At 44.0% G+C, this 57,671-nt stretch carries 56 protein-coding genes and 1 pseudogene (1 of these 57 running past the window's edge); 22 read left to right on the top strand and 35 right to left on the bottom strand.

All coding sequences use genetic code 11. The features are described 5' to 3' along the window. Nucleotides 1-617: 617 nt before the first annotated feature. The 4 genes from BOCO_RS00095 to BOCO_RS00110 all read left to right on the top strand — a co-directional run bounded on the left by BOCO_RS00095 (nt 618) and on the right by BOCO_RS00110 (nt 3,621). Nucleotides 618-1,073: a hypothetical protein gene (locus BOCO_RS00095; RefSeq protein ID WP_094722086.1), complete on the top strand. Its 456-nt coding sequence runs from the start codon at nt 618-620 to the stop codon at nt 1,071-1,073. Between the two features lie 358 nt (nt 1,074-1,431). Next, complete coding sequence (locus BOCO_RS00100; protein WP_094722087.1) at nt 1,432-1,884, top strand: Panacea domain-containing protein; 453 nt, start codon at nt 1,432-1,434, stop codon at nt 1,882-1,884. 142 nt (nt 1,885-2,026) lie between these two features. Next, nucleotides 2,027-2,410, top strand: a complete 384-nt coding sequence (locus tag BOCO_RS00105; RefSeq protein WP_094722088.1) for a helix-turn-helix transcriptional regulator — start codon at nt 2,027-2,029, stop codon at nt 2,408-2,410. A gap of 227 nt (nt 2,411-2,637) precedes the next feature. Then, complete coding sequence (locus tag BOCO_RS00110; protein ID WP_094722089.1) at nt 2,638-3,621, top strand: hypothetical protein; 984 nt, start codon at nt 2,638-2,640, stop codon at nt 3,619-3,621. Here BOCO_RS00110 and BOCO_RS00115 read toward each other — a convergent pair whose 3' ends face one another. Next, nucleotides 3,622-4,866 carry a phage tail tip lysozyme gene (locus BOCO_RS00115; RefSeq protein WP_158520373.1) on the bottom strand — a complete coding sequence of 415 codons (1,245 nt, stop codon included), beginning with the start codon at nt 4,864-4,866 and terminating at the stop codon, nt 3,622-3,624. It lies immediately after the preceding gene. Between the two features lie 62 nt (nt 4,867-4,928). On the opposite strand from BOCO_RS00115, the gene BOCO_RS07335 reads away from it, so the two are divergent. After that, nucleotides 4,929-5,126, top strand: a complete 198-nt coding sequence (locus BOCO_RS07335) for a Z-ring associated ZapG family protein (RefSeq protein WP_148140019.1) — start codon at nt 4,929-4,931, stop codon at nt 5,124-5,126. A gap of 362 nt (nt 5,127-5,488) precedes the next feature. Here the strand turns inward: BOCO_RS07335 and BOCO_RS00120 are convergent, their stop codons facing one another. Beyond that, nucleotides 5,489-5,899 carry a hypothetical protein gene (locus BOCO_RS00120; protein ID WP_094722091.1) on the bottom strand — a complete coding sequence of 137 codons (411 nt, stop codon included), beginning with the start codon at nt 5,897-5,899 and terminating at the stop codon, nt 5,489-5,491. A gap of 68 nt (nt 5,900-5,967) precedes the next feature. Between BOCO_RS00120 and BOCO_RS00125 the strand changes: the two genes are divergently transcribed. Beyond that, nucleotides 5,968-8,139: a hypothetical protein gene (locus BOCO_RS00125; protein ID WP_094722092.1), complete on the top strand. Its 2,172-nt coding sequence runs from the start codon at nt 5,968-5,970 to the stop codon at nt 8,137-8,139. Between the two features lie 147 nt (nt 8,140-8,286). Here BOCO_RS00125 and BOCO_RS00130 read toward each other — a convergent pair whose 3' ends face one another. Continuing rightward, nucleotides 8,287-9,252, bottom strand: coding sequence for a hypothetical protein (locus tag BOCO_RS00130; protein WP_094722093.1), 966 nt, complete (start codon nt 9,250-9,252; stop codon nt 8,287-8,289). 18 nt (nt 9,253-9,270) lie between these two features. Further along, nucleotides 9,271-10,098, bottom strand: a complete 828-nt coding sequence (locus tag BOCO_RS00135) for a hypothetical protein (protein WP_094722094.1) — start codon at nt 10,096-10,098, stop codon at nt 9,271-9,273. A gap of 38 nt (nt 10,099-10,136) precedes the next feature. Here BOCO_RS00135 and BOCO_RS00140 point away from each other — a divergent pair, with 38 nt between their 5' ends. Next, nucleotides 10,137-10,475: a hypothetical protein gene (locus BOCO_RS00140; protein ID WP_094722095.1), complete on the top strand. Its 339-nt coding sequence runs from the start codon at nt 10,137-10,139 to the stop codon at nt 10,473-10,475. Here the strand turns inward: BOCO_RS00140 and BOCO_RS07515 are convergent, their stop codons facing one another. The 5 genes and pseudogenes from BOCO_RS07515 to BOCO_RS07625 form a co-directional block, all read right to left on the bottom strand. Further along, entirely contained in the window at nt 10,476-12,497 is a 2,022-nt protein-coding gene (locus BOCO_RS07515) for a DNA cytosine methyltransferase (RefSeq protein ID WP_169711874.1), read from the bottom strand. Between the two features lie 378 nt (nt 12,498-12,875). Next, nucleotides 12,876-13,526: a phosphotransferase gene (locus BOCO_RS00160; RefSeq protein ID WP_094722096.1), complete on the bottom strand. Its 651-nt coding sequence runs from the start codon at nt 13,524-13,526 to the stop codon at nt 12,876-12,878. After that, complete coding sequence (locus BOCO_RS00165; protein WP_094722097.1) at nt 13,492-14,727, bottom strand: MFS transporter; 1,236 nt, start codon at nt 14,725-14,727, stop codon at nt 13,492-13,494. The genes BOCO_RS00160 and BOCO_RS00165 overlap by 35 nt, the downstream gene beginning before the upstream one ends. A 20-nt stretch (nt 14,728-14,747) precedes the next feature. After that, a pseudogene (locus tag BOCO_RS00170) lies at nt 14,748-15,938 on the bottom strand (DegT/DnrJ/EryC1/StrS family aminotransferase). 666 nt (nt 15,939-16,604) lie between these two features. Then, nucleotides 16,605-16,790 carry a helix-turn-helix domain-containing protein gene (locus BOCO_RS07625; protein WP_094722100.1) on the bottom strand — a complete coding sequence of 62 codons (186 nt, stop codon included), beginning with the start codon at nt 16,788-16,790 and terminating at the stop codon, nt 16,605-16,607. A 566-nt stretch (nt 16,791-17,356) separates the two neighbouring features. On the opposite strand from BOCO_RS07625, the gene BOCO_RS07345 reads away from it, so the two are divergent. From BOCO_RS07345 to BOCO_RS07630, 3 genes are read left to right on the top strand one after another with little or no spacing between them, the layout of a single operon-like run. Further along, nucleotides 17,357-17,599 carry a hypothetical protein gene (locus BOCO_RS07345; protein WP_158520374.1) on the top strand — a complete coding sequence of 81 codons (243 nt, stop codon included), beginning with the start codon at nt 17,357-17,359 and terminating at the stop codon, nt 17,597-17,599. A gap of 32 nt (nt 17,600-17,631) precedes the next feature. After that, nucleotides 17,632-17,916: a tyrosine-type recombinase/integrase gene (locus tag BOCO_RS07575; protein WP_094722102.1), complete on the top strand. Its 285-nt coding sequence runs from the start codon at nt 17,632-17,634 to the stop codon at nt 17,914-17,916. Continuing rightward, nucleotides 17,894-18,178, top strand: coding sequence for a tyrosine-type recombinase/integrase (locus BOCO_RS07630; protein WP_420835382.1), 285 nt, complete (start codon nt 17,894-17,896; stop codon nt 18,176-18,178). The genes BOCO_RS07575 and BOCO_RS07630 overlap by 23 nt, the downstream gene beginning before the upstream one ends. 900 nt (nt 18,179-19,078) lie before the next feature. Here the strand turns inward: BOCO_RS07630 and BOCO_RS00205 are convergent. Genes BOCO_RS00205 through BOCO_RS00240 form a run of 8 tightly spaced genes read right to left on the bottom strand, consistent with a single transcriptional unit; the run spans nt 19,079 to nt 25,113 of the window. Beyond that, nucleotides 19,079-19,612 carry an NUDIX hydrolase gene (locus tag BOCO_RS00205; protein WP_094722105.1) on the bottom strand — a complete coding sequence of 178 codons (534 nt, stop codon included), beginning with the start codon at nt 19,610-19,612 and terminating at the stop codon, nt 19,079-19,081. Continuing rightward, on the bottom strand, nt 19,605-20,315 hold the full coding sequence (locus BOCO_RS00210; protein ID WP_094722106.1) for a class I SAM-dependent methyltransferase: 711 nt from the start codon (nt 20,313-20,315) through the stop codon (nt 19,605-19,607). Before BOCO_RS00210 ends, BOCO_RS00205 begins: the two co-directional genes overlap by 8 nt. A 17-nt stretch (nt 20,316-20,332) precedes the next feature. After that, on the bottom strand, nt 20,333-21,202 hold the full coding sequence (locus BOCO_RS00215) for a hypothetical protein (RefSeq protein ID WP_094722107.1): 870 nt from the start codon (nt 21,200-21,202) through the stop codon (nt 20,333-20,335). Nucleotides 21,203-21,226: 24 nt separating this feature from the next. Further along, nucleotides 21,227-22,171, bottom strand: coding sequence for a hypothetical protein (locus tag BOCO_RS00220; protein ID WP_094722108.1), 945 nt, complete (start codon nt 22,169-22,171; stop codon nt 21,227-21,229). Then, complete coding sequence (locus BOCO_RS00225; protein WP_094722109.1) at nt 22,164-23,393, bottom strand: MFS transporter; 1,230 nt, start codon at nt 23,391-23,393, stop codon at nt 22,164-22,166. Before BOCO_RS00225 ends, BOCO_RS00220 begins: the two co-directional genes overlap by 8 nt. Next, the gene (locus tag BOCO_RS00230; protein WP_094722110.1) at nt 23,390-24,202 is read right to left on the bottom strand and encodes a nucleotidyltransferase domain-containing protein; all 813 of its coding nucleotides are present in this window, start codon (nt 24,200-24,202) and stop codon (nt 23,390-23,392) included. The genes BOCO_RS00225 and BOCO_RS00230 overlap by 4 nt, the downstream gene beginning before the upstream one ends. After that, nucleotides 24,196-24,831: a CPBP family intramembrane glutamic endopeptidase gene (locus BOCO_RS07635; RefSeq protein WP_094722111.1), complete on the bottom strand. Its 636-nt coding sequence runs from the start codon at nt 24,829-24,831 to the stop codon at nt 24,196-24,198. Before BOCO_RS07635 ends, BOCO_RS00230 begins: the two co-directional genes overlap by 7 nt. Nucleotides 24,832-24,837: 6 nt before the next feature. Then, nucleotides 24,838-25,113: a PqqD family protein gene (locus BOCO_RS00240; RefSeq protein ID WP_094722112.1), complete on the bottom strand. Its 276-nt coding sequence runs from the start codon at nt 25,111-25,113 to the stop codon at nt 24,838-24,840. A 1,659-nt stretch (nt 25,114-26,772) separates the two neighbouring features. On the opposite strand from BOCO_RS00240, the gene BOCO_RS07430 reads away from it, so the two are divergent. Together BOCO_RS07430 and BOCO_RS00245 are read left to right on the top strand one after the other, a co-directional pair. Beyond that, nucleotides 26,773-26,937: a hypothetical protein gene (locus BOCO_RS07430; protein WP_158520377.1), complete on the top strand. Its 165-nt coding sequence runs from the start codon at nt 26,773-26,775 to the stop codon at nt 26,935-26,937. A gap of 202 nt (nt 26,938-27,139) precedes the next feature. After that, nucleotides 27,140-27,382: a hypothetical protein gene (locus BOCO_RS00245; RefSeq protein ID WP_094722113.1), complete on the top strand. Its 243-nt coding sequence runs from the start codon at nt 27,140-27,142 to the stop codon at nt 27,380-27,382. A 599-nt stretch (nt 27,383-27,981) separates the two neighbouring features. On the opposite strand, the gene BOCO_RS00255 is transcribed toward BOCO_RS00245, so the two are convergent. After that, nucleotides 27,982-28,212 (bottom strand): hypothetical protein, encoded by a 231-nt coding sequence (locus BOCO_RS00255; RefSeq protein ID WP_094722115.1) that lies wholly within the window; start codon nt 28,210-28,212, stop codon nt 27,982-27,984. Nucleotides 28,213-28,441: 229 nt separating this feature from the next. Here BOCO_RS00255 and BOCO_RS00260 point away from each other — a divergent pair, with 229 nt between their 5' ends. Both BOCO_RS00260 and BOCO_RS07350 read left to right on the top strand, forming a co-directional pair. Continuing rightward, nucleotides 28,442-30,019: a hypothetical protein gene (locus tag BOCO_RS00260; RefSeq protein ID WP_094722116.1), complete on the top strand. Its 1,578-nt coding sequence runs from the start codon at nt 28,442-28,444 to the stop codon at nt 30,017-30,019. A 752-nt stretch (nt 30,020-30,771) separates the two neighbouring features. Further along, nucleotides 30,772-31,011 (top strand): hypothetical protein, encoded by a 240-nt coding sequence (locus BOCO_RS07350; protein ID WP_158520378.1) that lies wholly within the window; start codon nt 30,772-30,774, stop codon nt 31,009-31,011. A 697-nt stretch (nt 31,012-31,708) separates the two neighbouring features. Here the strand turns inward: BOCO_RS07350 and BOCO_RS00270 are convergent. The 8 genes from BOCO_RS00270 to BOCO_RS00305 form a co-directional block, all read right to left on the bottom strand. After that, the gene (locus tag BOCO_RS00270; protein ID WP_094722118.1) at nt 31,709-33,721 is read right to left on the bottom strand and encodes a hypothetical protein; all 2,013 of its coding nucleotides are present in this window, start codon (nt 33,719-33,721) and stop codon (nt 31,709-31,711) included. Nucleotides 33,722-34,759: 1,038 nt separating this feature from the next. Continuing rightward, the gene (locus BOCO_RS00280; RefSeq protein WP_094722120.1) at nt 34,760-35,578 is read right to left on the bottom strand and encodes an MFS transporter; all 819 of its coding nucleotides are present in this window, start codon (nt 35,576-35,578) and stop codon (nt 34,760-34,762) included. Then, on the bottom strand, nt 35,565-36,593 hold the full coding sequence (locus BOCO_RS00285) for a peptidogalycan biosysnthesis protein (protein WP_094722121.1): 1,029 nt from the start codon (nt 36,591-36,593) through the stop codon (nt 35,565-35,567). Before BOCO_RS00285 ends, BOCO_RS00280 begins: the two co-directional genes overlap by 14 nt. A 33-nt stretch (nt 36,594-36,626) precedes the next feature. Beyond that, nucleotides 36,627-36,788: a hypothetical protein gene (locus tag BOCO_RS07435; protein WP_158520379.1), complete on the bottom strand. Its 162-nt coding sequence runs from the start codon at nt 36,786-36,788 to the stop codon at nt 36,627-36,629. 482 nt (nt 36,789-37,270) lie between these two features. Then, complete coding sequence (locus tag BOCO_RS00290) at nt 37,271-38,080, bottom strand: ABC transporter permease subunit (RefSeq protein ID WP_094722122.1); 810 nt, start codon at nt 38,078-38,080, stop codon at nt 37,271-37,273. Continuing rightward, a complete protein-coding gene (locus BOCO_RS00295; RefSeq protein WP_094722123.1) occupies nt 38,070-39,008 on the bottom strand; it encodes an ABC transporter ATP-binding protein in 939 nt (312 codons plus the stop codon). Before BOCO_RS00295 ends, BOCO_RS00290 begins: the two co-directional genes overlap by 11 nt. A 9-nt stretch (nt 39,009-39,017) precedes the next feature. Next, the gene (locus tag BOCO_RS00300; RefSeq protein WP_094722124.1) at nt 39,018-39,233 is read right to left on the bottom strand and encodes a hypothetical protein; all 216 of its coding nucleotides are present in this window, start codon (nt 39,231-39,233) and stop codon (nt 39,018-39,020) included. Nucleotides 39,234-39,703: 470 nt separating this feature from the next. Next, complete coding sequence (locus BOCO_RS00305; protein ID WP_094722125.1) at nt 39,704-40,903, bottom strand: MFS transporter; 1,200 nt, start codon at nt 40,901-40,903, stop codon at nt 39,704-39,706. A 318-nt stretch (nt 40,904-41,221) separates the two neighbouring features. Between BOCO_RS00305 and BOCO_RS07580 the strand changes: the two genes are divergently transcribed. The 3 genes from BOCO_RS07580 to BOCO_RS00315 all read left to right on the top strand — a co-directional run bounded on the left by BOCO_RS07580 (nt 41,222) and on the right by BOCO_RS00315 (nt 44,355). Next, nucleotides 41,222-41,344 carry a hypothetical protein gene (locus tag BOCO_RS07580; RefSeq protein WP_275542060.1) on the top strand — a complete coding sequence of 41 codons (123 nt, stop codon included), beginning with the start codon at nt 41,222-41,224 and terminating at the stop codon, nt 41,342-41,344. A gap of 154 nt (nt 41,345-41,498) precedes the next feature. Further along, on the top strand, nt 41,499-43,355 hold the full coding sequence (locus BOCO_RS00310; protein ID WP_094722126.1) for a hypothetical protein: 1,857 nt from the start codon (nt 41,499-41,501) through the stop codon (nt 43,353-43,355). A gap of 253 nt (nt 43,356-43,608) precedes the next feature. Then, on the top strand, nt 43,609-44,355 hold the full coding sequence (locus BOCO_RS00315) for an ABC transporter ATP-binding protein (RefSeq protein ID WP_094722127.1): 747 nt from the start codon (nt 43,609-43,611) through the stop codon (nt 44,353-44,355). A gap of 327 nt (nt 44,356-44,682) precedes the next feature. Here the strand turns inward: BOCO_RS00315 and BOCO_RS00320 are convergent, their stop codons facing one another. Then, the gene (locus BOCO_RS00320) at nt 44,683-46,104 is read right to left on the bottom strand and encodes a flotillin family protein (RefSeq protein WP_094722128.1); all 1,422 of its coding nucleotides are present in this window, start codon (nt 46,102-46,104) and stop codon (nt 44,683-44,685) included. A gap of 275 nt (nt 46,105-46,379) precedes the next feature. On the opposite strand from BOCO_RS00320, the gene BOCO_RS00325 reads away from it, so the two are divergent. Then, a complete protein-coding gene (locus BOCO_RS00325) occupies nt 46,380-47,459 on the top strand; it encodes a hypothetical protein (RefSeq protein ID WP_094722129.1) in 1,080 nt (359 codons plus the stop codon). 19 nt (nt 47,460-47,478) lie between these two features. Here BOCO_RS00325 and BOCO_RS00330 read toward each other — a convergent pair whose 3' ends face one another. The 3 genes from BOCO_RS00330 to BOCO_RS00340 all read right to left on the bottom strand — a co-directional run bounded on the left by BOCO_RS00330 (nt 47,479) and on the right by BOCO_RS00340 (nt 49,225). Beyond that, nucleotides 47,479-47,919, bottom strand: coding sequence for a Panacea domain-containing protein (locus tag BOCO_RS00330; RefSeq protein WP_244568695.1), 441 nt, complete (start codon nt 47,917-47,919; stop codon nt 47,479-47,481). A gap of 95 nt (nt 47,920-48,014) precedes the next feature. Further along, entirely contained in the window at nt 48,015-48,530 is a 516-nt protein-coding gene (locus tag BOCO_RS07640; RefSeq protein WP_094722130.1) for a Panacea domain-containing protein, read from the bottom strand. Nucleotides 48,531-48,769: 239 nt separating this feature from the next. Continuing rightward, on the bottom strand, nt 48,770-49,225 hold the full coding sequence (locus BOCO_RS00340) for a hypothetical protein (protein ID WP_094722131.1): 456 nt from the start codon (nt 49,223-49,225) through the stop codon (nt 48,770-48,772). A 549-nt stretch (nt 49,226-49,774) separates the two neighbouring features. On the opposite strand from BOCO_RS00340, the gene BOCO_RS07440 reads away from it, so the two are divergent. Together BOCO_RS07440 and BOCO_RS00350 are read left to right on the top strand one after the other, a co-directional pair. Further along, complete coding sequence (locus tag BOCO_RS07440; RefSeq protein ID WP_094722132.1) at nt 49,775-50,539, top strand: YfbU family protein; 765 nt, start codon at nt 49,775-49,777, stop codon at nt 50,537-50,539. Nucleotides 50,540-50,558: 19 nt separating this feature from the next. Next, complete coding sequence (locus BOCO_RS00350) at nt 50,559-51,098, top strand: ImmA/IrrE family metallo-endopeptidase (protein WP_094722133.1); 540 nt, start codon at nt 50,559-50,561, stop codon at nt 51,096-51,098. A gap of 248 nt (nt 51,099-51,346) precedes the next feature. Here BOCO_RS00350 and BOCO_RS00355 read toward each other — a convergent pair whose 3' ends face one another. After that, a complete protein-coding gene (locus tag BOCO_RS00355) occupies nt 51,347-51,526 on the bottom strand; it encodes a hypothetical protein (RefSeq protein WP_094722134.1) in 180 nt (59 codons plus the stop codon). Nucleotides 51,527-51,659: 133 nt separating this feature from the next. On the opposite strand from BOCO_RS00355, the gene BOCO_RS00360 reads away from it, so the two are divergent. Continuing rightward, nucleotides 51,660-52,166, top strand: a complete 507-nt coding sequence (locus BOCO_RS00360; RefSeq protein WP_094722135.1) for a hypothetical protein — start codon at nt 51,660-51,662, stop codon at nt 52,164-52,166. A gap of 58 nt (nt 52,167-52,224) precedes the next feature. Here BOCO_RS00360 and BOCO_RS00365 read toward each other — a convergent pair whose 3' ends face one another. Further along, on the bottom strand, nt 52,225-52,938 hold the full coding sequence (locus BOCO_RS00365; RefSeq protein ID WP_094722136.1) for a hypothetical protein: 714 nt from the start codon (nt 52,936-52,938) through the stop codon (nt 52,225-52,227). A 1,135-nt stretch (nt 52,939-54,073) separates the two neighbouring features. Between BOCO_RS00365 and BOCO_RS00370 the strand changes: the two genes are divergently transcribed. After that, nucleotides 54,074-55,306, top strand: a complete 1,233-nt coding sequence (locus tag BOCO_RS00370; protein ID WP_094722137.1) for an MFS transporter — start codon at nt 54,074-54,076, stop codon at nt 55,304-55,306. Nucleotides 55,307-55,559: 253 nt separating this feature from the next. Here BOCO_RS00370 and add read toward each other — a convergent pair whose 3' ends face one another. From add to der, 3 genes are all read right to left on the bottom strand, one after another. Then, nucleotides 55,560-56,585, bottom strand: coding sequence for an adenosine deaminase (gene add, locus BOCO_RS00375; RefSeq protein ID WP_094722138.1), 1,026 nt, complete (start codon nt 56,583-56,585; stop codon nt 55,560-55,562). 117 nt (nt 56,586-56,702) lie between these two features. Continuing rightward, the gene (locus BOCO_RS00380; RefSeq protein ID WP_094722139.1) at nt 56,703-57,389 is read right to left on the bottom strand and encodes a trimeric intracellular cation channel family protein; all 687 of its coding nucleotides are present in this window, start codon (nt 57,387-57,389) and stop codon (nt 56,703-56,705) included. 32 nt (nt 57,390-57,421) lie between these two features. Beyond that, nucleotides 57,422-57,671 carry the 3' portion of a bifunctional cytidylate kinase/GTPase Der gene (der, locus tag BOCO_RS00385; RefSeq protein ID WP_094722140.1) on the bottom strand. The gene runs 1,883 nt beyond the window's last position, so the window shows 250 of its 2,133 coding nt (coding positions 1,884-2,133); its start codon lies off the right edge, out of view; the stop codon is at nt 57,422-57,424.

Raw genomic sequence — 57,671 nt, forward strand, 5'->3', positions numbered from 1 at the left:
AATAAAGAATTTCATGCCCGGGTAAATGGCTCTCCCATTTGCAATGCGCTCCTCACCGAGATAACATTTACAACAATTACCGCTCTTGTAGTAAGCCACATCAATCTCTACAATTTTTACTGCAGACTCAAACGATAACAAGTAGCAGTCCGTCTACGTATTCGTTTTATACCATGCATTGATTTGTTCAAACAGTAGTAACCGTTTAATCACAGTGTCATTTACCAGAGTTTTAGACTTACGATAATATTGCATGATGTCCGTCCTCACAGTGAACTGACAATGTTTTTAAACGTGTAACGGTCACGTTTTCTCGCGGGAAAGCCAATAATACGATTACGAATATCCTGTCTATCCCTTAACACTCTCATTAAGGACATGACAGTAATACTGCAATCCTTGTTTTGTCTTCTGGTGAGTTCATTCATGCGAGTCACCTTTCTACTAGTCATTCCTGTACAACCCCTCACTTATCTATATGCGTCCAAAAATAAGCAGCAAGTATTCAACGGTGAATACGAGTGTCTTTTACCAGATGATGGTGTATGGAAAACGGTTGACGATAAGCGCATAGGTGTGCTTGTACCATATAATCTAGTGCTGAAAGGATAAAACGCATGAGCAATGATGCGCGTAAACCAAAAAACTCTCCTGGTTCCACAGGAGGACAATACGATACTAAACCTGGTGGAAAAGGACAAGACTTACCATCTCTAGCAGAAGCTACTCAAACACCAACAAACACAAACCAGAGAGACGCTAATGCTAAAACTAAGTACGCTCCTGATTTTGAAACAATCATCAATCCTTCTGCCACAAGTTTTGAGGATATTGTTCGAACAGCAGCAGGAGACTTTCAAGACGATTTCGATATAGAGAGCGCAACGAAAGACTATGTCGATGAGATCAACAAGATTACCAATCCTCTAGGAGTAAGCGTAACCGAGAGCGGAAAAGCATACTGCTCATATAATGCTGATATTGATGATGATGCGATTACTGAAGGCGTAAACAATATTGATATTTACAAAATCCTTCAACGTCACGACAAGCAGGAAGATGAGAATATGTGATAAATAGTTAAAAAATCTAAGATTGTTTTATACTGTATTATCGATTGAAATGAGGTTCTGTACTCTATTAAGTACAGAACCTCAAACAACTGGTAGCAAGTACCTGCACTATTGTTAATTCACTTTTAGATTTTTCCAGTAATTATCTTCTTTGATGTTTGCTGGTACAGGAGTCTTATTAAATAGAAATGGTACGCCAGTTACTCTTCCAAACTTTAAACAAAACAATAAAACTTTTGAGCTTGTCATTATTGTCGACAAACCTGTTATATAAGCATAATGAATCTACTTGTTGTTCCATCAATTATTTTTGGACGCATAAAACTAGTATCAGATTAAAAAGAGGGTGGAGGATTCAATGATTATGATAGTTGATGTAGCAGCGTATATTCTCCGCATGTGTGGGACGATGACTACTATGAAATTGGAGAAGCTTGTATTTTATTCGCAAGCTCAGTCACTTGTCAGTCGTTCTCAACCGTTGTTTGAAGCAGATTTTGAAGCATGGCGAAGTGGCCCGGTGTCACCAGAATTGTTCGCCTTACACAAGGGACAGTTTTTGATTTACGATGGTGACCTCACCACTCATGGCATCCTTAAAGGTGAAGAATGTACGATTATGGACATGGTTTGTCAGTCGCTTTCACCATTATCTGGCAATACTCTCAGTAGTAAAGTCTGTTCTGAAGCACCATGGAAAACCACTCGTCACAATCTTAATCCTGATGCTACTTGTCATACTATAATCAGTAAAACTCTGATGAAAAACTACTACACCAACCACCCCATTATGGTAGACAGTAATTCATAATCTATGTTACATACCATTAATACTGCCGTGGCTACACAACGGTAGTATGAACATATCCCCCAACCATTAACGCATGTTCACTCTTGCAAATGCAAGCCACGTACACTTCTCGTGTATAGCATCACATACGAGGAGATCGAACATGCGTGACTATAATTCACCCCACACATATCATATGCTGCGCCTCCTGTCAGAAGCAACTGTGTTCCGGCAAGCTCGAGAATCATTACATATCACCATCGAGGATTTAGCGAGCCTACTCCAAGTCTCAACCACATGCGTACACGCCTGGGAGCATGGCCACTACACAATACCAGTTGAAGTATGCGAGCGCGTATACCAGTTAAGCATATTCACAGCGGATACTATTATCTGCAACAGTCAGATCAGTACAGACGAACATTTATCTAATATGCCTATAGCCTGGCAGCGCATGGTGCACGATATCCAAACTAGTAGAGCAACATATGCGCTCACTACAGGACAGATGCCAGCAGAAATCAGTTCAATCAACCATATTTTTTGAAAAATGCGCATTTGTCCCCCCCGATTTTGCTAAAACACTAATATCATATTGATTATGACAATCAAAGCAAATACTCAAAAGCATAAAAACGAACACATAACGATTAACCTAGGAGAAGCTGAACTCGTACTAACGTCATACCAATCACAAAACCTCATACCAATAAGAGCTTTCACCGTCATCATTGACAACACGACAATCACCCGCACTGGGCATAGGCTACATGTATGACAAAATATCGCAAACAGTCACTACTACTCATCCTCATTGCAATAGGATTCACCCTGACCGTCACACTCATCATCACCATAATCAACCTCAACACCCATCACCAACAATCACAAGCCACTAGTACGACAACCACTCACACATCAACAACCCCTCTAAATAAGCAAGAGCTAATCAACATTGCATACACGTTCGAGCATGCGAGTCGAGACTGGGGTATTAACCCGACAACCATCACCCAATACAGTCAACAAGACACCTCAACCCTGCTCCAAGCAATACGCACACCTACCAAACTCAACAATAATCAACTCACCAATATCTCCGTCATTACACCACCGACAGACGCAGGACCCAACGCCCCAAGCACATATTGCACCAACAACATTACTAACCCATGCCAAGACTACCCCACACAACTCGACTACCAGCGGGCCACACACTGGACCCTCGGTGCTCATATTGTTCCCGATAGTTTACAAGCCACCATTGTGAACAACAATCAAGTTAAAGTAACAGGTAAAATACAAATAATCGTATGGTCATCCAATCGAAACGCAGCACAACGAGTCACCAGCGATCACACACACTGGTGGGCGTTCACACCATTTATCACATCAACCCAATTTCAAGATGAGCTGACCATTAACTCCGAGCATAAAGTCAGTAAACGAACAGGCACTATCAATCGATGGTTTTTCGACCCCTGGTATAGTCCATGGACAGACAATGCAGCAGACTGGGTAACCAGCTATGGTGATCATCTAACACCAAATATTCCCATCAAAGGAACACCAGCCCCATTAGCGGATCTAAACCCAAGTCCAGGTGAACAACAAATCCAAAATCTCACAACAACCACAGGACCATTATGGGATGCACTCCCCCAAGGTAACACCATTCCCATCAACCCAGGTGAACAACAACCCAAACAACTTGACCCTGATCAAGACCTACAAAACAGGAAAACAAAACAACAGTGATTACTTCCACTGTTGATGACGGAAAAACAGTATGTCACCAGCCTGTGCTTTGCTAATCCAACGATCCCCACGATACGAATTCCAGGAAGCACTCCCATCAGCATTACCTTCACTAATACGAATCCTCCAGCCAGAAGCATCATTGACTACTTCCTCAACGACAGCCACATGCCCAGGTGGTGGACCCGAAAAAGGTGCGCTATTACCAGACACACCATCACCTGGACGCGGACTCATGTCAACCGTCCACCCAGGTTGATTTCTTACATTCCGTCCAATCTCACCACCATTGCCTCGCACCCAATTCCAACCGTCCATACCATGAATCATTGCCAATCGATTCCACGCGTACCACACACACTGATGACCCGCTTCTAAATGAGCGTATAAGACACCAGCGTCTGAAGCTGAACAAATATGTTGACTACCCTGGCACATCCAACCGAAATCGCTTAAACCTCGTTGAGGAGCACCACCTACCGTTCCCACGGTAGCAGCATTACTATTAGTATCTGGTGTTTGACAAGAATCATTTCGACCAGTAGAAGATGACACTACCCCAGGTTGAGCAGTAAATGATACTGAACCCAATTGCTGATAAAACATCATTGCTTGAGTGCGACGAAACTGTTCGTTACGTGATGCCCAGGCAGGCCGTTCCCAGCCAGCCATCCATGCTATCGCAGCAACCTGAGGATCATCAGTTTTCAACCAGGTGTCTTTTAACGAACCATTAATAATGGATACACCTTCTGCTTGCACTTGAGATAAATACACATTATTAAACGATGACTCAGCAGTCTCTGCTAGCATTCTCGCCTGACCTTCAACATCACTATCAGGCACATTACCTAAACCATGAGCATCAAACCAAACTCGGATTTTACTACGGGGTGTCCATTGAGCTAAACCGAATCCTCCTCCTCCAATCTCAGCACGGTCAGCTCGCATTCCTGATTCTGCCTGCAAATTACCTAATACACCAGCAGTAGCTGCTTTCGAATATCCGTGAGCAGCAAACACGTTTGCCACATGAAGTGCTGTTTCAGAAACATCAACTACCTCATGATGTGTATTAGCTTCCAAGTGAGAGCACTCCACTCTCTTCGAGGACACCGTCTCACTGGCACTTATAGCTCCACCAGATGTTGTTACTACAGCAGACTGAACCACACCTCCAAAACACATCAATACCACACTAAACACACCTGCGCCAGCTACCATTAAACGTTTCCAACTCCACATACTCACACCTATGCCCGTAACGCATAGTACTAAGTAAGAACGCAAGGAAAGGAACAATAACCATGAGCACGGTAGCATGTATCTTCATTAGTTTCATCGCAGGAATCATAGTAGGATTCATGACAGAAGGATTAGCAGCTGGAAATCGAATCTACAATCAACAACAAAACATCAATCAACTCACCAAACTTTGCGAAGATCAGCAGCATGAGATTAGTACGCACGATAGCGCCAGCCCTACTAACCCTTCCACCCTCTAACAACACCCACTAACCCGATTTTATGTAAACTGCGAAACCTCATACACGAACCATTTCATACACTATCAACCTCATTAATCAACAGTTATCACACACAGATTCATATTTTTATGACACCAGCCGTAACACCACACCTACAACACAAACGACACATACCAGCATTAATACGCTTTCTTAACAAGGGCAGGAAACTGTAAAGCCGCATAATGCCGGTGTTTTACACAGATGGTGCGGTAGCGTTGTATTCTGCTGGCTGGCTCTTCTTAACATGCGGTAAATGGGTGCTTCGCTTATTAAGGTAAGGGTTTATAAGTGTCCCACGTATGCCATTGTTCATAGTGTGACTAGTATTGCCTGTTATGTCATAGCGAATGGGTCGCAATGGTTTCACATTGATGCATACGACTAACAAGATTCGCAGCTTCGTTTTCACCTATTGCTGTCAACACATGCTCATCTACAGTAAGTGCTAGGCGTTTGCGTTGTTCAGCACTGAGCGTGTGGCGAATGGCGAGTTGTGCAAGTACAGACGGTTTCGTATCCCAAGACAATTGTTCCACGTGTTCACATGTCAGATCTGAACGTTGAGCGATCCGTATTCGAACAGCTATCGACTCATCATTAATTAAGTCGTGTATATGTTTATCGGTAAGATCAGCCCGTCCCGCTGCAACCCATCGTATTGGCTCCCACGTGCTGTATACAGCATCATCGAGATTCCCTTCTCCTTGTTCAACCTGTAGTGCAACTGCAATCCATGATGATTCTTTCACAGTCAAATCTATGCATGTTCGAAAGCGCATAGAGGTAGAACGTGAGTTCGCATTGAAAGGAGCGAATAGTGAAAGTAACTAAAATATTTTCTGTTGCCTTGTGTGCAATGGTTTGCGCTGGAATTTTAGCAAGCCCAGCATGGGCAGTAGAATCTGTTAACCCGCCTCAATCAAATAATATAGTAACTCATACGGATACCGGTAATGATTTTCGTATGATGCTGTCTCGTGCCCAGGTATACGTGGAAGCCCAATCAGCTAAACCAATGGGTGTACAAGTGTATACGACTGATAGTTTTCTCGTCTTAAACCAGGCATATCAATATGCTCGACAATTAGGTGCAGGCGTATCTGATGAGATATACGCGCAAACTACTGAACGCTTACGTCAAGCAATTGACCAATTGACACCGAATTCGTGGTGGATTGCTGATCATAAGGATATTCAATTGCATCCTCAAGGTTCAAACCTGCTTAAAGTTGACTGGGCTTGTGGTTCTTCACCTGGTACTGATGTGGATGTGATAAGTTCCGATGGACACAAGTGGCGCATACATCAATCAGGTTCTGATACGTCTACTATGGAACAGTTTGGCATAACAAAAACAACTCGTCGTTATACTGCTCCAACGAATACAAGTCCAGTTCAGTTAATTCCAGGTCTTGCTCTCTCTCATGTTCCAGAAATATTGATTACGGCATCATGGTCAACAGGTAACGTAATCACAGCGAACGGTAACTCTTTTACACTGTCTGGTTCCACCTGGAAGACTAACGTGAAAGTAATGTTACCAGCTGATAATAGTGTCCCTGCGTCAGTACGCTTATCAAATGGTATCTCCGTACCAATCACATGGTCTGACGATGTTAAATCTGATGTTGACGGCAAAATAATGAGCCGTTCAGGTGTGGCTACCGGCAGTTTAGCAGGCAACCAGTTTGAAGTTTCTGTCGTAGCTTCTAGAACATATGATCAGTCTATTGCAATTAATGTGGTGCGTTCCACAGCCGATGGTCAATCTTCGCGTATTCCTGTAATTGCAGCTGGTAGTAAAGCATCAGAATTAGTGGAACATAAAGTGTTACCTGACTTGGATTATGCGGCAACTGCTGACTCGTATACTATTTCAGTTGATCATGGTGCTGATGTGTTGAAGGTTGATACACGTCCAGGATTGCGTAAAGGCGGTATACGTACGTTTGATATCTCGATCATATATCGTGATACTGCGGGAACCCAACACAATAAGATGGTGCACGTGGAACAAGGATTTAAACCTGCTGAACGCAAAAGTGATAATCCTGAAGCAGCATTAAACGGTATTATGGTTAACGGCCATCTGATAGACGGTTGGGATCGTGATGTGTTAGATTATACGATCACAGCACATGGTGATGAACCATACAAGATTAGTCCAAAACCTGCTGATGGTCAGACCGTAACAGCAGGAGATGTACGACAAACCGCATACACTACGGTTCAAGAATGGACAGTCACGAAACATGGCCAATCCCGTGTTTACTCGGTAAGTGTTGTTCGCCCTCACACTGTACCTACAGCTGATGAAGCATTCAAACCCAGCGACCTTATAGACGTGGATGGTAAAAGTACTGCTCCTCGACCTGATTATACTGGGCTAAAATCTACTGGATTCTTTGTTGACGGCAAGTATACAGTTTCACCTGATGATACTTATCAGATTCCTATTGGCGGACAATTTGCGTATGAAAGTTTTTCAGGTCAAACGGTACTAGTTTCACAAGCTCGCATCAAAGGTATGACATGGAAATATACGTTGGATGTTCTTTCGCCTGATGGTTCAAGAACAGGCCAAACAGTTCGTACTGTAACGTTCATTACCGAGAGTACTCATCGAGCCACATTAACTGGTGTTCGTTTTGATAACAAAGAGTTATCTGACTTTAAACCTAACGTTCTGGAATATCAGGTCAACGTCAATAACCCTGACCAGTACACGGTAACACCACTGTTTGATCGTCAGACCGGCATGTCAGTATCCACTCATAAAAATAATGGTGTAGCTCAAGTAAACGTGGTTAGTGCTGACGGTTTAGAGAAAACAACATACACGTTCCACGTGAAAGCCACTGACAAATCTAACAGCAAAATAATTGACCAATTACCTGCAACTGGTGTTACTCTTTTAGGGTTGGCAATAACAGCTGGTATTGCTCTCATTTTCAGCATATATCTGTTACTGAAAAAACGTACTCAGTGAACTGATTCTACAAAATATTAAGAATGGTCGCGTATACAGCATGCTTTGCGCGACCATTCTTCATGTCTGATACTAGTTTTGTTTAAATTCTCCCAGAACTTGTGGAGCATATAAGTTGTGTTTCTTATGACTGGTTAGTTTCGTCTGTCAGATACCATTGAGTGATGCTGGGATGTGCCAAGTGTTCGAGTTGGGGAATCCGAAAGCTTGAGCAATGTTATTAAGGTTAGTTCGCATCCAGTGCCGTGGTGGCTGTGGTGTGCCAGGTTGTGGTTGGAAGTTGTCTGTACAGGTCATGGTTTGTTTCCATGCGGTTACGGTGGTGGCGTGCATATGTGGCTGGTTGGCGGTGAGAGCTTCAAGTTTTGTTAGTAAATGATTGTTGCTGGCGTCAAGCCAGCAGACGTGCATGGTTTTGCAAGCTGGGTGTGAGAGTTGTTGTTGCCATCGTTTGATTTTTGCTTCTAGTCCCATGTTGGCGGATGCGGTTAGTTCGATACTGATGATGGTGTGTTCCCCTTTAAGGATCAGGTCTGGTCCGCCACTACCCATGAGAGGGTCACTGGTTATAAGGCTGAAACGTCCGTAAAGTTCCCCGTAGGTAAGCCATCCTTGTTGGCGTGCTTGTATGGCGAGGTCAACACAAATGAGGTTGTGTCGATCGTATTGTCTTGCTCCTCGTAATGGTCCTGGTCCTAGTGCAATCATTTGTACGGGGTTAACTTCTAATTGTTCCAGTTGAGATTCAATGCGAGCATGTATTGGCAGTCGTACAGCCATCCACGGTGCTCGGTATGGTGACGCGGCTGTTCGTGCGTTGACACTAATTGGGTAACCAACATCGATTAATTGTAATGCTGCCATGTCTCGATAGAGACTAGCTTTGGCTTGTCGAGGGAGCTTGGGGTTGAGCTCGTGGAGTTGACTGGTTTCGATAGTACGATACTCATGGATTAATGCGAGTGCTTGTAGTACAAGGTGAAGGCGTTGTTTGATTCGGTGGTGTGCTTGTTTGGTGTCTGGTAACCATCCTGGTTTTGAACCTAGTGTACAGTCCCACCAGTTGAGTTGACTTCCTGCTTGCCACCATGTGGGGTCTATTGGATTTAGCATACTTATCTTCTATGCTGGTTAACTGGTTGTGATGAGGGTTTGGGGCCATGAGAATTGGGGTGGCGTAGTAAATACGAGCATGCTTATGTCGTGATGTTTGGGTTGACTCTGATGGTCGTTAAGCAGGGTGAATCCGAAAAGACTTGGTGTTGCGGGCACCAGATGGAGAGCAACTCCTGTCCCCCAGATAGCTGTGGCTGTTTCAGCAGTGTTGTCTGGGTCTCCTTGATATTGTCGTCGACTATCAGGATATCTGACTTGGCATATTACAGCGGCTGATGCTCCTACTGCTTTATTTTTCCATGCCGGTATCGCACGTTGCATGATGCGAGTTTGTTTAGCTTGCCGTTCTGAAACACTTTCTCGCATGTTACTGGTTAACCATTCAACATCGGGTATACTCAAGTTGACTAGGGTGCCTTGAGAGCCTGGTACTTTCTCGATAATCGTTCGTAATGGCTGCTCATTGGTATGTAATGGTATAACCCATAATGTTAATTGTGGTGATGGTGAAGGCGCGTTTGAAACATCCGGTAAGTAACAAGTACACACACGATGATACGGATCATCGTCTGGCCACATGCCCATGTCAGTTCCAGCATCGATTATTGGTTTTAGAGTTTCCGCAGCAAGTATTGGTGACTCTTTACGTCCGCTTACACTGACCCATAACATAAAGCGGTTAACAGATTGTGCTCCTTGCCGTTTAGCATCTAACCACACGCGTTTACCTAAAAGACGTAACTTGTGTCGTTTGCGAGCGCGCTCGTCTACGTCTTCGCTGCTTACTGTTGTCATCCATAAGTGTGCTGGTATATTGCAGATGATGGCATAGGGTTTGACCATGATTAGTTTCTATGCGCTGGTGTTGCATAGAAGTGTGTATGAGTAAAGGTTCAGTACATGTAGAAGATTCGGTGGATTGTGTACGATCGCAATCTGTTGTTGGGCGACTGGTGCGTAATCGGACGTTACGGTTTATTCTTGTTCGTTTGTTTTGGTTGGTTTTGGCTATTGTTTTTGCTCCTCAAATTGTGGCAGTATGGCGTATAGCATTGCATGGTGAGCCTACTGATCAGGGAATATTGTTTATTTTGTTTGCTGTCTTTTTAACGGTTCGTAGTGTGTGGAAATATTGGAGTGCTGAACGGTGTGTGTTATCTGAGACTGTAGTCGATATTGGTAATTGCGGGTCTGTGTCCACTAAAAAGCGCAAGCAGTAGTTATGGTTGTTGGGTTGTTGAAAGATGGTGTCGTAGTGTTAAACATGTGTGGAGTGCTGTTGCGGCTTGTTGGGGTACGACACCGTTTCCTAGTGCTTTGAGTTGCATGGATCGATGGTTTCCTGGATGTTGTTCCCAGATTCGTGGATCGGTTACCCAACCTTCTGGTAGTCCCATCATCCATTCTACGAATTTTGGGCTAAGGTGTGTGAGGGCGGGTAGCTGTTTGCGTTGGCTGTTCTCGCGCCAGTAGTCTAGTACACAACGTGGTGGTAGGACAGTGCTGGGTAGGATACTGTCCTTCTGGTTGATGGTATCCCATTGGTGGTTGAGTAAATCGTATCCGGTATCGTTATGCTGCCATTGTGAGAATACTCGGTCTCTTTCGATTTGATCAACTGTTGCTGGCCCATAACGTTTCGGTGCATGTTGTACTAGCCATCGTCGATTTGAACATTGTTCTGGGGCTTGAACTACCCAGTTTTTTAAACGATTTGTGATTTGTGTGGGGCATGGTGCAGTGCGTTGTAAGCGTTGCTCCCATTGTCGTATTGCTGGTGTGTATTGGTTGAAGTTCACTGTTTGTCTTGTTTTAACGGGCAAGTGCTGGTTTATTCTTAGTGGGTTTGAATGATGGCTTGCTTGTGTATTGTCTTTCGGTTGCTTGGAAGGTTGAATGATGCGCAGTGTGGTAGGAGCGGTGTCTGTTATCTCGCGTACCAATGACAGATTGGTAGATTTGTCATGCTTAGCACGGTTTGAAGTGGATAGTATTTTATTTAAGCGTTTGGAATTGCGTATATTTCGTTCAGAATGACTCATCTTGCCTGGTATATCGAGTAAGCGAACTTGCGTAGATAAGAATGTTGAAGCTTCTATAGGGCGACATGAAGCGGATGGGCTGTCGAATAAACTATCTGATGCTTTTGGGGTATATAGTAATTCTTGTTGTCGTACACTATGTTTGTACGCGAAAGATTCAGATAACTGGTAGATTTTATTATCAGCAAGAATCCCTTGTTTTGGCCAGGATTGTTCAAACACGTTGACATCAGCAAACAAATCCGTTTGTTCTGTTTCCCAACAGTCTCGACTAGTGTTCCACCGTGCTTTTGTTTCAGTTACAGGCTGTATGGGAGGGGCTTCGTTCAACCTTTGGAGAAGCGGATTATCAGGCTTGCAGTTACGAGTATTTCTAGGCCAGGCACACACAAACAAGCGAGCTCTATGATGAGGAGCACCAACGTCAGCTGCTTCTACGGTAAGCCAAATGGCATCATAACCCATAGTGGCAAGATCACCGAGAACACGACCAAGCGCCCTTAATCTTGGATGCGTATACAATCCTTTTAAACGTTTAACACCAGTCAACAACCCGCTATGAGTGTCTTCAAATATTAGACCTTTGCATCGTAAGCAGCATAAACCACGTAATACATGTTCAAGCCCTTGATTCGACTCTAACAGCATTCTTGAATATGAGCTATTGTTACAGTCACTTACAGGCGTACGAAGCCCGGCACTAGAACAGTCAACCAGTGGTTGCATGCAAGAACATAATCCATGCTCATTTAATAAACGTTGACGTAACAACCATTGTTTCTGGTCTTCTTTACTTGCAGCGATGGCCGAAATCACTGCTACCACGTTTTCCCATACAACTAGAGAAGGTTGTTTAACAGCTATTGCTTCACGCATGTAACTCCACAATCCACTACGCGTATGTTTACTCATTCCAGAATGAGTTCCAGCATCAGACACCGATTGGCATGGAGAACCTCCTACAATGACTTCAACGTTGGGTAACAGTCTCATGTTTACCTGGGTAATGTCCCCTATATTAGGAATCGAGTTGTTTGCATTATGAAATGCTTCTATCAGACATGCTCCATCATCAATATCGCTGGTCGCTACAGTAGGTATGTCTGATAACACTTGGCTGACTCCCATTTCTAAACCACCGTAACCGGTGAATAATGAAAGAAGACCATGTTGGGTATTTACATTTGATTTAGTGACCATACTATATATATGCGTCATGTAAATGCATATGGCTTGGCTTGAATTGAATGGTCAGGGGACATTCAGGGGACATTATCAAGTAATTAATCGTTTACCAACGCGATGCAACGACTATTTAAAATCTGCTAAAATCCTTATGAGACAAGCGGAACGAGGTCTTACGTATGGCAACGCATAGCAACGTGAAACATGGTTTTTACATCAAGGGGTCGCGGGTTCAAATCCCGCCGGCCCGACGAGATAGCAATGATTCCAAGGCCGCAGAGCCTTGGAATTTTTTGTATGCCCCGAATCGGGCACATATCGGGCACATGGCCCTTGCCTTCGGGCACATTCAGGCTCATTCCGGCCGCACCGTATTGCAGCGGATTAATGCCGCTACATCCTCGGGACGGTATCTGACCAATCAAGTACACCTCCCAAACGGTTCCGTACAGACAAAATATTGGGAAGGCGAAGATCTCCGTGAACCGGTACATATGAATGCATATCATTTTTCTTACAGGTTAATTCATCTAGGAACTCATCAATCTGTGACGTAAGTTGAGGATATTTAATACTAGCCTCTCTAGCGAACGCAATACGATTTTTACGTTCTGGAAGAGTAAAGGACTCATCTGGGAAAACGGATTTTGTTGCGTGCGAGTGAAAGTGCGACAGTTTGAACCCAAATTCTTCCCATTGAAACTGTTGGTCAGGTTGTTCACCTGGCAATTCTTCACACACCATGTAAGGAATACCAGATGACAGTGCGCCGATTTCTAAAATTCGTGGGGAAGGAAAATTTGCAAATCGAGCAGCATCCATTATCTCTTTTTCGACAGACGGATTTATATTTGCGCTTATTCCGACCCTCACAACCAGTCCATCCCTGATAAGTACTAGACAATTGTTTCCATGTGTCATGATCAGAGACGAATCACTCTTCTTCCAGGAAAACTGCTTTAGTACCTCAGCAATAACTGTGTTGCTAAAAACGAACTTCGACTGTTCTTTACTCACCTTTCCATTCTTTAATAACAGATTCATCTGCTTCCTCCTTCCAATACTTACGCATAGGCCAAGCAAGAAGTGCAGCTATGAATGAAATCACAGCAGCCAGCAGAAAAGTCTCTCTAAAACCAAAATATGTAGTAACAATTCCAGCAGACTGTGAACCAATAGCTGACCCTATAACGCCGGCAGTGGTCATCCATGCGAAAGATTGAGATCTATGGACACGATCAGAAGACCGAGCAATTAATGAATATTCCACTGCTGCGACCGGTGCAAAGCCTAAAGCTCCCAAGCCTAAAGCAAATGACATACCCGTATAACTGTGAGCTAAAAGAGGAAGGGCCATCCCGATAGCAGATAGCAACAAACCCCAACAATATATTTGTTCTTTTGGCATCTTCCACTTGTGAAGGCCATATGCTATTCCTCCCAGAATAGAACCGATGCCTAAAGCAGAGTATAAAGAACCACTATATGCCTCTGAGCCAATCCAAATCGCAAAAGCAGGTATGGCCACATCATAAGCCCCATTGGATACTGCTTCGAGCATTCTTCTAACAAATAGTCCGATAAACCCTTTATTCTTAAACACACTAAGAGTATTTGCTATACTCCTATGCATTTTTGGTCCGGTGTCATGCTTGTAAAGAATAGCCGAACCCTTTTCATTTCTTATCCCTTTTGTTAAGGATAAAGAAACACTGCCAACGACCACTAGTAAACCGCTGACCACTAAAGCTCGGGAGCTATCAGAAAAAAGCAACACAGTCGAAAGCAGTAGAGGACCAACAACTGATAACAGTTCGCCTGCAATAGATTCAATCGCAAAAGCAGGATCTTTGCTGTCCTCTGGTAACTTCGACCAATATGATCTAATTATCGAACTAATCGGAGGAGTAAAAAAACCAGCTATAAAGACCAATATGACGTTCAGAATTATGGCATTTTCCCCCACAGTGCTCAGGGAAAGCAGGCACAAACTCTGGACTACTCCTGTCAGCAGAAGTGTAAACGAGGAACCCTTTTTATCAGCGATCAAAGCGGTTATAATCCCACCAATGGCTCCCCCCACGTTAAAAAGTCCGACCATCAAACCGCTAATTATGAACGAACTTCCGTTATTAGCCCATAGGACTAAAGCCAGATTAACCACGTACAGCGGTATACGACCGACGAATGCGAAAAAAAGAGGCCAACGCACTTCCGCATTTTTAACTAACTCTAAATACTGCATTCGTCATACCTTTCAGGACCCTATTTTCCGGTCAAAACGCCGACAATTCTATCGGCAAGTATTGTGGCTTCGTCTTCGGTAAATTGGGTTCCAATGACAAACACGCGATCCCACAGTTTCTTCTCACGTTCCATTAGCGCTTCTGTGGCATCATCCCACCACCCATGATAACTCATATAAGCGCGAATCCAGGGTGTGCAAATTAAAGATGAGTACTTCCACGCTGGGACGCCCTCGGCAACAAGTGCTTTAAGCAATTCATCACGATAGCCACCCCACTCTTTATCGAGAATTACAGGAATATCAAACCAAGCTGGCTTGCAGTCGACCTCAGAAAATGGCACTGCATATTTTATACCAGCTTGATCAAAACGATCCTGAAAGATACGAGCTGCTGCATTCCGAGAAGTGACTCTCTCTTTTATATCGCTTAAAGCATGAGAAGCAAGCACAGCTTCCATCTCCCCACCACGAAAATTATAGCCGGGTATTACTTCATTACCGTCTGAATTTTTTCCATGATGAGAATAAACTCTCATCGCCTCATTTAACCGTTCGTCATCGCATACATTTAGTCCACCTTGCCCTGCAGTTACAAGTTTCTTGTTGCTGCACGCGAATGACCCAACATCGCTATAGCTCCCAACTGGGCGATCATCGTAAAAAGCTCCAAGTGCCTGACCACCATCTTCTATTAGAAAAGTCTCATCCATGCATCCACAAGTAGCCGATATATCCACGATGTTACCGAAGAAATGAGTAATAATTGCAGCTCTAGGATGATTTGCCTTAATCTCTTTCTCTACATCTTGCTGAACTAGCATTGTGTTGGGATCTGTTGGAAGGAAGACGGGACGGCACCGGAGATGATATATGACATTTCAAGAAGCGATAAAGCCTGAACTAGTAACTGCTACCGAATCACCCTCATTGACACCTGAAGCAAATAAAGCCGTTTGTAGAGCAGCCGTACCGGAATTATGGAAAAAAGCAAATTCTCTTCCCACATACTTCGCAAAGCTTTTTTCTAAAGAATGTGTTTTAGGTCCGCCGCCCCAATATTGGGTGTGGCCTGACTTTACAACTTCCGCCACTTCCAAAAAAGCTTGCGTATCAATTCCTGTGTCTTCTGTGATTCTCTTCTGAATTGTCGGAGATCCACCATTAATAATTAGATTGGGATTAGTTAGTACCTTGCTAGGAAGTAACATTTTCTCACCATCTTTGTCTGAGGTTAATTCACAGTTAACTCTATCAACGCAGCTAACTACAATTTGTTAAATTTAAAGCCTAGTTTTTAACTATGCTGCCTGTCAAATCAGTGTCCCAATAGTGCCATGCGCAAATCCTCGCAATGCCGGCAAAGGCTTTACTTCGCGTCCAGGAATGCTGCAGACCATAACGAGTGACCTGGCCTATACCTGCAGCAATCAGGCATCGCTTTGGTGATGTGTGATTATCAGTGAATTTAAAATGTAAGCCGTCAGCTCATTCACGGCCATTGCAATGAAAACACTCTCTGCCCGGATGGAATTCACCTTTTGTCCCTGTCTTTCGAGCGGTGTGAGAGGCACTACTTCTGATAGAGAGAAGACCTGCTTATAAGTATCCGGCGAGCAGGATATACGAAGTTTAAAGAGGCCAAATTGTCGATAATAGTCGGTAGCGCGATTCCACAGGCCAGAATCATCACATGCGTCATTATTATCGAGTCAAACTCTGCCCTAGCCGAAGCCGAGGGCGCCATCTAAAAGTTAATCCAATCCATACCTCGTATTACTTGCCCCATATATTCTATTGTTCTGTCCAGCTTTAGTAGCTAAAATCTAATCGGGCACATTTCGGGCACATCGTATGTGCAGGGTCCCCCTCCGGGCTCACTCCGGCCGCACCGTGTTGCGGCTGATAAGTGCCGCCACATCCTCGGGCCGGTATCTGACCAAACGCCCGATATGCACGTATGGAAGCCCGGTTTTCTGCGTCCTCCAGGCGTTGAGGGTGCTTATCGGTATCACCAGGATCTCGGCCGCCTCCGCAGGGGTCAGCAGCTTGAGAGGCGTCACGGCCTAGTTTTCATTCGTTGGTTTTTGTGTTTGGCTCATACCTGTTCCCATGCGTCAGCGTGCGCCGCCGTGAGTTGGTGCTGGGTTATCGCTAATTGGAATGAGTTGATATCTGACGCATAGAGGTTGGTATGGCAAAAGCATGGATACATGACAAGTGGCTGAAGTCCGCCCAGGTCACGACGGCTGACGGACATCGCACGAAGATGGAACCCCCGCCATCGGCGAAGCATTCGCTGACGATGTTCGCCGACGAGCCGGGGAAAGCAAAAAGTGCCCGATGAATTCAAATCGAAGGACTACGGCAAAGGCGCGCGCTGGAGGGTTGACGGCACGGGCCGACGCAAGCTCTTCCGCTACCGGGCCGACGCCGAGGCGTTCATGGCCGAGATCGAGGACCGGATACGGTCGAACCAGTACATGGACCCCAAGGATTCATATAGACCGTTGCGGGAGGCTGCGGACCTCTGGCAGCAGGGTTTGACCAGTACGATCGGGGCTCGACCGAAGGACGCTACAGGCGGGAGCAGCGAGTGTGGGTCATGCCCCAATGGGGAGATGTCGCATTGAAGGACATATCCACGTCACGAATCCAGCACTGGTACGTCAGCCTGGCCGAAGGAACGGCGCCCTACGTGGGTGAGCGAGGCTCGGATTCCTCACTGTCTGCGTCCTCGATCCGGTCGGCCGGCAACATCGTGCTGGGCTCGATCCTGGATGTGGCGGTGGAAAACCGTTGGATTGACGTCAATCCTGTAACCAAGGCCAGGGTGCCGCACACAGGGCCGTCCAACGGCGAATCTACCTGACCCCGCAGGAGATCAAGATCCTGGCGGATCAGATGGACGCGGACAACGCCATGGTCGTCTACGTGCTTGCGTATACGGGAATGCGCATCGGCGAAGCTTTGGCTCTGCGGTGCGGTGATGTGGATTTGAACCGTAACCGGATCAACGTCCTGCGCACCCAATCGGTCGATGCCGACTCGCTCCTGATCGAGACATTGCCTAAAGGCAATAGAACAAGGTTCGTTCCCGTACCAAGCCGGCTCCTGCCGAAAATCAAGAACTTGTTTGGATGGCCATGGTCCCTAGGATTATCTGCTGCGCGGGCCGCGAGGAGGTAGGCAGACCACCACCAAATGGCGGAACAAGGTATGGGCGCCGGCCCTGCGGGACGCGGGCAGGCAGGATATCGAGGGCCTGGTCATCCACTCCTTGCATCACACTTACGCTTCCCTGGCGATCAAGTCCGGCGCGGACGTGAAGACCCTGCAAGCCGTCCTGGGCCATGCCTCTGCTACCGAGACCCTAGACACCTACGCGGACCTATGGCCCAACCGAACCTGCGAGGTGGCCGAAGTCATCGGTCAGGATATCCAAATCTGATACGAAAGATTGCCGACAGCTGTTACAGAGCTGAACTGCAGTCAGAGTCTCACACGATCCTAATAGTAGAAGGTGCTTCTGCTTGGTCTTGTGCAGAAGCACCGTCATCTGAATTAGCTGCCTCGACTTTTCGGCGAGTAAGCACGAATGAGGTTTGATGCTAAGAAAGGCTGCTGTATGTGTACACATGCTAGCTGCCCTTAACTGTTGCTAATAACAACTGGAATACTGCCGATACTAGCACGTTCCGAATACTAACTGATACAAGCTGAAACGGGTACGTTAGTTTATCAATGTGCCCGATTGGATTTGCCACCTTCATTGTTGCTCCTGATTGGGATTGCTTCCCCCGGCACATTCTCCGAATCACAAGCCAGAAAACCACAGACCTAAGACTTCGAAAGGACTTTGTTCTATTATACGAAACCTTTGCGCTGTGGCAGGAACGCACACACATCCCAAGAGATTCGCTAACACACTCTTCGGTCTGCCCAGGCTGCCGAACAAATCGGCGGCAATCTTTCTCAACTCTTCCATCTGACAAGCATAACCAAAGCACCAAATTCAGTTCCTATAGCCCCCCCCCCCCAAAAAAAATGGGGCTTTGACTTACAATAAACTAGCTGAATTGAACCAAAAAGGTGAAACCCGATCGGGCACGCTGATATATTAACATGTCTGATGCACTTCGCATCAGTTATTTGTGGGAGCAAGCTAGTGTTGCGATATTCCGAAAATTTTCAGCAGCGGTTAAGGGCAGCTTACACACTTTCAGCTGCCCTTCGCAACAGCAAATCTTGGAGGATCAGGACGACAATATTGGCGTGAGACCGAATCTTCTTCGCCTAGTTGATGATGCAAAAGGTGCTGATTGTTCTCAAAGCACACGAACTAATATCATCAATGCATATGCGGTGCAGCTAATAGGCTAGGCACGTAATCGATACAATTCTGTTTTTGTACCGGCATATTTAAATGCTTCCCTTCCTTTTGCAAGCTTTCGGCACCGTCCCACAGGTCTAAAAGATTACTTGGCCAAATTGTATCGGTTGTTCTCACCAATTCTTCTTTAGTCCACCATCTTATTTCTTTGATTACTTGTTTCTCTTCGTCAGTAAAGCTTGCAATATCAGGTGTGTTTAACGCAACAGTGACATAATAATATTGTTCAAAATGTTGTGCTTCACGATTGCGATAGATGTGCGTAGCCTGTCTGACACCAATAAAATTCTCACGAAGAGTCTGTTGTTGTACAGTTACGCCAGTTTCTTCCTTGATTTCACGAACTGCCGCAAATTCAAAAGATTCGCCAGGCTGCACACCACCACCAACAGTAATCCACCATGGATCTTCATTGGGGTCTCCTTTATTACATAAAAGGAGAATTTTTGTCATTTTTCGATTGAAAAAAAGGACCCTAGCGCTGCTACGCATTTTGTCTTTCTCCTCTTGATAGCTCTACGATAGAAGTTGGCAGTACATGTTTATCAGAAACGTCATCCCAATTGAATGCTAGATACAATTGCCTGAGTCGTTTTAACGAGCTTAGTATATGTCCGTTTGCGGAGCAGCGTTTTAACATGCGATATTGGTTTTTTAGGATAAGCCCCTGTTCTTGGGCGCATTCTTTCACAGCTGTCAAATGGAAACCGAAAACGAGTATAAGCAAAATCCCATCTTCGGTTAGGGCTTGGTGAGCGCTATGAATAACGTATTCCATCATGTCAAAACCTGACATTCCTGCTACATCATGATCCCACTGCTCATCATCAGATTGCGCTGGCATCTGTGCAGGGTTGCTGACAATACAATCGAAATAGCTGTCGGGAATTGTTGTTGTCCTTATATCTTCGTTCAATACTCGGCACTTATAGGGGAAGCTCTGCTGTAAGTGCTCACACGCGTCAGGGTTCTTTTCGAGAAGTGTTACTTCCCAGCCGAGTTGCGCAAATGCGCTGCCGATTATCCCGTAATAGCCTGCGCCAATATCTAATACACGACCAGGAGGCAATAATTCCAATCTGGGTTTAATTGCGTTTACGAAATCGATGCCGCTGCTCGGCAACTTCGCCTTTTCGTTTAACGGCATTTGTTTGCCACCAGGTAGGTTAACTACTTCAAATCGATTTGCTGGCATAATTTATCCTGTCTCCTTTAGTTGTAATACGAAATCCACTCTTTATCAGAAAGTCCAACTTGCTTCGAGAGAGAGCATAGATTGTTGAATACTAACTCCGCGCTGTTGTCTCCAAGAAGCTGCACCGCTTGCCAATAGTCTTCGAGGCCTAATGAATATTGTACTTTGTCCAAAACTTTAGACGGGTAGTAAACCATATCATCCAAACACCTCGCATGAGATGCTTGTAATATTTTTTGATCTGCCTCAAGATAAGTCATTTTTGAATACGAGTTTCTTAACTGGCAATACTTTTTGCGTCTACTGCTCTTTCCTAAACAATCCGTTATGAAAGCAGAGCACTTCGAATGAAGACATGGAAGATTATACGACGATATAAAATGTGTGGATTCAGGAACTAGTGCCGCAATTTCTTCGATTGGATGACCGTGCACCCACAGATTGGGGCATAAGCCCTTTGTATTGACTACGTTTCGCTCAAAATCTACCAACATAATTCGATTTTTGTTTGCCTGCATTATTATGTTTCGGGGGGCAAAGTCTAGCCATCCGATCCCGGATACATTTAGTGCATCGACGAGAGAGAAACAAATAATAGCTCCATAGAATCTTACTTCAGGATTTGCGTCGAGAAGTAAGTTTTCGACAGTTGTCCCATCAATAAACTCCATCTTTATCGTTTGATGGTTTATTACCTTCATTGCCGGTGTTAAAACCGGTTGGCCGCATACTCGAATCTGAGCTGCATTGAGCATACCTGTAATTTTCTCATAACCTTCGATTTCTTCTTGAGAGACATGCTTGTTTACAAAACTCGAAGCGAAAGTGACGGAATCTGATTCGTCACCGAAGAGCTCAGCGGGACCTGAGCAAAATTCTCCAAACACTGTGTCACCCCTATGCTCAATCAATTATGAACTAATCTCAGAAATAATCTGCACGATATTGTCTCTTTGTCGGTCTCCGCCATCGTAAAGTCCCAAATCACCATATAAATGCAAACAGTTGACCCCTGAGATTAGTTCTAGAATGGGGAAACTGCTTGGGAAGAAAGGTCGAAGTTTTGGCTCGAATCCAGGCGACAAGTAATCGTCAAGTGCAGATACTACTCCAAGTCCATCCATGGGTTCGAAAACTGCGGGAGTCTGCTTGGCGTGGTCCAACAAAATGATGCTAGATATTAGAGAATACGGTAAGCACTTTGTGCCATACATTTCAGCGAAATCATTCGACCAAATATGAAGTTTCCCATTTTCTTCATCGTGAGCGTGTCGATGTGAAAGTGAGTCTGCATAACTTGCAATAACCTTTACGGAACTCGGTAAACCCACTGCAGCTGTAGAACTACCCATTTTCTTCATTATGAACTTATCATTAGCAATAAGCTGTCCGCCGTTTTGCAGCAATGACGTTAGGGTTGTTGTCTTACCTGCACCCTTAGGACCAGTTAATACCAACGTCGATTCACCCATCTTGACCACGGCACCATGTACAGGCGCTGTAGATGTTGGATAGTTTAGCAATTCGCTAAGCACGATTGCGGATCTGATCTGTCTCACTAAAGTGAGATTCCCGTCTATTCCTGGATGAATCTTTGACTCAATATAAAAATATGTCTTGTGTGACTTTGTTTGAGTATCAACTTCATCAATACGTGAAGTTCGTGTTGTCTTCGACACATTCAAGTTAACGAATGAGGCGATTGACTCTTCGTTGGGTACTTCAGTGGCGGTCAGATAGGGCTTCCACGCTGTGACCAGATCGCCAATCTTTTCGATTGGATAACCAGTTACAGCACAATTGCTGCTTAAGCCTGGTATCGAGCAAAGAATTTTTTGACTATTGCCGTTATTCATTCAAAGAACCTTCCTGAATCCACTTCCACACAGAAATTGATAGTAGAAAAAAGCAGATCGAAGCGATATATGGAACAAGTGACATTGGGCCGAAAGATGCAATTAATGCTGTAACTAGTGGACCGACAGGAGCCCCTAAATGCGTAACGAACTTGTATGATGCCTGGAACTGGGCCAGATCATGCGCAGGGACGATGTTCTGTCTAAGGGTTCCGTTCGCAATAACATAAAGAGTGGCCCCAAAGGAATCCATAACGACGTATGCAATACACTCAGATACTTTTAGCGGCAATGAAGAATTCTGGAGGATGGGTAATAGTAGAATAGTCGGAATCTGTATTAGAATCCCGAACAATAGTGATCTTTGAAATCCGAAATATTCTGTGAAATGTGGAGCCAATAACGCCGCAGCTATCCCGCCCAACGATCCCAGAGACAAGATTACTGCGTATTGATGTCCATTCAATCCCATGCTTCTCAAAACAATGAGAGGGAAACAGGTCATCAAGGCGCTTGCAATTGCGTTATACAAGAATGTGTTGAGCGTAATTTTCCTTAGATTGTTGTTTGTTAGCAGCAATCTAAAGCCCCAAGAAATTTCTTTAAGCTTACTCCTCCCGCTATCATTGTGCTCGGCTGCCCCGTGATTGCGAACCAAAAATGACCCCACAAAACTGATAAAGAAAGTTAGTGAGTTAAAAAAGAATGCACCCGCTGTGTTAAATACATTCACAACCCATGACCCCAGTGGCGGCCCTGTTATTCTAGAGACTGACTCCGACAACGACATTCTCGAGTTGGCTGTGATGCGATCGTCATCGCAAACAAGATATATGGGCGCCGTGTACACTAAAGTCGAGAAGATACGTCCCAAACATTCTGTCACAATGATTATCGCAACAAATAACGTTAAGGACATGACGTGTTTAATCCATAAACAGCCGCATAATACGTAAAGGATTCCACGGGCAAAATCTAAAACAGCCGTTGTTACGAATACATTATATTTCTTGATAAGTGGAACAACCACAAGTGGTATTACTATAGTTATCGCTTGCACAAGTGAGTTCACCATAGATAAATACTCTGCACTCACTGAGTATCCGGTTATCAGAACCATTGTCCAGACAAAATCATTCGCTTCGTCACCAACCATAGATAACGATTGACTTATCCAAAACTCATTGAATGCTCTAGGGAGCCTATGCTTGATCAGTTTCATGCGTCAGCTAACTGTTCTTTCAAATCTTCCAGCATGTCGTAAGCGAGTTGAGATAAATGTTGGGAAAAGCTCATTCTTTCAGCTGCTTTAGCAAGAATCTCTGATGTCTCAATCGAACAGTCAATATCTTTTTCGAGAATGGAAATTGACAATTCAGGAGAATAAGCAGCAACTTTTTCATACCGCCATTTTGGCTTATTGTTTGTTGACCCTTTACATGCGAGATATGCGTCAACTGCATCGGCTAATGCTGCGCGTGATTGCAGCATTGCGGTTCCCGACTGGCGGCTTTCAATGGCGCCAAGAGCGTCATTATAGTCTTCATGCCAGTTAAGTAATGCTCTGCTCGCTATCACGCATGATATGCGTCTTACATCTATCTGTAGCCTATATAAATTGAATACTTCTTCTCCGGCCAATGGGACACCTATGACTAAGCGGTGCAAAAATTGCAGCTCACCATTCGTTAAATTCCGGAAAGCGCCGTCATCATTAGCTATATCGAGTAGTCTGAGTTTATCAACGATTTCTTTTAATCGTCGCTGTGTCAAATGCTCCGTATCGACAATTGCATCACCTTCACATTCAACTTCAGCTTGCGCACCCGTAGAATTAGTGAAAAGCGCATTTCGAATTGGTGCTTCTTTTTCGTGAATAGCAAACAAGTCGATGTCAGATGTTTCGTTAGCAAATCCCTCAATGAATGAACCTGAGACGTATACGAATAGACAATCGGAAGACAGAGCGAGGAGTGCGTTCTGAATCGGATTAATAAATTTTGAGGGAATTCTATTATCGAGCGTTAGCATTTCTGGTCCTTAAGATACGGAATTTTGAAGTAAAGGATGGTATGTGGCAAGTTAACCAAAAAATGGAAAAAGCATGCTGCTCCGAGAGTGCCGCCATACAAGACAATGATGGATGCGACAAGTCCGACCAGCGCTTGCAGGCAATAATCTGATATCCTCCACTTCCTGCCTGATTCGAATTGCACGACATGTTCGAGGACGAATAACAGTGAACTAATAATTGCTATCAAGTATGCCGGAAGGAGCTCCTGCAGTACTACGACTAATGATCCTCTGTAAAACAACTCTTGGAACGGGCCTGCAAGGACTTGGAAACCAGCCTGTCGATACTTTTCAACCCTGCTCTTGTAGGGAGGATATAATTCGGGGCTTCCCGGGGCAAGTATCATAACCATGCTCTTGTACTGGACGAGTGAAAATAAGACAGCACAGATAATCGCTGCTAAAAATCCCGCAAAGCTGTTGCTGCCTTTTGGACTACCAGTTATACAGAGGCCCAATAAATATGGGAAAAGTCTGATAGCTGGCCTCAACCATTTCCTAAACCTAAAATGAGCTGTCCATCTGAGATGAGAATGGTTAATGCTTAGAATCGCCGCATAGATAACGGTCACCACTAATACTCGCATGAAGAATTATAAATTCTCTTGAAGCGTTATTAAGTGGTTCTTTTTCAATTCGCCAAGGAATTCTACTACGTCTTGAACAACTTGGTCAGATTCTTCATCATACGCTGAGGCTATTGCTCTTGCTATGTCTTCTACGCTTGCGATGCCGTCAATTTTCGACCAAATTTCACGACCTAGTTCATTCAATTCAAAACCACAACTTTCGCGAATTAGAAAAGCACTTTTGCCGACACGGTTATAACGCACACGTAAGTCAGCTTTTGGAACCACATTGATGTCCATATTGACCTTCTCTCAAAATGCCGACGAGCGTAGTTAATAACTCACTGTGCACGTCGGCAAACCATTTATGCCACTAGTTACGACAGGATCATACTTGCAGCAGTCAGAGCTACGGGCTTAATCGCCGGCTTCTGATACTTCTTCTTGAACTTCATCATGGTGCTCACCTCCTCTCATAGGGTGGTTGTTTTAAAAAATAGCAGTACTTCGTGTTGAGGCTTGCCATCGTTCCAAATAATGGACATTTTCTAAGAATGTGTCGATTTCGATTGACGACTATTCGATCACCCTGAAGGTATGGTTTGACGCGATCTGTCATAGCCTGTAGTACCGCAAGATCGCATTTTTACGATTAATGTCATTGATATTGGTGTGTTGGGTGGGGGGGGGGCGTTACCGCCCCCACCCAACACACCAATATGATTTATAATTCCAGCAAGAGGAATTGCTTGCGCTAGAGCCTTCGATCGATCAGAGCTTTTCTGGAGTAATATTAACGACATCTACGATCAGGGAGAAATCTCGAATCCTGTACGGACACTACGCATAGGCCCTGAGCATCGACAATCGCTGGATGGTCAGTTCAGAAAAAATGCATTCTCTAACCGGCGGTGTTTGACTCTTGCATTAGGCAATCGTAAATTATTGCTTTGTAGCGGTCCGAGAATGATACGGGGCTGCCGCCCCGAGCCCTGCCGAGCTGGATCAGCTCGACCATTCTGCTAACGCACTGTTTTCCGGTCGTTACGCAATCGGAAAACAGCTTGCCCCTCATGATGTAGGGTCCACAGATTGTCTTGACACATTTAATACCATTGACCAGATTACGAGCAATCATTGTTGCCGTTTGGAGTTCGGCACTGCCAACTGCCTTTGTGCTGTGCTCAACCAAAGCTGTAGTTAGTCATCATCTGGGCGTGACTATTTTCCAATAATCAATCGGGCACATTTCGGGCACATTGATACACTAACGTACCCGTTTCAGCTCGTATCAGTTAGTATTCGGAACGTGCTAGTATCGGTAGTATTCCAGTCGTTATTAGCAATAGTTAAGGGCAGCTAGCATGTACACGTACAGCAGCCTTTCTCAACAAGGGGTCGCGGGTTCAAATATCACCGACCCGTCAAAGGGTTGGAATACCAACGGTTTTTAAACCCTATCTTTCGTTCTTAAAATCTCCTAGGGACATTCAGGGGACAATAATGAAGCCGCGCGCCCATGCTTCTTCATCGGCACATGGCACACCGAGCAATGTCTGGCCCTCTTCGATCTGGTTCTTATGAACCAATCGAAAAGGACACCACATCCCCGGCAAACCATATTAATATCACGGGTTATTAGTATGCCCCCCTCACACAAGACACCCACTCCCACACGGCCAAAATTGACATATCATATAATCTGTCATTTTTTTGGTAACCTTGTTATACGCTAACCTACGTATTTCATTTTCACCAATGGAGGTTAATATGCTTGACGATACAAGATTGGCACCCACAGCCAAGAAAATAGTTATCCGCTTAGTCACAGTGTTTCTTTCCGCACTGGCCTGCATGGCACTCATACTACCTACTGCAGCCCATGCGAGCGTTTTGTAGAGCGAACAAGCTGCCGCACCAATAACTGAGGAAGATGTTCAACGTGGACTTGACATCATCATGAAGCACACTACTGGCAGTGATGGAAAATTCAATTACACAGAACTCATCAATGCAGAAGTAGCTGCCCTTATCGCCATCGAATATGCTGGTGTACTCGAAGCAGTGCATGAGCAGTATACAGCCCGACCCCCTCGTTCCGCCCGAGATTATGCATGCTGCTGACAGCTACCGAGAATCGGTTTAGATTGTGAAAAAATCCGTAGGCTTTACCGCCATGGGATTCAATTGGGGCAAAAGTGTTGCGGAGCTGCAAGGTATACGTTGAACGCATGGGATAAGAAACACTTTGCTTTGGTTGTGGTGCAAGATGAAACCGGACCACAATGGAGCATGGCTAGTGATTATGTATTAAAGGAGATTGTAAATGCCAGATCAGGATATAAGTAAGAACTTCCTAAATTCGTTGGAAGGATTAGAAGAAGATTTAGATCAAATCATTTATCCGGCAACCCAGTGCTTCATCAGCGGCATCATTGCACGAGTTAAACTGCAACAGTCTGGACAGGCGTCGGCTTTTACCCTCGAAACTGTAATAGCAGACATTGCACAAACCCTGTATTTCTTGGAAACAAGGTTGAACGCCATCGAAAACAGAGATGAAAGCTAGGACACTTCTATCGGTGATGCTCTTGACATCACCGATAGCTTTCTAATTTCACTAACCCAACATCACGGCGCCGCCATTAACTGGACCGAGCTCCACACATCAGTCAGATACTCCAACAGCACAGACTAACGGACACACATTTTGGCATGTAACTCGGTTGGACTTAAAAGCTCGGTTACATAAAAACTTTTTCGAGATAGAATACTACCAACAATGCTCCGTCATCCTATAGCCTGTAAGAATTGATTTTCTTTACACTTTTCCCAATCCAATAGTTCTATATACCCTTCCTTGGGAGACCTAAAACGATTAGCAAGCTCCTGCACAGTCACGTTCTCGGAGTTGTTACAGCTGCTGAACATAGCCGCATCATTCTTAGTCAGTTTGGGTCTCCGTCCGCCAACCACACCCTTCACGAACAAGCCTTCAATCCGGCGTTCGTCCGCTTCCGGATCAGGTAGCGTTCGACGGCAAAACACGTTGAATACCAGAATGATGACCCTGACATACCTAATCCTGTGGGTGCCGCTGCCCTGGGGGGTGCCCAGGCTGATGCCCTGCGCAGCACGTCAGCCCACAAACAAGGCATGTGCTTCCCCTTACCCTAACCCGCCTCCTGGCCTAGTCTTGGGACCATGTTCCTTCTCCTTGCCCAAATCGACGGCCCGGTGATCGTCCGGACCATGTTCCTTGTCCCGATGCGCGCCTAAATTGTGCTGACCCTGAACTATTGGCTGGCTGCCCGCTGGGGCGACTGCCTCGCCTGGGCGGTCCAAGGCATCGGCTTCGTCCTGAGTCTGATCACCGCGTAACCGACGCCCTGGGTCCACGCCTAAGGCCTATCTCTCTCTGGGCCTGGTCCTACGAACCAACGAGCCTGGGCTGGCCCTCCACCCTAGGACTCACCGCAGACTGCCTCCTGATCGGCACCTTCTACCTACCTTGGCGACACGGCCAGCCACCACCACCTCATCGCTTGAGTCTCAAGCGGTATTGCACAATTACTGCGTATACTTTTGATGTGAAGATTCTGTATAGTGGGGAGGGAAAGTGTTGAGCATGGACGACACGGCTAAAGCGCCGCAAAAGCAAGCAACAAAAGCAACAAAAGCAACGATACAACCCCTGTTCCACCGTTCCAGCAGTTTGTCCGAGGAATACAACCATACGTTTGTGCAGCTTACGGTTTACCTGACGGTATTACTCCTTGCAGCTTGCGCACTTCGCTATGCCCTCACAATGCTATGGCTCCAGACCACGCTTGAACCGTTGGATCTGCAAGAACGACTACGCACGTCATCGCTGGGGTTTGTGGTTGGGGACAAGTCTTTTGCTGACTCGGCAGCTTTCCTCTTGGCAGCATGGACATTCATCCTTACCATCGTGCTGGTAACCATATTCCATGAGAATAAAAGCGCCAGAGAACGATACATCTCAACCAAACTCGATAGTCTTCTGGTCTACAGCGCATGCGTGGAAGCACTGTCAATGGGGTACCTGTCACCAGACATAGTGCTCACGAATGATCCCCTCTTTGGCATACTCCTGATAATCTGTGGCATCTTATTCCTTTCTTTCGTAATGAGTTATGGCCGCAATCACCCATACTTTTACCAAAAGGTGGAAGACCTTGAAAACACAAGAAACGGACTCCTTAGGGAGTACTCGGAGCTTGAAGCAAGGCAAAACAAAAACAATTGGCTGACCGCGGCAGTGCAATCACATCCGCACATCTCGATCTTCAGCTGCATTATTACTTGCACAGGTGTATGCTTGCTCATAGTTTATGGCTTGATTGTGTTGCTGTCTGCCTTATATGTCGATGTTGCCGTTGGACCGACAATGGCATTCATGGTTATCTGTACTCTCATCGGCAACGTTCTTGCATGTCTGGTTCGATTGAACGTCGACACCGTTTGGCACTTCAACACAGACAAAACCGGTGACACGACAGCACCGCATCGCTTCCATGATTATTTCATCATCGGCTTTTGGCTGTTCGCATTCTACACAGTCAGTTTTTCTTTGGCTTGCCTATCTTTCAGTGATGAAGGGGCGCGGATTGTCATAGCCCTTCTCGCGTTTACTGGGTTGTGCGAGGTGGCGCTCTGGCATCTTCGCTTATCTCGATTCTTCCTCAGCTCTCAAAAAAGAAAGCTGAAGAGGGACGATGTCTTGCTCTACCAACGTCTGATCGAATCCGACAACTATACCCTTTCCACAGAGGTCGCCGGTTCCCATTACGAGTCAGAGCGTTTGCTCGAAGAACATCGTGAGCATCTGTACCATGCGCTGATCCGGTATGAATCCGTGAACGACTGGAGTGAAATTTGCTACCCTGATTCCAAGGTAGCGCACTATATCCCCTTGCTCTCCCTAGCCGGTCCACAGCTGCGAAAGGTGATCACCGCAGATAAGTGGCCGCAGAGAAGCCCGTCGCCAGACATCTCTTCCATGACTAAGCAATACAGTCAGGAGATCCAATGGTTGTTGAATCAATCCTCCACTAATGACGATACGGTTTTGCTCAGTAAGGAAGATTGTGAGCTATACCTGTCAGCAATTTTCGGCGACCCCGGGTATCGCTTGGCTTGCAACACTGCCGCTCCTGATACAGACAAACATGATGAGCAATAAATGGCGCAACAACATGGATCTGTCAAAGGCACTAAGAATTGGCAACTGGTGCTGCCCCTCAACAAGCGATAAGAGAGGACTGTACCGCCACCCTCGTAAAGAGGAGTCCTCGCAGCCACAGAGCTGTTGCATCAGGTCACATTGCCTATATAGGCAGTTTTCAACTTTTCGGGCAGACCCATCTGCTTGGGAGGCCTGTTCTTGCCCCTGCTGGTTGTTATGAGTCTCCTAGGGGTAAGAAAATGCTTCCCTAGTGTGTGCATGCTATTTGAAGACGGTATAGGCGGCAGCGGCTTTTACCGGTCCCTGTATTACCGGTCCCTGTATTACCGGGACATTCATGAACTAGCAACATAAGTTTTGAACAAGAAAGCCCCTGTTGCTCATCGCGTTTTGCTTGTATTGGGCCTACGAATCAACGAGCCTGGGCTGACCCCACCCTAGGTCCCACGGGCGCCAGCTGCGACCTCACTTGAGTCTGGATAGCCCAGTCGGGTTGGATTTGACCCTGCCATGATGGCATGGTCTAGGGGCAAGGTATGACGCGAGATAACGACTATGAAAGTGACTGCTGCCAGCTGTGGTTCAATATCGGCGAGGTGGCTGAGCTGATAGGGTCAACGGGCGGATGCTGCGCCATTGTGAGGCGGCCGGCCTGCTCACCCTCATGCGCGACCTCTCGGGCTTGCCTGCAGTACACGCAGGAGTGCATCGCGCGCCTGGAGCGAGTGCTGTTCTACCGGGAGATGGGGTTGACCACCCAGCTGATCAAGAGTCTGCTTGATTCCTCTACACCCAAGGCCTTGCAAGAACTCAGGGAGCAGCGCTCGCGTATGGAGAACAAGATCCGTCTCCTCGAAGCAGCCATCGGCAATGTGGGTTGGCTTATCGACGTCGCCGAGGGCACACCACCGAAAGGGACAACCCCTGACAACCACCAGCGAAAAAGTCCAGTAGTGCCACGAGGCCCAGGAGCGTTGGGCACCAGCTAACAGTGGCTGGATTATTCGGGACGCAAAGCAGCGCGCAGTAAAGCCCGGCAGCGCAACGACACGGTCCACATGGAAAAGGCGGTAGCGAAGCTGGGCCAGGCCAAGAGGGATGGGATGGATCCGACTAGTGAGCCCCCCCCCTGGCTTTAGTTGAGGAGTACACCATCATCAAGCAGGACACCGACCTGTCAGGCTATAACCGAACCACCTTCTACCTTTTACTATCAGAACCTCTAAGATCTACGCGACCCGATAGAGGATTCCCTCCTGAATGGACGCGAGCACTTCGTTGATACCCACTTCACCTATCACACCCCCACTCAAACCCTCTATGACAAAACCAAGACCTTCCTGACCCACTCCCAGACCGACGCCTAAGTATCTCTCGGTCCTCCTAGCCCCCCCCCCCCACGACCCCCCGTCTCCAACATGAACGACTTTTCACCAAAAACACCTTCCGCATCTACCTGACAACCACCCTCACGGACCTTGACACCCTCACCGAGTTCTATGCCGCTGGCAAACTAGGGATACTAAGGAAGCGGTTGGATGCTTCTACTCGGGTATCAATGAACTCTTTAGCCGATCTCATAGTCGCTATCTTCCCTATTGCACTCCGAATAAAATCCGCGAACTGCAATGAATGGCGGACGAGTACCACTTTGGTAAACTCAGCCGACCATTTAATCAGCTGATCTCATGCAACGATATGTTCCAGCTTTAAAACGCTTAGATCTTCAGCATTCAAGAGTAGGACAAACCAATTACCGCCTCGTTGTCTATCATTTTGAGCAATTGCATTTGCCATCATGATGCCACGTCGTATTGTTGCACTCCGACCTTGAAGAAGAAAAGACATACCATAGTCTTCCCCGTAAGAAAATGACACACTATGAACATCACCAGTTTTCTCACATTGTTCTCTCACAGTATCGACCATTCCATTAACCTGATCAATCAATGCATCCTGGAATATAAGCAGCTCTCTCCCAAAAGCTAGTTCCACCGAATCCGAGGGATAACTGAACTTTTCTAGTAAAACATTAAACGCACCTTTGCATCCCGCAATACGAGTCAAAATTCCAGGAGGAACTGTTTGCTGCTTAAGGAAAGGAAGGCTTCTTCTAGCCGTCATAGCAGCATCGATATCCAAGCTGTTATCTCCATCGACTACAATGTGGTCACAATTTTCAAACTGACCAAACTCATCTGCCAGATAAAGGCCAAGTGCATTAATTTCACTCTGCGCCAACATCTGTTTTCCGTACAGGCACCTTTTATCGATATAATCTATAAGTAATAGCGGTGATTGCAACATCTCAATAAGAATATCTATAAAAAACACATCAGTAATTATTTGATCTGTCGTGTTGTCTGGAGAGGGGCTACATTCAACGTTCGAATCCAGATATTCTTGACTTTGAATAGCAAGAGAAGGGTACTGATCCGACACAACACATATTGGATATATTAAATTAAAATCACGCTGAATATTTAGCTTTGAGCCCTCTTCATTTTTAACGGTTATAGAAGGATTGCATAAATCCAAGGCGCACTGAAGATTTTGTTCGTAAGCATCACCTACCGCTTTTTTAAAATCTTCTCTCGCTGCTAATTGATCACCCTGCTGAGCTTTTTGCGTCATTCGTTTTGATTTGCACTGAACAATAATCGCTCTATCCGCGACCATACCCATGACATCGATTTCACTCGACCGATTTTTCCCATTCCATAAATTTACATTACGATAAACATTCTCCTCGCCTAGAAGGGAAACGAATCGTTCATATACGAATGTCTCAGTAAAATCTCCCCGGTGACTAGCCGCCTGTGCTTTATATGCAGAGTCGTTGAGCATCGTATAAAAAGGTGACTCATATAAAGCTTTACGTAAAGCGTTAGGCAAGAAAAGATACTTCTTCTTGCCAATCAGCACAATAGGCTTGGCAGAAAGGCAATTGAAAGACGCAAATTGCTTTATAGTCGGAAGTGGAAGTGGGTCACAAGTAAAGAAATCCACAACACGATTAATGGTTTCGATATCAAGTGAACTTCCGTAGGACAACAACTTTGTAGCATCGGAAATATCAAATGCATTGAGCAGATAAACGTCGGAATTGGCACACATAGTTATTGACAAGGGGATACTTGCCGTAATACAGGAAACAACCTCTTCCATTTCTTCAATGGTAAATCCCAGATTATCGCGCATCCATTTATTGTCCTTTTTATATCTCATCTTTGCGAAGATTGGATATTGGAAAGAGTATGCGACTTCTTCCGGGTAAAGTGATATTTCTTCCAAATCAACCGGTTTTAGAAACTCTTGTTTCTGCTGCTCTCCACGAAGAACAGGTTGAATCATTTCTGCCATTGATTGCATCATTTGTTGTCCATACTCTTCATGGATCTCATTTAGAATCTGTTCCGCCCTATCAGCTAGCTCTTCTGCCTTCTCGTCCGCAATACGCACTTGAGCATCAAGTGCGTTCTCACAAAGAAGATGCAACAGCAAGAGTAATTCAGGTTCATTTAGCTTCTCTACTGTTTTAAATGTTTCTAGACTCTTTTTATAAGAATCAGAGTCTTCTACATTCGATTGAATAACAGTGTGACGCATCACCAGCATTAGATATGCATCAAGGAAACCCTCCTCTGCGCATAACAATCGAAGTTTTTCAAAAGACGCCGATTTCCTATTCTGATCCATTGCACTCCACTTCCTCTATTACAGGAAAAACATTAATCCCTTTGTCTCAAGCCCTTAAATGTCAAGAATATACTTACTGTGTATCATTCGTCAGGATTAACAGGATTAGAGTGAGAAATAATGACTAAAAACGAGAATGATCTTTCGTTCTTAAAATCTCCTAGGGGACATTCAGAGGACATGATTAAGTAGTTGTTTGTCTAACAACGTAATGTAATGACTATTCTAAAATCTGCTCAAATCCATATAACACAAGCGGAACGAGGTCTTGCGTATATCAACGTAAGACATGGTTTTTACATAAAAATAGGCACGCTTAAAACAATAACAAACCTCCATAGCAAGACCATACGATAACTTTTGGCTGGGGACAAGTACGCCACGATAACGTGTTTGCAATGGGACACGATCCATGCTTAAACTATCGAAAAAGCAACCTTCACTTCTCTATGGAGTAAGTAGTTCCGGAAGCATACCGTTTTCTGTAAACAGTATTCATTATTTATTCATCAGTTTGCTTTTCGGATTCCCCTTCTCACGTACTGGCCGTTCAACCGGGAATGATATCTACATAGATATCATTCAATGATTTACTGAGTCTGTCTTGTTTGCAGATTTCACTAAGGGGTCTTACCGTCAAGCTTTTGGAAATGCAACGTAGTTAGTATTTTGCAATGATCTTGTTATGTTTCGATATCACGAGCAGCAATAAGATGCTGGCTAGTACGAAACTTGAAAATGTCAAAGAGTATCCAAGCGAACCATATCTTACTACTGAAAGAATCCCTATTGCCGAAGCGACAGGGCTTGCAAAATATGTCCTAAGCTTGCTGAGAGACAGATATTCCCCTGCATGCTTTCCCTCAGCGTAGTCTAGAAGCAATAGGCTTGCATTAAGAGAGAAAAATAGCTCACCAATGGTGAATATAACAGTACCGAAATAAAACCAGAAAAGGTGTGTAACGAGTGACATTGGAAACATGCTGAAGAAAATAATAACAAGTCCCGCTAATGTCGATTTCTTAGGGCCAATCTTATCTAATAGTGATTGCAACGGGATTTGACAAAAACAACTCCAAGTGTGTTAATCCACACACCAACGGTATACGAGAACGGAGTACCTCCCCTCTCGTTCACCAGCATAGGAACAACAGAACTGTATGCTGAAATAGAGACAGTTCCAATAGTAAGAGCTATCAGGAGAGCGAAGAAAGCTTTAAAGCTTTTCTCTACCCCATTACCAGTTGCAACATTTTTAGTGGATTCTCGATCTTTGATGTCTTGGATATCTCGAACTTCATTTTGCACTTTATACGTTGTTAGTAAAGTCAAAGGATAGATAAGCGATACAACACCTAACAGTGCAAAAAATATTGTCCCATAGAAGTTTGAAAAAACTGAGGCAACAAGAGGACCAACTGCTCCTCCAATATTTATCAACGTTCTAATTATTGAGTAGACGTGCGCTTGTTCTGTTTTGCTGCAAGAATTCAGAATCAGCTCGCTTTCGAAACTGTAATACAAACCTAGAGTAAGACCGTTTACAGATAGTGAGAGAGCTACAACTAACGGAATAGGGATAGTTGCTATAAAATATGTCCCCGCGTTTATAAAGGCACACGTTATAACCATATGCTTGGCATTTAACTTAGGTAATAGTCTTCCTCCGACTAGGATCCCGACCAAGTTAAGTAATGACCTAACTGTCACCACTGTACCTGCTTGATGAGTTGTCATCCCATTCTTGGTTAATATAAACGATAGAAAAGGGATTGAAGCAAACTCGACAGTTGGAGATAAAAGCTGTCCAATATAAATTGAAAACAGGTTATTGCTTTTTATCTTAGAAATAATCAGCTACCATTGCATAGGCTGGTACGGTCGCTATTCCCCTAGCTTTCTTGGTATCTCCAGCTCCAGATCCATAATTAAGATACGATGCTCCATGCTCCAGCGCAGTCGTAATCAGAGTGGTATATCCTAGGCCGAAATAGGGGTTGGGGACGTCTTTTTCATATGAACGCCCGTAGGTGTGAGCATATAAAGTCGATCCGACCTGTAGATATAGAGTAAATCCAATCACTTTCCCTTCATAAAAGGCCATAACAGCCCCAGAATCTATGTCAGTAGCTTGGGACATTTTTCGGATAAAACTTTCAATGCGCTGAGGTGGCACATGATTGCCATACTTTTCCATAACATTGGTTGCCAGCACACCGAGCTCTGAAGGGTTTAACTCAATACCGGGAACATCTCTGAAAGTGATATTGGCTTGAGCTGCAACTTTCATATCATGTCGATAAGATACGCGGACTTTACTTGGCACACTGGATAAGAAATCGTCAAATGTTTGGAAGTCTCTCAAATCTAAAATTGAGAGACTATTCTCCGGTGCAATCAACATTCCATACATCGTCTGCTGAGACAGATCGCCGATAGCGTCAAAGCTAGTGAACCATCCAACAACAGTTATGTGAGATCCAGTTCTTTTCCATGCTGCAGTTCTAATTACTCTTAATAGTGCATCCCATTCCAAGTTGACTGATGAATGAAGAATTGGTTGCCCAACCCCAAACAAGGTTGCGCAATAGTTTACTGTTCCTGTAATATCCCGTTTCAGTATCTTCGATGCTACAAGATGTGGATCAGTTGTTGAGTAGTCACTTGGCTGTCTGAATGTCACCATAGGCGCAAGAGCTATTGGATTTCCTCGTTCCCGAATGCCTATATAGTATGATTGGTCACCAAGCCGCCATTGAGAAACACGCAGCCATGTGCGCGTTTTATACAGTGAGGAGATAGAACTTTGGTCCATATCGAAAAAAGCTTCCGGCACACTTTCGATATTGTCGAAATATTCAAACGCGTACATCAGATACCCTATCCTCGCTATTCGATTGTTTTCTTAGCTGTATAAACGATCGAAATAGTGGCCAAGCCCCCCAAAGCCCCTATCAATAACGGCGAATACTCTGAACAGCAAGCCGTAAAGAAGCTTACCTGTTTTCGACTGGCTTTCTGCGTTGACAGCCCAGCAAATTCGTGCAATTTTATCAAAAATACCCACAGTAGAAACTCCTCTATCACTACATAGTGGAGTACGATGGCACACCACAGCTACTACAAATTGTCATTACTGTGCTAGTGACACAACAGATCTACTTTTTAAAAGCAGTAGGAGGAAATACCGGACTCTATGGATAGGTATGTGTCCTTTTGAGAAGATACATGTGATTATAATCGCTTCTTAGCAAAATCACTTGGCTATTGTCTCACTATATGAGAAAGGTCAAGCTATATTGATAGCGCAATCGCTGATTAATATGCAGCACTTTAGACACAGCATCATGTTGCCCGCAATCGGATGATTAACTGGCATTATCTGGCATGCTTCTATTGCCCAATAAATCATTGTTGTTCCTGCTGAGTTACAACTTTGGAACACAACATGCGTTTACTGCTTTCGGATTCTTACTCATCTTTCCATTAACCCGTAGTTTCGGGTTCAGTATAGCTACCGATTCCATCGGATACCTTCCTTAATGTACGTTACTTGCTTATAAGAAGTGTTTCACTCTTAAAGTGATGTGAGATGAAGTAGAAGAGCACAATATCAATAATGAGAATTACTGCCCCCATAATTGCTATCATTCCTATACCGAGAGAAATTGAACTACTCGCCTGGGAAACGATAACCCCGATGATCGGGACCAGGATTACAAGAGATACAGATTGTGCCGACTTTGTTGATTTCATACGTTGCGACACTGCTACAACGAGCAGTGTCGATAAAAATGACACCAATGGCATCACAATGACACTCAGCAATACCCAAGAAGAGTTGGGGAAAATAACCCTACCAAAAATACGGTAGCCCAAAGTATCCAAAATAATGCCATATACTATTACTGAGAACCAAGTAATGACAGTGGCTGGGGCAAATGAAGCAACTATTTTCCCGAGCAAAAGTTCTTGCCTGTTCAATGGCGTGTAAAGCAAACCTTCAATGGTCTTCTGTTCCCTTTCGCCCACAAAACTCGCTGCAGCAGTAACGTTAGAAATCATTGTGGGCAACAGCATGAACACTGGAATGAAAAAATACATGAGGATCATATATAAAACCTCACTGCCAGCATTCACACTAGACACAGCGGCATTAGAGGAAGCTGCGTTAAGAATCAATTGCATGCCGCCTAAGCTTTTGACTAATGGGTTATCTGTCCCCAAACAAATAAGGAGTATAGGAATCATGATTCCGAAAAGCAGCGGTATAAGTATCACGGTTGACAGGGTCGCTGAATCTTTTGACTGAACCAGTAACTCTTTGGCTATTAGTGCTTTAACTTTCTTAATGCTCATCGGATTTTCCTACCAAAGTATCGAAATAATAGTCCTTGATTGTTCGCTGCACTTTTTCAGCCGCATCGATCTCTATACCTTCCTTCACCAGAACATTTATTAGATCAGGCATATCCATAGTCTCCGCTTTGACGACTACCCTTGTATCATTATGAATAGTGTCATACTCACATACACCGTACTGGCTGCAGATTTCATAAACCCTTTGCTCATTGTTGCTTGATATGCTGTACTGGTCGTCAGGCCATCTCTGCTTCAACAAATCAGGAATCTCACCAGTTGCCAGCATCTTGCCTTTGTTGAGAATTCCTATGTGAGATGCAAGTGTTTCTAAGCCTTCCAAGATATGGGTCGAAAAAAGAACCGTCATTTTTTCTTCCTCAGTCAACACCTTAAGATAATTCATCAAAGTCTCTGAGCTCTGCGGATCCAGACCAGTAGTTGGTTCATCAAGAATAAGCAATCGTGGATGATGGATAATTGCTCTGGCGACCATGACTTTTTGTCTCATGCCTTTACTGAGCTGGGAAACTTTTGATTTTTTCCTATCCTCCAAGTCAAACAAGTTCAGTAGTTCACCAATTCGCTTCCCTATGACTGACCCTTCCAGACCATAGAGCTTGCCCCATATGCTCAAATTCTCCTCAATAGTAAGCTCTTCATACAAATTGCCATCGTTCTGTACACCGATGTTTGAACGCAACGTTGATGCATTCTCGGAGTTGATCTTACTGTCAAACAAACTAATCTCTCCCTCATCGGGAGTCAACAAGCCGGTCAACAGTCTGATGGTAGTGGTTTTCCCAGCCCCATTAGGACCGAGAAGAGCAAACGTGCTGCCTTCCGGTATTTCAAAAGAAACTGAATCAATCACTAACCGCTCGTCAATCGATTTGCTCACGTTAGAACATGTTGCTAGCACTCTCATCTTTTTCCTTCAAACCTTCGGAATATAGTAGCTTTTGTTGATAGCGCCTTCGCATAATAAAAAAGCAAGTGACCAGGTGACAGAATGCGTCAATCCCCATGTTGGAGGAATCTGTTCTTCTTCCCTGCAGGCTGGTTGATGCTTATCTTGATTAATCTGATAACCATCACAATAAAATGGTGAGGTTCTAGTTAAAGAGCCATAGCGGTCCACTTCACGAATCATAGCTTCCCCTTAACCGGCGTTCCTTGGCAGTTAGTGTATCTGTTTCAGATTATACTAGCGTCAGACTCATACGGAGATAAGGTCAATACTGTTTATTCAGATTCGAGTAAAGGTAAATTAACCGAGCTTCTAATCGCCGATTACTACAGTCTACTACTGTAGTCTTCTCGACCACTAGATACTTACAAAGGTTATATCACTTTAAGTTAAGCAGTCGTTCATCAAGCGGAAGCTGTAATACGATCTTGCATATCTGCGAATTAATGCTTTTTGTATATTTGTCTTCGTTTTGTAGATTTTGATGGCGTCAGCAATTCCAAATGCTTAGTTCTCTTAAAGAACGATAAACTGGAAGCTAGTATTTATATTAATTCCTTTTTCTTATCTCACCTTGCATCTTTGCATGGTTGAGATAGCAGTATCTTGAGATATGGATAGCGAGTATTCCTCGAAATCCGATTCGTAGCTGGCTACTCCATATATCTATTCGCAATAGGCAGCCACATAAACGCAATGAGTACGAGGACTCCAGCAATACCAGCAGTTGTAATCGATACATTTACATCCACTCCCCAGCCGATCAGGGGATTGCAAAACACGCCTATAAGACTTCCTGTTGAACTGGCAATGTTAAGAACAGTGGAACGTTGGTCGGAAGGAATGAGACTATTTGCAACTGCAGATGTTATAGGGCCTCTTCCATTCATCCCTACTACAGCAAGCAGGAATCCTGTCGCAACGGCGATTGGAGAAGGAACAGCCATGAGAGCGAAACCAAGAGCCCCAATGAGAAAAGCTAAAAAGAGAGTTCGAGCACGTCCCAAGTGTGCCTCTATACGGTCAGAGTAATAGCTATATACTGCGGCTAGAACAAGAGCCATCGATGATAAAATTCCCCAGTAAGCCATTGGTAGATTTGTTTGCTCATATCGGGGCTGGTTGAGAGTGTATACGGCATTGAAGAGAACAAATGAAGCACTAGAGGTTATAGACACAAAGGCTAAGACTGGTGTTTTTATTAATAGCTCTGCTCCTTTCTTTATATCTCGGAACAACGATCTCTTGTTTGTCTTAAGTTTTCGGCTCTTTACAGGTAGTGACGGAAGTCTAAACATAATGAAAAAACCAATAACCGAAACTAAGGCAGTCGCATATGCTGGATATGAAATATTACAATGAGCTAAGTATGATCCGCATAACGAGGCGAGTACACCTCCCACGAGTTCTAACGATCCATATAACCCAAAGACACCAGTGGCAAGGTTATCTGCTCTTTTTCCAAGTGATTCATAAACATAAGCTTCAAATATCCCAGAGAGTAAAGCAATACTGAAGCCGCTTATAGAGTAGGATGCCACATACCATACAAATCCCTGCCCCAAGGCATACATAATATTAGAGAGGGCGTTAAGCCCAAATCCTACAATAATTGGTATCCTTCTATCTATCCTATCTGCAATGACGCCTGAAGGTATCTCTACTATCATTATTGAGAAAAGGAGCACGCTTTCTAATGTAAAAATTTGAGAGTAGCTTAATCCTCTAGAATTCAGAAAAACCGCGCTTACAGGGGTATAAAACGTCAGCGCAGATGCGATCTGACCGCATGCCATTGTTGACAGCGCCCTAGACTCCTGCACAGCTGATTGTGCTGGCGAAATTGCTCTCATGCTGATCTAATCCCTCTGTGTCTTAACATATAACTATATAGTTGTTCCGTTATTTTACAAGTGCATGAGAGTAACAGGATCCGTAGGGAAACACACTCTCTTTAGCTGTCACCCGATATATCGTTTCTGCAAATCTGTATATGGAGTGACTATTTCACTTCGAGCATTTGTAAAACAATCCGATGTCGGAATAACGCACTTTTGATGAGTTAACAAAAAATATGGTAATTCCAGCATTAAAAATTGACATTATTTTTCTAACCTAATTACAATTGAACGGGGACTTGCGGTAGCTAAAATTGACAAAGGAGTAGCGATATGAGATCTGTACCTGATTTACAACGGTTCACCCCAGAAGACAGTCCTCAGAGTATAGACAGCTCGGTAAGTCGGGTTACTAGTTCAAAGTCAAACTGGATTAGTTTGGAAAATCGCTACTGATCTTCATTTTTTTTTGCAAACCTACAGTCAGTGGAATTAGTCTTCTTTCTAACTTAATGGATTGGTAGCAGTGTTGCACATTGTTCGCGAGCGCAACACTAATTTTCTTTTCCTAATGAATCGAAGCATAATTAAGAATCCGGTTGGAGTTTCATTGAAATATACTACAGTAATTGACTCGCTTTGGAGAAATGATAAAGATCTTAAATTTCTTAATGTTGTTGCGAATACCGCCGCTATGGTATTGGTTTTCACGCTCTTTGAAGCTCTGTTAACCCCTGCCTTGCAAGGAGACACGGGAAGTGCTCCAGGAGTTTTGTTCATATGCCTAGCCTGCGCTATTTGTGTATGTAAAGTTGTGGCAGATCATACTTTCACTGCACAATGGGGACAACTTATGCGTTTAAGGATAGTTGGTGCGTCGCCGATTAAATTGTTGATAGCAAGCGTGTTGCTACAGGCAAAGTTATCATTGCTCTCAGCTCTTGCTGGAAGCTTGCTGGGAGTGATGTTAACGAATCCTCTCGAATATTTGTATCGAAGTTTAGACATCTGTCTCCCCAATATGAACTTTAGGATTCTGATTGTAGCTTTTTCCCTCACAGTTGTTGCAGCAGTTGTTTCTGGTGTTATTGGAGCTGGCATTTCAGCTTATCGTGTTATTTCATTTCCACCTGATCTGACGACTGGGATTAAAACAGTTCGCAAGTCTCGGAATCATGTATTTTCGTTTCTGTTATTGCTGATTATATCCTGTTTATTGGTATTGCTCGTAAAACGCAACTATGACAGTTTTAATCCATTTTTAGGGGTAGTTATATGCTTTTTATGGGCGTGGTTTTTAATAAGAACAGCTGGTCCGTTTTTACATAGTATATCTACTTGTATATGTCAGCACTCTCAAAACCATCCTGTACTACTACTCGCATTCAGAGATAAGCAAGCTGCAACTTCAACTTCGTTATATACGCTCATAACAATAGCCACTATGATGCTTGGGGCAGTCTATTGTATGTATGGCTACACTGATGCGGATGCCAGAGCATCAATAAGCCATGCAACTTCGCAGCAAAAGAGTGTTGCTTACAGTGAATCACTTTCAACAGAACAATTTCTTCAGCATGTCAAACAAATTGATAAAACCGCTCTGTCATTAAGCGCAACTACTGCGTTTCCTAAAAATAGCAATTCATCTTGTGAATCTCAAAAAACCGATGCTGAAAGGTACATGACTACAGAAAATGCATATGCAGTAACTAATGGCTCTCCAGAAGCTATATTACCTAAGACATACGTAGCGCAGGGGAATTTGAAGATGGATAAAGGTATCATCGCAACAGCTTCGACCATCAATGCTAACGGCAATCCTATTGCAGTTGGAGATATCATATGCACAACGTCTAACAATGTCTTAACAGAAATCCCCGTTCGTGCTGTAGTGAAGTTCCCAGGTACACTGGGAGATTATTTTGTTGTTGGTGTATCCAGCAGTGGAAACAAAAATATAGCATTTACTGAAAGTGCTGTCGGAGCGAATCAAGCAGGTGCCGATTTTACAGTAATGAGTGTTGATGAATGGATTCAAAACATACCATCTGGAAAAGTAATTTCAAAAACAGGTGGTAATGGTGTAAAAGAAGCTGCACCAATCGTTTATCCTGTAATTGCCATCTGTTTAATTGGTGCAATTTCTATCATATTTAATATACTCAGCGAAAGGAAATATGAGAGTAACAGCACCTGGCTAATAGATTTTGGAAGAGCACGCTTTGCACTAACACAAGTCATCGGTGTGGTATTCGAATTGTTGCTATCCTTCGGTCTCACAATGATAAGCTCCGTGGCTATAATCAACATCTCATTAAGAGGTGAGTCTAGTGTTTTATCAGACGGTATCCATTATTTTGTTCCGGTACCTCAGTTTGTTTTATTGTTCTTAACGATATTAATGCTAGGCGTAGTTACTTACTTTGTCAGCAGTGCCCTTTATCAAAAGAATGAAATTATATAGCTCAGAAAGGACTGGCACAAGGTGAACCCAGTATATGCAGAGTACCGTGTCAATAATGCGTGGGTCGACGGTCGAATCAAAGAGTCAGACTCTGATTATTGCAATCTCAAGCTACCATATGGCGGGACCAACACAGTAACAATAGAATCGTGTTGCTGTGTCAACAACGATAATACTCTACCTGTTCAGCAGTGAGACCCTTAATAACAGAACAAATCTTCTTAGTACTTGTATTATTTAAAGGAAGTGTTTTATGTGCGACTCGGAAGTAACATTAACAGCGAAAAGAATTGAATTTTCTTTTTTAACTCGAAGTAATGGACATAAGAAAAATCCTCCTGATATAGGTCCACTTGATATTACGCTTAGAAAAGGCGAAAAAACAGTGTTGATCGGAGCTTCTGGCTCCGGTAAATCAACTACCCTCAAACTGTTAGCTGGACTTCTCAGCCCCACAAATGGAGACATTACCTTCAACAACATGGATTTAACCAAATTAAGTGAGAGACGAAAGGCAGCAATCAGAAGAACTGATTTTGCTTTCATTTTTCAAGATTATATGTTAATTGAAAATCTCACAGTATCCGAAAATATTGCCTTACCGACATTGTTGAACTCCGGCGTATACACGCAAGACAATGTAGTGGATGCTATGTCCAAAGTTAATTTAGATTCGTCCCTACTTAATAAGCCAGTTTTTAAATTATCTGGAGGGCAAAAACAACGAGTCGCGATTTCAAGATCTTTAATGACACAGGCTAATGTATTGTTTGCTGACGAGCCCACTGGTAATCTTGATCCTCGAGCAAGAAATGAAACGTTGGACGCTATTGATAGTGCCATGAAATACAATCTTCAGTCGTGCTTAATGGTAACTCACGATCCTATTGTTGCGGCTCGTGCTGATCGAGTTTTATTTATGAAAGATGGCAAAATTCGTAAACAATATGCGAAATTAACTGCTGATGAGGTTAATGATATTCTTTTAGGAAATCAATAACAGATACAAATGTGGGCACTTGTTAGTGTAGCAAGAATAATGTGAAAATAGCAATTATGACCTTCACCTGCATATCTGCTCATGAGACGGCCATACTCAACTTTTAAATAATAAAAGGACTACCTCCATATTGGAAGTTGGTTCTACTCTTTTACTAGTTTTTTGGGTTTTGTCTGCTAGCTTCTTACGGTTGCCAAGAAACCACTGTCTCAAACGAAGATACTTATTGCCGTGCCCGTTTTGCTGAATTCAACCTAGGATATGCTATATTCTGCCAGCTTACGCGCAAGTTGGCAGAATATAGCATCACGGTCATTCATGTGACAGTTACTTGTCCTGTGTGTTGTTTTTCTTACTAGTTGCCTTGCGCTGTTGAGGAGGGTCTTCTCTGCTCTGCGAATCATGATGGTTCATTGCTGCTCCGGCTGCGCTTCCTGCTACTGCGGAAGACAACACTTGTGCTAGGTTGATTCCCGTTGCTGATTCAATCCCCTTGGTCAATTGAGAAACCGATCCGGTAACATCTCCCACAAGTTTTGAGCTATTCCCTTCACCATACATGGTGATGCTGTCCACTTGAGACAGGGGCGATGCAGCTTCCCTAATCATGTCAGGAAGCTTGTCAATGTAATTCTGCAAGACAATCAGCGGATTTTCCATAGCATTATAGGCTTTGCCGCTTGCGCCAATTGCCTCTGCCTGAGCCAAACCTTTAGCTTTGATGACATCAGCTTCAGATTCACCCTTTACTTTAGTGACTTCTGCTTCTGCATTACCGCTAGCTTTTGTTGCCTCGGCAGCCTGCTGTGAAGCATATAAGTCTGCTTGAGCTTTCTGCTCAATAGCATACCTGTCAGCATCAGCCTGCTTTTTCACTGTCGCATTCAATTCGGCTTCTTTGACCTCAGCTTGACGCTGAGCAACAATAGCTTGCTTTTCCGTCGCAGCAATTTCAGCATCTTGTTCTGCAATATTGAGTTCTTTAGTCTTCGTTGCTTTAGTGATTTCATACACCATATCAGCTTGAGCCTTAGCATTATCAGCTGTTGTTTTCAGCTCAGCCTGTTTCAAATCCAATTGGTTCTGTCTTTCTGCAACAGATTGCTGTGCCTCAATACGTGCAAGGCTGGCTTCCTTCTGAATCTCAGCAGCCATAGAAGCTCCCATTGATTCAATCACATGCTGGCTATCAGTAAAATCACGAACATTGAAAGTAACCAGCTCAAGCCCTAAGGCTTCCATGTCACCACGTGCTGATTCAAATACAGAATCACGGAACTCATCACGCTTACTCATCAATGTCTTAAGCTCTGTTTTTCCAATGACTTCGCGCATTTTACCAAGAAGAACCTGCTGCACATCGGACAACATAGTATTCTTGCTTTGGTTCAGATAGTTCTGAGCTGCAATTTCCAGTAATCGAGTATCATCAGAATCAGGTGAAACCCCAATGCGGAAATTAGCTGTTGCGCTCGCATCAATCAAAATGGCATCTGATGTTGGAATAGGTTTTTCGTTTTTTAGGTCAGTGGTTACGATCCCCAAGGGAAGTCGGTCAATTTTACAAATGAATGGAATTATAAAAACAGATTTTCCAGTGACAAATCTCTTTTTCCACGGCCCGGTAACAACCAGTGCTTCATCCGTAGAAGCAACATGATAGGACATACATATAAAGACAATTACCAGTATAAAGACGGCTAGTCCTATTATGAATGGCATATATGAATCAAGCGAAGTGATTTCCATGTAGTTCTCCTACCTACTTTCAGACAGCTACCCATCCCCCATTATTTCTTATCATACCGTCAACGGTCAGGATGCAACAGTTAAAAAGTTCGTTAGTTCGTATTAAAAACTGAAAAGGCATTCATGTATACCTATGCATCACGTTCATCCTATTCACAGTTTGGACTCGACATATCATTTTTACTGAGGCTTGTTATACCTGAGAACTATTCGCTTCTGCTCCTGTACACTTGTTGTATAGGGCGCGCCTCAATGGTGAGAAAGGATAATTACGTATGAGCAACGATGAGCGACACGAAAATGCTGATGGTGCACAAGTATCCGAACCATCAACGGAAAGTAACGAGCATGTTGAAATAAGTGAGCACTCACATGCTTTTGCTGGTAAGCGGTTGTGGGTGTTGGTGGTTGCTGTCAGTGTTGTTGTGGTAATGGTGGTTATGGGTGTTTTCTGGTATCAGCATGCACAACAGCAAGCTCACCAGAAAGCGTTTAGCGCTTGCACGAACGCGGGTACTCGTGCTGAGCAAACCAGTAAGCGGCTTACTCAGAGTGTGCAGGATGCTCGTACTCTGGTCTCAGGTGGTGAACAACAGGTAGCAGATCCTACTACAGTGAAAACACTTGCTGATACGTTGCATACAGTGAAAGAAGATGAGCTGAGTGTTTCATGTGACCCGGGTATGAGTACTCGTGAGCTGGAACACAATCAGCAAGCGGCTAACACGTGGAATACACGGCACGCTCAACTGCTCACGACTCTGGACCATCAACGTACTGTTGTGAATGCTTCTCGAGGGAAGAAAACTCTCGTTGATGCTCAAACCCAGTTGCATACTAAGAAGGAAGAAGCTCGTAAACTGTTAGCTGATTCTGAGCATAAGGTAGCGGATAACACGTGTCGTGAAGCGTTACAACAGGCTATAAGTGAAGCTGATCAACTTTCTTCAACTCAAGCAGATGATTATGTGAAAGCTGGAGCTAATCTTGATCGTACGATGAGTTCCGTCACCCAGAACATGAACACTACTATGCTTGTTGCTCAACAACCAGTAGCTGCTACTCCTAATAATCCTGGTGTTGTGAATGCTCCCATGGGTACTCCTGGTCAAGGTTCTTCCTACCAGCCACAAACCGGTAGTAAACCAGTAACACCCGCACCGGTAGTACCACGAGTTCCAGTTCCAGCTCCGCAACAACCAGCTCCCGCACCAGCGCCTCGAGTTCCAGTTCCCGCACCACAAGCACCAGTTCCCGCACCACAGCAACCAGCACCAAGCGGTAATGATGATTGGACTTTATTCCCGGGAGGACACCATTGTTGGATAGATGGCATTGTTACATCTTGTGGTTGATTGTAATCGTTGTTTAGTTTTACCTTGACTTCACTATGGGGTGGTTGGTGTAGTAGTTTTTCATCAGAGTTTTACTGATTATAGTATGACAAGTAACATCAGGATTAAGATTGTGACGAGCTGTTTTCCATGGTGCTTCAGAACAGACTTTACTACTGAGAGTATTGCCAGATAATGGTGAAAGCGACTGACAAACCATGTCGATAATCGTACATTCTTCACCTTTAAGGGTGTCATGAGTGGTGAGGTCACCATCGTAAATCAAAAACTGTCCCTTGTGTAAGGCGAACAATTCTGGTGATACTGGACCATTTCGCCATGCTTCAAAATCTGCTTCAAACAACGGTTGAGAACAACTGACAAGTGACTGAGCTTGCGAATAAAATACAAGCTTCTCCAATTTCATAGTAGTCATCGTCCCACACATGCGGAGAATATACGCTGCTACATCAACTATCATAATTATTGAATCCTCCACTCCCCCACCTACATATACTCAACACTGTTCTAGAGATCATAACCCAAGGAAAGAAACAGGCAGAACATTTGAAAGCTTCAAGAGCCGTATTCGTGGCATAGCTTCTTCTCAACCAGAATAGTTTTTACGAAGCATCTTCCAGAGACTTTGCAGTAGTTCAAGTCACGTATTTGATTAAAAGTCCCATGGTAAAAAATCAATTCAGAAGGGCTACGCTCATTATTGTCAACACCCAACCACGGGACCTCACTGTGACTCTTGCACTCAAGCTCCCTACCAGTCGCATTACCATACTCTTTAACAATGCGATTAAGAATGTACTTATTAATATCAAAAACACTAAGATCTGGATCACACTCACTCAAAAAAACCACAGTCGGATTATAAGAACAACTAAACTCACTGACTTCACTCTCATTGAGTAGCCCGTTATGTTTCATGCTCAAGATAACGTCATCCATCACGTCAGGGTACGATCCCATTTTCTTATGAGAATAATTATCTCCAGTTACCGACTCCATGGACTCACGATATTCAAACCCATCAAAATCCACGTAGTATAAAAACTTGGCCAGCTTCTCCTTACCGCGAATCTCGCGGTCCTCTCATGCGAGAAATCAAATACGGGATTGTATTCTCATATTTTGTTTGAGCAATCTCAGTCATTCGAATCACACTCCCAGTTGAATTCTTGAAACATCACTATACGAGCTGTATGCTTGTTTCCGCACATCCTATACAAACGAAAATAGTATGGTCCAAAATATATCAGTCACAACCTCGCAGCCCTAGAAATGAGGTGTACCCTACCGCTTGAGCTACCACATCGTTATCAATGACGAGAAAACGAGTTCGTATTTACCATAACTGTTGTGATATTTTTCACTCGATAGTTCGCTTCCGAAGTAACAGTCAAAAGTATACAATCGCCAGAACTCCGCCCATGATAGGGAGGAAGATTAGAAGAAAAATCAATTGTTATCGTGTCACCAATACGGATGTTCTTTGCAGTCTTCTTCAGCCAGTACTCTTCCGAAGCAGGACTATAAGTATACATTTCTGCCACATCGTCACCTGAATCAACGGCAACGATAGTGACTTTCTTAAACGTTTGATCAGAAATATTCCGCAAAGTCACCGTTCGTCGCTTATCATCACGATAAATCGCCCACAAATCACCAACCTTTACCGAAATACGATTGGCATAAAGTGCCTGAACAGCCGAATATCCTGAAATACACACCGCTAAAGCGCTAATCACTAAAGGTACATACGTTGTCCAATCCACAAGAACATTATAGCTTACAATCCTTTTTGGTGTTTCCCCCCCCCCATCCTCGCACAGTTATGTTCACTACCACTCACGCGAATAGTTGCTATATCAGCTTAACTTCATCCTTCTTTGCTTCACTCTACTGACGGTAGTGTGGTGTAAGCGTGGGGTCTTGTAGTTGCTCAATCAGTTAATCTTTGCGTCGTTCTAGGAGCGCCTTGCCTTTAATATGATATTCGACTTGTTCATCGTACTCTTTTATAACTCTGAGTCTCATTGTCACGTCTGCTGGATCATAAGCATTAAACATTGGGATGAGATTAGCAGTATATTATTCAATACGGACAGTTGGCTGCTTCAAGCTGACTTAAGTGATTTTCAATCCTCTGCCGAATAGATTTCTTATGTTTTGGAAAACACCGCAAATCTGGAACATTGAAAAACCATTCGAAAAAGTGTTCATGAGCAAGCTGTTCCTTGTATTATCGAACAACTTGCACCTTAAAAGTATACAGAATACAATACGGTATTGTAATATGTAAAGTTCGAAGTTAGGGGTTTTGAATGGAAGAAAGTAAAACCATGAAGGTAATAACTGCTCGTATTAGCAGTGGATTGTATGAAGCGCTAGAAGATTATGCGAGACAGAAAGAATCCACAAAATCAGAGATTATTAATAAAGTTCTCAAACAATATTTGTTAGCACAGTCAGGAAGTGAACATTCGTCACAGCACGACAATGATTTTGACGACATTGATAGCTACTATTTTAAACCAATTTATGCGTTAAACGATGATATGCGCCGTATTCTAATAATGTTAGAACAACTTGCTGAACATATGACTTCAGATAAAGATGAGCAAGAGCAACACAAATATGCTATTGAGGTTTTGGAAAAAGGATACAGCAGTGAATATGAGGAAGTACTCCCCCATATCGTTCCTGAACTACCTACAACAATAACTGATGAAGCACAAGACATAATGTCCATGTTTCAAGACCTGTTAATTAGTTATGAAAACCTATCTGCTGATGAAAAAACATCTATACCAGACATCAACAAAACCATGCTGCATTGTCAAGGATTCGACCGCCAAGATCCACATGAAATACGAGTTTCTGAGTATCTTAAACTGTTAAGACAGGATGAACGCTGGCAACTGCCATATGATGATATGCTCAAGCACTCCGATAATGGCAACTCACACAGGAAACAACTTAATCAATATAGAAATATGCTAAAAAAACATAAAAGCGTTAGACACCGTAAAAGTGATTACTCATCTCACTTATCACGAGATGAAATTATGCATATAACAACTCTATAAATCAGTTGGGAGGCGTGGAATGGGAAAGAAAATCAGAGTAAAGAATCTTTACACACCGGCAGTAGCTGCCACTGAAACGCTCCTTACCACGATTGCAGATGTGAACGGTTGTGTTTCACTACCCATACATGTAGGGCAAGTACTCAGTCGTATGGGTCTTAAGGCTGGAACAATGTACCTTGATTCAAATATTTCAGGATTATTGGTGAAAGACAAGCCTGGTGAGCCGTTTAAAGCCGTATCCAATGTCATGAGTTATCAGTATCAGAAGCGTTTCACATATGCACATGAACTGGGCCACTATGTTCACACTTATCAGGATCTTCCAGATGATCGAATCGTAGGCAGGACGGAGAAAAACACTGAACTATCGTCTTTAGGTAGTAATCCAGAAGAGATTTGGGCAAATAAGTACGCTGAAGCACTCCTGATGCCAGCATCCATAGTTAGGGATTATTGGGCGCAAGGACTGAGTTTGCTCGCTATGTCTAGTTTGTTTGATGAGTCCTACGCTGCTATATCGAATCGTCTTGCCTCCTTGCATCTTTATATGAGGTAGCACAATGCCCTATTGTGGTTTGCGCTTATGTTGAGTTTAGACATGGATGGCCTCCTCGAAGCCTATCGCATCAATGGCGGATGGTGCCGCTGAAGCATCCATCAAGATACCTGCGGCGCAAGTCCAAATCGTTACGGATACCGGCGTAATCGCCTACAGATACCAACTGTGAGGTTCCTTTATTGCTGCGTTCCACCACGATGATTGATAATAATACTATTCATCTTCGCTTAGTTAGAGAATGAGTACTATCGCGCAACTGAAGCGGTAACTTGTTGGAAGATTAAATCAAGTTCATGGTTTCCTTGCGACGACATCTGTAACGATTCCAGCAAACCATCACGTACTAATGGATCATCTTCACTCAGTGTCAACTCTAATGCCATAGCGTACGCACTCTTCACATTCGCATGTACTGTATCACTCATTCGAATACCACCTCCAAATAACATGTTCTTCGCTATAAACAATTATCCTGTTCCCACAAGCTCATAGTCACGTTGAATAGATTAAAGACTTGTAACGCGCATAGGTATGGGTAACTCTATGAAAGGAGTACCTATGCGACAAACGTTGCGTAAATTTGGTATGGCGTTGATAGCGTTTATTGTTGGCGCTGCCACGCTTATAGGCGGTACTGTAACCGCTCAAGCTGCCACAAACTCGGGACCAGGCTACTGGTTTAACCCGTTTAGAGAAGGACCAGTATTCGCTGGTAAACACGGTGTAGGACTAGGTGTCATAGGCATGAAAGACGGTTTACCTGTCTACTGCATCGAATCCGGCATACCAGCTGGTAGTTTAGAAGGCAACTGGCAGCCAGCCGATGACATGAACTCAAGAATCGGCGCAACCCTCGTAGACCGAAATAAAGGCGATATGAGTGACATGACTCAAGCCGCCGTCCAATACGCTATCCATGATCATTTAGACCAAGGATCATCAGCTTGGAGCGTCTACAAACGACAAAGCCTTGAGGGCGCCAACATGGCTGACGTAGCCAACAGGGCAGCACAACTATGGAATGATGCAGCGCAAAATGTCCCAGCAAACGGAACAGTTGATTGAGGGTATCACTTTGCGTTATTTATAAACATATAAAAGTTTTATGCAACTCTACATTGTTTTAGTTCATCCAACGCAGACGCCCGTCTTTTGCTACTCGACATGTAAGAATGCTGCTATCACGATCGGATTGACCTGTTGATCCTGCTCCTGAGCAGAAAGAGCCTCGGTGTGCACTCCCCCGTGAATATGTCTGTGGTTGTGGAGCTGGTTGTTGTGGCTGAGGAGCTGGCACTTGTTGTTGGTTTTGTTGTTGCTGCATTTGCTGTTGTGCAGCCTGCCTAGCAGCTTCTTCTTTTTGTTGTTTCTCACGTTCAGCATTAGCTTGTGCTGCCTTAGCTGCTGCTTCCTGCTGTTGTTTTTCCTGCTCCTTCTTTGCTTGCTCTTCTTTAGCAGCTTTTTCTTCAGCTGCTTTCTTAGCGGACTGTTCTTTATCCCATTGGTCAGCTTTTTTTCGAGCTGTTTGTAAACTCGATTTCGTCTCTGAGAGTTCACGTTTGGTATTGGTTAGCTCAGTATTAACTTGCGAATACTGTGCTTCTAAACTCTTGTACTCGCGTGTCTCTTTAGGACTTGTGTCACCACACGATGACATTCCGACGCCAAGAATAAGAGCAAGAAGAACTGCAACTATTGATTTCCAGGGAATATTCTTTTTAGTAGCTTGCGGGCCATTAGGGGTTGGAAGAAATGGAAATGGTGTACCTTTGCTATTTTGCTTCTTACTAGCTTTAGATAACTTAAAAACAGGCGTCTTTGTAGTTCTGTTCTTCATGATCCTCAATTTCTCGTATCAACAATGACACAAAAAGCGTAACAAATAATATGAACAACACTGAAACAAAGCGTAGCGTTCAAAAACAATTATATTGGACTTAACAATACCTCGATCGTGCAATCAGGAAGCATACTAAAGAAGTTATCCATCAGTAGAGTTATTGAAGTTTACCTACTGTAAGCATATGCTCGTTAAGTACAATACACATGCTCGCGTAACATTCTTACAAATACTATTAGCCCTGTACTACTTGTACAAGAGCAAACGGTGTATCATGTAGGCTTCCTATCATTACCCATCATGCGCCCTCCCCCAATATGGTTCGAGCTGCCACAGTAGGTTAACAATTCTTGAGTGACTGTTTAATGGTTTGGCTAAGGCCTAATACGTAATACTTGCTGATCATCAGTTTAATTTCATCAATACTTGGTCGTTCCTGAAGGTAGTGACTCTTGAGGTGATGCTGAAGTTGCAGCTACTGCTCCTTCCTTAAGAAAGAAAACGGCATGTTTGGTAGACACGAGTGCATCAACAGCAGTTCAAACTTCACGAAGACCAATAGTCAGAAACCGGTAGTTTGCATTCAGAAGGTCTAAGCATTGTGTACCAGTTTGACTCAAATCCCCTTGATTTGATGATTAAGTATCTGCGCATACATGCGTTCGCTATCTTGGCTCCCCGCGAATGTACCCTTGCCTTGAATGTTTTCGAGGATGCCTGCTTGTAGAAGTTCTTTGTACGGCTGCGCAAGATTGGCACAGCAATTCATAGATCGTTTAGCTTACTGCCAAAGTGCGGGTAGGCCTTCTCCACTCTCGAGGTTACCGTGTAAAACACCACTGTGATTTTGTTCTTCAATTTGCTGATATGTGGGTTGATCAGAGACGGATGAACAGATCAGTTTCATCCAAGGCACTTTCGTTGTCGTTACAACAAACCAAGCAGGTGGCCTGGCGGACCCAACTCGAACGCCTCTCCGATTCACTGTTGAGTTCTACTAAAGACAGTATATTGAACTGTACAAGCTCACTACAGAGCAGTTGAAATTACAAACCCTGTTGTCTCTCGTTTCTAGCAATATAGTCCCCAAGGGGAATACATATGTCGGTCCCATGAAAGGAATAATGATGCAATCGGAACACTAACGAACAGCACAACCAAGGCTGAACTTTCCTATTATGCCAGTCTTACATTTTTAACTCTTTCTAAAACTCTTCCACACGCTATTCTTACCGTATTATTACTGCACAAGGGATTACAGCTGGCTGACATCATGTTTGTGCAAGCCCTGTTTAGTGTAGCGGTTTTTCTTTGTGAATTTCCCAGTGGCGTACTTGCTGATTTGTATGACCGCAGAGTGTTATATGAAATTTCCATTGTTGTATGGATTGTTGCCTGTCTGACGATCTACTGGGGGCAGGGTTTTATACCTATGGCCATAGCTTGGGTGTTATATGGCATTTCTGAAGCCCTATCTTCTGGAACAATTGACGCATCACTGATCAATCTCTGTAAAGTGAGTTCAGTTGATCCGGTCGAGCAGGTGAAACGCTTTAAAAGAATCAGCAATCAGTTATCGCTCGTTGCTATGGTAGTTGGCGCCTCGTTGGGCTCAGTTCTGTATTTCAGAATTGGTTTCAATATGTATCTAGTTGGGGTAGCATTTGCGGTCCTGTCGGTGTTGCCTATCATCTTCTTCTTTCCTCATGATAATCAGTCCGAACAGCACAGCAACAGGACTATTCGTCAACAAATAGAAACTGCATTGGCTGAAGTCAAGTCCGATAGAACCTTACTGCTCCTTATAGCACTCACCGCAGTGAGTCAGATTTTCTTTGGAACGCATTTTAACCTCTGGCAAGCGTACATGCTTTCCATTGGCATGAGTGAGAACAACCTTATTTACTGGTATTTCCTCTTACAGGCAATAGGGATTGTCGCTTATTCGATTCGAATAGACCAGCACTTGCGACGCGTAATGCTTCTTGCTACACCTTGCGCGATGGCGTTCCCCTTGTTTATTCTGTTTCCAGACAGGATAGTTGGGGTATGTGCTTACTGTCTTGCAACCTTTACGTTTATGTTTTTGCAGTACATGTATGACGTTCTGTTCTCGCTAAGAGTTTCACAAGAACGGATAAGTACTTTGATAACACTCAATTCCACAGCGAGTCGGTTAGCAGGATTCTTGGTATTAGGAGCTAATGGACTTCTTCTGAATACAGTCAATCTTAGATATCTTATTGTTACTGACTTTGAGATATCACTGGTCTTATCCGTGGTCTTATGTTTCTTGTTCCTGAGGAGCAAGCATAAAAGAGTGGAAGGGTCTTCAGGTATAAAAGAGATAACAAGTAGCGCCTGATTGACGTAGTAATGAGGCCGGTTGTAAGTAGCGATATAGCAACCGGCCTAGCCTTACATAACTAAGTCAACATTCACAAGTAGCGCCGACAGTTAGTGACACAAGTGCTGTTCAATTCTCCGCTATAACAGTTGATTGAACTGTGCATGCAATGACATGACAGAGCATCTTGTGTTCACACAAATACGCTTGAACAACACAAAATGAACGAAAATGAGTCTTGCTCTTTGACATACTTGTGCTAACGAAAGACTTACTCTTGTTCAGTTTGAGCCATATAACGGTCTATCTCAGCTAGGTATATGTCTTTGCGTTCTTGGCTAATCCAAGAAACTTCAAAGGAATTTTTGGCCAATTGAGCTACCTGTTCCTGACTGAGATTGAATTGGTCAGCCAAAGCACAATAGTTATCATTAATATACCCTCTAAAATAAGCAGGATCATCTGAATTCACACAGACTTTCGCCCCTTTATCGAGTAGCATGAGAATCGCTTCACCCTTCATTTTGGGCGAAGTATCCTTTCTTGCGGGAGGGCAAGCAGTGATACCAATTCCCCTCTTCACTGCAAGTGCTACCAGGTCAGAGTCTTCAACGATGTTGGTTCCATGGTCGATGCGTTCAACATCCATAATTTCGAGTGCTTGCTTTATATGTTCAATGGAGTCTTTTTGATCAACATCGCAATGGGCTGTTAGATGGAGACCTTCTGTTCGTGCGTCTTCAAAGAGGCGGGCAAACTTCAGTGGTGGATTATTGTGCTCATCTGAATCCAAACCTACTCCTACTATCCAGTCCTTGTAAGGAAGCGCTTCTTGTAAGGTTTGCCTTGCTGATTCTTGAGAAAGGTCTCGCAGGAAGCACATTACCAAAGCAGCATCAATGTTGAAAGCTCTTCCATCGACAATCGCACGATGGAGGCCTGTAATAACTGTAGAAAAAGAAATCCCCCTACTCGTGTGAGCCTGGGGATCAAAAAATAGTTCTACATGCCGGACGTGTTGGGCTGCTGCTCGTTGCAGGTAAGCTAAAGCAAGATCATAAAAATCTTGTTCTGTTTGTAATACTTGCATTGCCTGATAATAGACAGCCAGGAAGGAAGGTAAATCGTGGAAGTCGTACGTCTGCTGCACCTCTTCAACGGTTGATTGCCCTATATCGATGTGATTACGTCGAGCCAGCTTGAGTTTCAGATCAGGCTCTAGAGTTCCTTCGACATGAATGTGAAGTTCAGCCTTCGGCAAGTTGTCGATGAATGTGCGGATTGCATTAGCTGCCATATTAGTGCCCTTAGATGAGAAATCGACAGTTCAACAACATATTTAGCATATCAGAGTCATAATGTATCTCACGTTACCGATATACACGGGCAACAGTGGAGAGACTAGCAATGCCGTTTAAGCTTGTGTGTTCTCTTCCATCTGATGCTTACTTCGCTGCAAAGCTCCTGGAACGACCCAATTGAATTTTACAGAGAGAAGGCGTAAAGCAAGGACCATGCAAACAATACTTAAGTCAAAAAAGACTTCATCTTCGAACGATAATCTGCCAGATTGAAATCCTCGAGTCACCAATACGGTGAGTATACAAGCAATCAGTGTTGGTACTGCATACCAGTGTCTATCTGCGATTACTACTGATACTTCGTTCAACAAGGTGTCTCTGATAAGTCCTCCGCCCAGAGCCGTCACCATTCCTAAAAAGATCGCTGTCATTCCTGATGTTCCGTGGACTAAGGCTTTTGCGGTACCATTAACAGCAAAAAGACCTAGAGCAACACCATCAAGCACTAACATCGACCAGTACATCTTGCCAACTTCAGGATGAAAACAAGCAACTACTATACTTGCCACTAGAGCTGTTAGCACCATACGCTTGTCGACTATGCCGGGTGGAGGAAATATTCCTAGCAACACGTCTCGTATTACTCCTCCACCCAGAGCTGTAAGCCACGACGTCAACAGCACAGCAAACAGGTCGTAACCTTTACGAATGGCAGCAAGTCCACCCAACAGACCCCAGCAAAAAATAGCAAGGTATTCAATACCCATGAGAAAAGCGTTACTCTCTAAGGCCAAGGTCATCCTCAAAGGTTCCTTTCTCTCCTAAACCATAATCACTTAGACTTGCTCTTTTTCTTCTCTCGAATATGAACAGAAATTTGAATAGGAGTTCCCTGGAAGCCGAACTCTTCACGTAGTCTTCTTTCAAGAAAACGTCGATAAGATGCTTCGAGGAAGCCAGTCGCAAAAATAACGAACCTCGGAGGGCGCGTAGAAGCTTGAGTGGCAAAGAGAATTCTAGGTTGCTTGCCTCCACGCAGGGGGTGAGGATGTGCGGCTTGAACAGTTCCTAAGAAGGAGTTG

Source organism: Bombiscardovia coagulans (genome assembly GCF_002259585.1).
Lineage (GTDB): Bacteria > Actinomycetota > Actinomycetes > Actinomycetales > Bifidobacteriaceae > Bombiscardovia > Bombiscardovia coagulans.

Excerpts from the sequence above, each read along its gene's own strand:
- BOCO_RS00160 (WP_094722096.1), bottom strand. The coding sequence starts at position 13,526 with ATGAATCTGTTATTAAAGAATGGAAAGGTGAGTAAAGAACAGTCGAAG.
- BOCO_RS00115 (WP_158520373.1), bottom strand. The coding sequence starts at position 4,866 with ATGTGGAGTTGGAAACGTTTAATGGTAGCTGGCGCAGGTGTGTTTAGT.
- BOCO_RS00100 (WP_094722087.1), top strand. The coding sequence starts at position 1,432 with ATGATTATGATAGTTGATGTAGCAGCGTATATTCTCCGCATGTGTGGG.
- BOCO_RS00300 (WP_094722124.1), bottom strand. The coding sequence starts at position 39,233 with ATGATTCGTGAAGTGGACCGCTATGGCTCTTTAACTAGAACCTCACCA.
- BOCO_RS07440 (WP_094722132.1), top strand. The coding sequence starts at position 49,775 with ATGGAAGAAAGTAAAACCATGAAGGTAATAACTGCTCGTATTAGCAGT.
- BOCO_RS00260 (WP_094722116.1), top strand. The coding sequence starts at position 28,442 with ATGGACGACACGGCTAAAGCGCCGCAAAAGCAAGCAACAAAAGCAACA.
- BOCO_RS00130 (WP_094722093.1), bottom strand. The coding sequence starts at position 9,252 with ATGCTAAATCCAATAGACCCCACATGGTGGCAAGCAGGAAGTCAACTC.
- BOCO_RS07335 (WP_148140019.1), top strand. The coding sequence starts at position 4,929 with ATGAGCACGGTAGCATGTATCTTCATTAGTTTCATCGCAGGAATCATA.
- BOCO_RS07430 (WP_158520377.1), top strand. The coding sequence starts at position 26,773 with ATGAAGCACACTACTGGCAGTGATGGAAAATTCAATTACACAGAACTC.
- BOCO_RS00330 (WP_244568695.1), bottom strand. The coding sequence starts at position 47,919 with ATGATAGTTGATGTAGCAGCGTATATTCTCCGCATGTGTGGGACGATG.
- BOCO_RS00110 (WP_094722089.1), top strand. The coding sequence starts at position 2,638 with ATGACAAAATATCGCAAACAGTCACTACTACTCATCCTCATTGCAATA.
- BOCO_RS00285 (WP_094722121.1), bottom strand. The coding sequence starts at position 36,593 with ATGTACGCGTTTGAATATTTCGACAATATCGAAAGTGTGCCGGAAGCT.
- BOCO_RS00245 (WP_094722113.1), top strand. The coding sequence starts at position 27,140 with ATGCCAGATCAGGATATAAGTAAGAACTTCCTAAATTCGTTGGAAGGA.
- BOCO_RS00315 (WP_094722127.1), top strand. The coding sequence starts at position 43,609 with ATGTGCGACTCGGAAGTAACATTAACAGCGAAAAGAATTGAATTTTCT.
- BOCO_RS00295 (WP_094722123.1), bottom strand. The coding sequence starts at position 39,008 with ATGAGAGTGCTAGCAACATGTTCTAACGTGAGCAAATCGATTGACGAG.
- BOCO_RS07575 (WP_094722102.1), top strand. The coding sequence starts at position 17,632 with ATGGACGCGGACAACGCCATGGTCGTCTACGTGCTTGCGTATACGGGA.
- BOCO_RS00230 (WP_094722110.1), bottom strand. The coding sequence starts at position 24,202 with ATGCTAACGCTCGATAATAGAATTCCCTCAAAATTTATTAATCCGATT.
- BOCO_RS00240 (WP_094722112.1), bottom strand. The coding sequence starts at position 25,113 with ATGGACATCAATGTGGTTCCAAAAGCTGACTTACGTGTGCGTTATAAC.
- BOCO_RS00270 (WP_094722118.1), bottom strand. The coding sequence starts at position 33,721 with ATGGATCAGAATAGGAAATCGGCGTCTTTTGAAAAACTTCGATTGTTA.
- BOCO_RS00140 (WP_094722095.1), top strand. The coding sequence starts at position 10,137 with ATGAGTAAAGGTTCAGTACATGTAGAAGATTCGGTGGATTGTGTACGA.
- BOCO_RS00360 (WP_094722135.1), top strand. The coding sequence starts at position 51,660 with ATGCGACAAACGTTGCGTAAATTTGGTATGGCGTTGATAGCGTTTATT.
- BOCO_RS07580 (WP_275542060.1), top strand. The coding sequence starts at position 41,222 with ATGAGATCTGTACCTGATTTACAACGGTTCACCCCAGAAGACAGTCCT.
- BOCO_RS00365 (WP_094722136.1), bottom strand. The coding sequence starts at position 52,938 with ATGAAGAACAGAACTACAAAGACGCCTGTTTTTAAGTTATCTAAAGCT.
- BOCO_RS00135 (WP_094722094.1), bottom strand. The coding sequence starts at position 10,098 with ATGGTCAAACCCTATGCCATCATCTGCAATATACCAGCACACTTATGG.
- BOCO_RS00220 (WP_094722108.1), bottom strand. The coding sequence starts at position 22,171 with ATGAATAACGGCAATAGTCAAAAAATTCTTTGCTCGATACCAGGCTTA.
- BOCO_RS00290 (WP_094722122.1), bottom strand. The coding sequence starts at position 38,080 with ATGAGCATTAAGAAAGTTAAAGCACTAATAGCCAAAGAGTTACTGGTT.
- BOCO_RS00095 (WP_094722086.1), top strand. The coding sequence starts at position 618 with ATGAGCAATGATGCGCGTAAACCAAAAAACTCTCCTGGTTCCACAGGA.
- BOCO_RS00165 (WP_094722097.1), bottom strand. The coding sequence starts at position 14,727 with ATGCAGTATTTAGAGTTAGTTAAAAATGCGGAAGTGCGTTGGCCTCTT.
- BOCO_RS00380 (WP_094722139.1), bottom strand. The coding sequence starts at position 57,389 with ATGACCTTGGCCTTAGAGAGTAACGCTTTTCTCATGGGTATTGAATAC.
- BOCO_RS07515 (WP_169711874.1), bottom strand. The coding sequence starts at position 12,497 with ATGGTCACTAAATCAAATGTAAATACCCAACATGGTCTTCTTTCATTA.
- BOCO_RS00225 (WP_094722109.1), bottom strand. The coding sequence starts at position 23,393 with ATGAAACTGATCAAGCATAGGCTCCCTAGAGCATTCAATGAGTTTTGG.
- BOCO_RS00210 (WP_094722106.1), bottom strand. The coding sequence starts at position 20,315 with ATGCCAGCAAATCGATTTGAAGTAGTTAACCTACCTGGTGGCAAACAA.
- BOCO_RS00350 (WP_094722133.1), top strand. The coding sequence starts at position 50,559 with ATGGGAAAGAAAATCAGAGTAAAGAATCTTTACACACCGGCAGTAGCT.
- BOCO_RS00325 (WP_094722129.1), top strand. The coding sequence starts at position 46,380 with ATGAGCAACGATGAGCGACACGAAAATGCTGATGGTGCACAAGTATCC.
- add (WP_094722138.1), bottom strand. The coding sequence starts at position 56,585 with ATGGCAGCTAATGCAATCCGCACATTCATCGACAACTTGCCGAAGGCT.
- BOCO_RS00320 (WP_094722128.1), bottom strand. The coding sequence starts at position 46,104 with ATGGAAATCACTTCGCTTGATTCATATATGCCATTCATAATAGGACTA.
- BOCO_RS00355 (WP_094722134.1), bottom strand. The coding sequence starts at position 51,526 with ATGAGTGATACAGTACATGCGAATGTGAAGAGTGCGTACGCTATGGCA.
- BOCO_RS07635 (WP_094722111.1), bottom strand. The coding sequence starts at position 24,831 with ATGCGAGTATTAGTGGTGACCGTTATCTATGCGGCGATTCTAAGCATT.
- BOCO_RS00105 (WP_094722088.1), top strand. The coding sequence starts at position 2,027 with ATGCGTGACTATAATTCACCCCACACATATCATATGCTGCGCCTCCTG.
- BOCO_RS00305 (WP_094722125.1), bottom strand. The coding sequence starts at position 40,903 with ATGAGAGCAATTTCGCCAGCACAATCAGCTGTGCAGGAGTCTAGGGCG.
- BOCO_RS00205 (WP_094722105.1), bottom strand. The coding sequence starts at position 19,612 with ATGCGTAGCAGCGCTAGGGTCCTTTTTTTCAATCGAAAAATGACAAAA.